Here is a 56,189-nt window from a genome sequence, read left to right on the forward strand (position 1 = left end):
TGGGCTCTCAAGCGTGAGGTAAGGGCAATTCGTGGATGCCTTGGCATGTACAGGCGATGAAGGACGTGGCACGCTGCGATAAGCGTCGGTGAGGTGTGAGCAACCTTTGACCCGACGATTTCCGAATGGGGAAACCCACCTATCCGTTTAATCCAAGAAGAGCGGTACGCGACGATGCGCAAGCATGGTGGCGGACGGCTCGGCTCGGGTTAGGCGGTTCAGGTATCTTGAGACTGAATACATAGGTTTCGAGAAGCGAACCCGGTGAACTGAAACATCTCAGTAGCCGGAGGAAAAGACATCAACCGAGATTCCGTTAGTAGTGGCGAGCGAACGCGGACCAGGCCAGTGCTTCATTTTCAACTAGCAGAACGAACTGGAAAGTTCGGCCATAGCGGGTGACAGCCCCGTATGCGAAAGTGATGAATGAAGACTCGAGTAGGGCGGGACACGTGTAATCCTGTCTGAACATGGGGGGACCACCCTCCAAGCCTAAATACTCGTACATGACCGATAGCGAACTAGTACCGTGAGGGAAAGGTGAAAAGCACCCCGATGAGGGGAGTGAAACAGTACCTGAAACGGATTGCCTACAAGCAGTGGGAGCCTCTTTATGGGGTGACCGCGTACCTCTTGCATAATGGGTCTGTGACTTAATGTACCAAGCAAGCTTAAGCCGATAGGTGTAGGCGCAGCGAAAGCGAGTCTGAATAGGGCGACCATAGTTTGGTGTATTAGACCCGAAACCCGGCGATCTAGGCATGACCAGGATGAAGGTGCGGTAACACGCACTGGAGGTCCGAACCGATTAACGTTGAAAAGTTACCGGATGAGTTGTGTTTAGGGGTGAAAGGCCAATCAAGCCGGGAAATAGCTGGTTCTCCGCGAAAACTATTGAGGTAGTGCCTCGAGCGAATACCATGGGGGGTAGAGCACTGGATGGATGCGGGGGTCGCGAGATCTACCAACTCTAACCAAACTCCGAATACCCATGAGTACTACTCGGGAGACAGACGGCGGGTGCTAAGGTCCGTCGTCAAAAGGGAAACAGCCCTGACCTACAGCTAAGGTCCCCAAGTCACGTCTAAGTGGGAAAGCATGTGGAAATCCCAAAACAACCAGGAGGTTGGCTTAGAAGCAGCCATCCTTTAAAGAAAGCGTAACAGCTCACTGGTCTAAACAAGGGTTTCTGCGGCGAAGATGTAACGGGGCTCAAGACGTGCACCGAAGCTTAGGGTGTGGATTTATCCACGCGGTAGCGGAGCGTTCCGTAGGCCTGTGAAGCGATCTGGTAATGGGTCGTGGAGGTATCGGAAGTGCGAATGCAGACATGAGTAGCGATAAAGAGGGTGAGATGCCCTCTCGCCGAAAGACCAAGGGTTCCTGCGCAAGGCTAATCCGCGCAGGGTGAGCCGGCCCCTAAGACGAGCCCGAAGGGGGTAGTCGATGGGAATGCGGTTAATATTCCGCAGCCTGGTGGTGTGTGACGGATGGTGTGTGTTGTTCAGCCTTAACGGATTGGCTGGGCTTCGAAACTGTCCCGGGAAATAGCCCCACCGTATAGACCGTACCCGAAACCGACACAGGTGGTCAGGTAGAGTATACCAAGGCGCTTGAGAGAAGTGTCCTGAAGGAACTCGGCAAATTGCCTCCGTACCTTCGGAAGAAGGAGGCCCCATGTAAGCGCAAGCTCTCATGGGGGGCACAGGCCAGGGGGTAGCGACTGTTTAGCAAAAACACAGGGCTCTGCTAAGTCGGCTTCAAGACGACGTATAGGGCCTGACGCCTGCCCGGTGCCTGAAGGTTAAGTGGAGGAGTGCAAGCTCTGAAATGAAGCCCAGGTAAACGGCGGCCGTAACTATAACGGTCCTAAGGTAGCGAAATTCCTTGTCGGGTAAGTTCCGACCTGCACGAATGGCGTAACGACTTCCCCACTGTCTCCAGGACATGCTCAGCGAAATTGAATTCTCCGTGAAGATGCGGAGTACCCGCGGTTAGACGGAAAGACCCCGTGCACCTTTACTGCAGCTTCAGAGTGGCATTAGGAAGGAACTGTGTAGCATAGGTGGGAGGCTTTGAAGCATTGGCGCCAGCCGGTGTGGAGCCATAGGTGAAATACCACCCTGTTGTTTTCTGATGTCTAACCTCGATCCCTGAAGCGGGATCAGGGACCCTCTGTGGCGGGTAGTTTGACTGGGGCGGTCGCCTCCTAAAGAGTAACGGAGGCGCGCAATGGTGGGCTCAGGCCGGTTGGAAACCGGCTGTTAGAGTGCAATGGCATAAGCCCGCCTGACTGCGAGACTGACAAGTCGAGCAGAGACGAAAGTCGGTCATAGTGATCCGGTGGTCCCTCGTGGAAGGGCCATCGCTCAACGGATAAAAGGTACGCCGGGGATAACAGGCTGATAACCCCCAAGAGCTCATATCGACGGGGTTGTTTGGCACCTCGATGTCGGCTCATCACATCCTGGGGCTGGAGCAGGTCCCAAGGGTTTGGCTGTTCGCCAATTAAAGTGGTACGTGAGCTGGGTTCAGAACGTCGCGAGACAGTTTGGTCCCTATCTGCCGTGGGCGTCGAAATTTGAGAGGAGTTGACCCTAGTACGAGAGGACCGGGTTGAACGTACCTCTGGTGTACCTGTCGTCGTGCCAACGGCGCAGCAGGGTAGCTATGTACGGACGGGATAACCGCTGAAAGCATCTAAGCGGGAAGCCTCCCTCGAGATAAGATTTCTCAGAGCGGTCGAAGACCACGACCTTGATAGATCGGATGTGGAAGCGCGGTAACGCGTGAAGCTAACCGATACTAATCGCTCTATTCGCGCTTGATGAGCTCACACCCCCAATATCAGCGCTGCTGATACGGGCGTGGGATTGCATCACAGCCAGAAACACCAAAGTGCACGCATCGATTTTAACCCCCAAGCACCCCTCCCGCGCCACAGGCTTCATTGCCTGGTGACCATAGCGTTTGTGTCCCACCCGATCCCATCCCGAACTCGGCCGTGAAACCATTCTGCGCCAATGGTACTACTGCCTAAGCAGTGGAAGAGTAGGTCGTCGCCAGGCATTGTAGCCCGTGGCGCGAGAGATACCGTGCACATCAAGAACCCATTCACAAAACACCTCTCCCAAAAGAGAGGCACGCTGGTCCACACGCCAGCCACCGCGGGGTGGAGCAGCCCGGTAGCTCGTCAGGCTCATAACCTGAAGGTCACAGGTTCAAATCCTGTCCCCGCAACCATATCACTCGCCACAACATGCCGCCCCTCGGGGCGGCCTTGTCGTTTATGGCTGACCCCAGCTGTAGCCGGCCCCTTCCCATCACCTCCGCCTCAAAGCCAACCACCTCGACATTGCATGGTGTCGGCAAGCCGCTTGTCGTTGCGACCGGTCGTGGGCGGAAGATGACGTGATAGCGGGATGCGATGCCCACCTCCGGGGCATCGCATCCAGTAGAGATGGCTACCGAACCGCCGCTCGACCATTACGATCACCGGTTTGTCGGAGGTTCCTCGGGACGGATCGTCGCCTACCTTTATCGCGGTCGTGAGGACCGCGATCGAAGTCGCACGCCCATCAGGAAATGGGAACGCCGCCCGTCACCGCGACGACGTTGCCGGACATGTAGCTGCCCTCCGACGATGCGAGCAGCACATAGGTCGGTGCCAGCTCGCCCGGCTGACCGGCCCGCCCGATCGGCGTGTCCTGGCCGAGCGTCTCCAGTTCCTGCGGCGATTTGGCGATCGGCTGGATGGGCGTCCAGATCGGGCCCGGCGCCACCGCGTTCACGCGAATGCCGTCGCCCGCCAGGAGGTTGGACAGGCCCACCGTCAGGCTCGATATCGCGCCCTTGGTCGCCGCATAGACGATCATCGACTTGGCGGCGACCTTGGCCTGCTCGCTGGTCGTGTTGATGATCGCCGAGCCGGGCTTCATATGCGGCGCGGCCGCCTTGGCGAGGCGGATCATGGCGAAGACATTGGCGGCGAAGGCGCCCTGCATCTCGTCGTCGTCGATGCTCTCCAGCCCCTGGTTCATGGTCTGGGCGGCGGCATTGTTGACCAGGATATCCAGGCCGCCCAGTTCGGCCACAGTGCGTTCGACCAGATGCGCGCAGTGATCCCGGTCCCGAATGTCCCCCGGCAACAACAGGCAGCGTCGGCCTGCCTTCTCGACCCAAGCGCGGGTCTCCTCGGCATCGTCCTGTTCGTCGGCGAGGTAGGATATCGCGACGTCCGCGCCCTCACGGGCATAGGCGATCGCCACCGCCCGCCCGATGCCGGAATCCCCGCCGGTGATCAGCGCGACCCTGTGGTCGAGCAGCCCCTTGCCGACATAGCTGTCTTCGCCATGATCGGGCTTGGTCCGCATCGCGGTCGTCAGGCCGGGGCGTGGCTGTTGCGGCTCGTCGGGGAAACGGGTCGGGTGGCTTGTGCGGGGATCATCGGTCATGGCAATTCCTGCTGGTGGCGTGTCCGGGGAAACGACCCACACGGGCGAACGTGCCGGCGCAGGCGGAGCCGATGCGCGCTATTGACCGGCACGGCGTCTGACCGCACCGCAATGTCCTGCCGCTAGGGAGACGGACGGTGACGGCGCATATCTTGGTGATCGATCAGGGCACCACGTCGACGCGGAGCATCCTGTTCGACGACCAGGCCCGGCGCGTCGCCATGGCTCAGGTCGAACTGCCGCAACGCTATCCCGCCCCCGGCTGGGTCGAACATGATCCCGAGACGATCTGGCGCGACGTCCTGGCGACGGCGCGCCGGACCATGGACGAGAGCGGGATCCTGCCCGATGCGATCGGCATCACCAACCAGCGCGAGACGGTGTTGGTCTGGGACCGCGCGACCGGCATCCCCCTGTATCCGGCGATCGTCTGGCAGGATCGGCGCGGAGCCGATCGCTGCCGCGCGCTGACGGCGGAGGGGGCGGGTGATCTCGTCGGTGCGCGCACTGGCCTGCTGATCGATCCCTATTTCTCCGCGACCAAGATCGCCTGGCTGCTGGATCATGTCGCGGGCGCGCGGGCGCGGGCCGAGCGGGGGGAGCTGGCGTTCGGGACGATCGACAGCTTCCTGCTGTGGCGGCTGACCGGCGGGCGGGTCCATGCGACCGACGTCACCAATGCCAGCCGGACGATGCTGTTCGACATCCATCGCCAGTGCTGGGATGCGGACCTGTGCCGGCTGCTCCAGATTCCCATGGCGATGCTGCCGAGCGTCGAGGACAATGCACATGTCTTCGGCCATACGACCGCCGACCTGTTCGGCGCGGCGATCCCGATCGCGGGGATCGCCGGCGACCAGCAGGCGGCGCTGTTCGGCCAGGCCTGCTTCGCCGCCGGCATGGCCAAGTCGACCTATGGCACCGGCTGTTTCCTGCTGCTCCATACCGGCGACCGCGCGGTGCCGTCGCGGCACCGGCTGCTGACCACCCCGGCCTATCGGCTGGACGGCAAGATCGCCTATGCGCTGGAGGGATCGATCTTCGCGGCCGGGGCGGCGGTGAAGTGGCTGCGCGATGGCCTGGGCGTCATTACCCATGCCAGCCAGACCGATGATCTGGCGACGCGCGTCCCCGACAATCACGGCGTCTATATGGTGCCGGCGTTCGTCGGCCTCGGCGCGCCCTATTGGCAGCCCGAGGCGCGCGCCGCGATCCATGGCCTGACCTTCGACGCCCAGGCGGCGCATCTGGCCCGCGCGGCGCTGGAGTCGGTGGCCTATCAGACGATGGACCTGGTCGAGGCGATGGCGGCCGATGTCGGCGCGCCGCCGGCCGCCTTGCGGATTGATGGGGGGATGGCGGCGAACGACTGGCTGTGCCGCTTCCTGACCAACATGACCGGGCTGCCGGTGGAGCGGCCCGCCGATCTGGAAACCACCGCGCGGGGCGCGGCCTTCCATGCGGGGCTGGCGACCGGCATCTGGTCCGGCCTGGACGCGCTGCAACGGCTCTGGTCTTGCGACGCAGCCTTCGCGCCGACGATGACGCCGGCCGAACGGGCGCCGCTGGTGGCCGGGTGGCGCGACGCGGTGGCGCGGACATTGATGCCCGGGCCGGTGTCGGAGTCAGCGTGACGCGTCGGCCGTCAGGGCCGCTTCGATGCCAGTCATGACAGCGGGCGGGCCGGCGAGGATCGGCTCGGCCGCGGGGGCGACCGCCCAGCCCAGCGTCCGCGTCAGGCCGAAGCCGGCGAGCGACGGCCGCACCACGCCGGCCTGGCGATGGCCGCGCGGCATGACGGTGATGCCCAGGCCCGCCGCGACCATCTGCAACACCCGTTCGTCATTGGTCGAGCGGAGCGCGAAGGGCGGCCGTATCCCGCGCTCGGTGAAGTGGCGGCTGGTATCGGCCAGCGCCTCGCAATGGCGGCGCACGATCATCGTCTCGCCGGCCAGCCGTTCGGCGGCGATCGTGGTTTCCCCCGCCAGCCGGTGATCGGCGGGCAGGGCGAGCGCATAATCCTCGGTCGCGATCGCGCGTTCGAGGAAGCGGTTGCTGCCCCGCTCCACCAGGGTCAGCGCCACGTCGATCCGCCCCTTCGCCAGATGGCCGGCGAGTTCGCGTTCGGTGCCGAACACCAGTTCGAAGCGATGCGTCTCGCCCGGCCGCGTGGCCGCGATGGCGGTGGCGATCCGGTCGCTGGCGATGCTGGCCAGCACGCCGAGGCGGAAGGACGGGCGCTCGCCGGGGGTGCCGACCGCCTGGATCGCGGCGTTGAACTCGCGCTCGATGCGCCGGGCATGGACCAGGAAGCGGGTGCCCGCCTCGGTCAGCTCGACCCGCTGGTTGGAACGGACGAACAGCGGCTGGCCCAGTTCGCGCTCCAGCTTGGCGATGCCGATCGACAGGGTCGGCTGCGACACGTTGCAGGCCGCCGCCGCGCGGGAGAAATTGCCCTGCTCGACCACGGCGATGACATAGCGGAGCAGATAGCGGTCGAGCATCGTGCATAGATAGGATCAATGCACTCCTGCCGCGACTTTCAATTTTCGCGGTCGCACCCGGCGGGGTACAAGCGGCGCAATAGGAGAGACCCATGACCCAGTTCGATTTCGCGCTCGGCGAGACCGCCGACATGATCCGCGACAGCACCGTGCGGTTCGCCGCCGAGCGGATCGCGCCGCTCGCCGCCGAGATCGATGCCAAGGACTGGTTCCCGCGCGAGCTGTGGCCGGAGATGGGCGCGCTGGGCCTGCACGGCATCACCGTGGGCGAGGAGGATGGCGGCCTGGGCCTGGGTTATCTGGAACATGTCATCGCGCAGGAGGAGGTGGCGCGCGCCTCCGCGTCGATCGGCCTCAGCTATGGCGCGCATTCCAATCTGTGCGTCAACCAGATCCGCCGCTGGGCCAGCCCCGAGCAGAAGGCGCGCTACCTGCCCAAGCTGATCTCCGGTGAGCATGTCGGCAGCCTGGCGATGTCGGAGGCGGGTGCGGGCTCCGACGTGGTGTCGATGAAGCTGCGCGCCGAGAAGAAGGGCGACCGCTACATCCTGAACGGCACCAAGTTCTGGATCACCAACGCGCCCTATGCCGACACGCTGGTCGTCTATGCGAAGACGGGCGAGGGGTCGAAGGGCATCACCACCTTCCTGATCGAGAAGGATTTCGCCGGCTTCTTGATCGGGCAGAAGATCGACAAGGTCGGGATGCGCGGCTCGCCGACCTCCGAGCTGGTGTTCCAGGACTGCCAAGTGCCGGAGGAGAATGTGATGGGGCCACTGAACGGCGGCGTCGGCGTGCTGATGTCGGGGCTCGATTATGAGCGCACCGTGCTGGCGGGCATCCAACTCGGCATCATGCAGGCGTGCCTCGACGTGGTGGTGCCCTATGTCCGTGAGCGGCAGCAGTTCGGCAAGCCGATCGGCGCGTTCCAGCTGATCCAGGCCAAGGTGGCGGACATGTATGTCGCGCTCAATTCGGCGCGCGCCTATGTCTATGCGGTGGCGAAGGCGTGCGATGCGGGGCGGACGACGCGGTTCGATGCGGCGGGCGGGATCCTGCTGGCGTCGGAGAATGCCGTGCGCGTGGCGCTGGAGGCGGTGCAGGCGCTGGGTGGCGCGGGCTATACGCGCGACTGGCCGGTCGAGCGGTTCATGCGGGACGCCAAGCTGCTCGACATCGGCGCGGGCACCAACGAGATCCGCCGGATGCTGATCGGCCGGGAGCTGATCGGCGCATGAGCGGGCCGGTGCTGGACAGCAAGCTGTCGCCGCAGGACGCCGGCTTCCGCGCCAATGCCGCGCACAACCGCGCGCTGGTCGAGGCGTTGCGCGCAAGGGTCGCGACCGCGGCGGCGGGCGGGCCGGAGGCGGCGCGCGCCAAGCATGTCGCCCGCGGCAAGCTGCTGCCCCGCGACCGGGTGGAGCGGCTGCTCGATCCGGGCAGTCCGTTCCTGGAGATCGGGCAGCTGGCGGCGAACGGCCTGTATGACGATGCGGTGCCGGGCGCGGGGATGATCGCGGGCGTCGGCCGCGTGTCGGGTAAGCAGGTGATGATCGCCTGCAACGACGCGACGGTGAAGGGCGGCACCTATTATCCGCTGACCGTCAAGAAGCATCTCCGTGCGCAGGAGATCGCGCAGGAGAACCGGCTGCCCTGCCTCTACTTGGTCGACAGCGGCGGTGCGAACCTGCCCAACCAGGCGGAGGTGTTCCCCGATCGCGAGCATTTCGGGCGCATCTTCTACAACCAGGCCAATATGAGCGCGCTCGGCATCCCACAGATCGCCTGCGTGATGGGAAGCTGCACGGCGGGCGGCGCCTATGTGCCCGCCATGTCCGACGAGACGGTGATCGTGCGCAACCAGGGCACGATCTTCCTGGCCGGCCCGCCGCTGGTGCAGGCGGCGACCGGCGAGGTGATCAGCGCCGAGGATCTGGGCGGCGGCGACCTGCACGGCCGGCGCTCGGGCGTGGTCGATCATGTCGCGGAGGATGACGATCACGCCCTGTCGATCGTGCGCGACATCGTCGCGACGCTGCCGCCGCAGACCGAGGCGTCGCTGAACCGGCAGGAGCCCGAACCGCCCCGATACGACCCGGCCGAGCTTTATGGCATCGTGCCACAGGACGTGCGCGCGCCCTATGACGTGCGCGAGGTGATCGCCCGGATCGTCGACGGATCGGCCTTTCACGAGTTCAAGGCGCTGTACGGCACCACCCTGGTCTGCGGCTTTGCCCATATCTGGGGAATGCCGGTCGCGATCCTGGCGAATAACGGCGTGCTGTTCAGCGAGAGCGCGCTGAAGGGGGCGCATTTCATCGAACTCGCCTGCCAGCGCCGGATTCCGCTGCTGTTCCTCCAGAACATCTCCGGCTTCATGGTCGGCGGCAAATATGAGGCGGAGGGGATCGCCAAGAACGGCGCGAAGCTGGTCACGGCGGTCGCCACCGCGCAGGTGCCCAAGGTCACGGTGCTGATCGGCGGCAGCTTCGGCGCCGGCAATTACGGCATGTGCGGGCGGGCCTATCAGCCGCGCTTCCTGTTCAGCTGGCCCAATGCGCGGATCAGCGTGATGGGCGGCGAACAGGCGGCCAGCGTGCTCGCCACCGTGCACCGCGACGCCGCCAGCTGGACGCCGGAGCAGGCCGAGGCGTTCAAGGCCCCGGTCCGCGCCAAATATGAGGAGGAGGGCAATCCCTATTACGCCACCGCCCGGTTGTGGGACGATGGCGTGATCGATCCGGCCCAGACCCGCGACGTGCTGGGCCTCGCCTTCGCCGCCGTGCTGAACGCGCCCGTGGCCGAGGCCGCGCGCTTCGGCCTGTTCCGGATGTGACGGCGATGGACCTGACCATCGACGGTGCGACCGTCATCGACGAGGCCGATTTTCACGCGCGCATCCGCGCCGCATCGGGCGTGGACTGGTATGGCGGCAGCCTGGACGCGCTGTTCGACCTGCTGGTGGCCGTCATCGAGCCGCCGATCGCCTTGCACTTGACCCATGCGGCCGCCGCGCGTCGCGCCGTGGGCGCACGGTTCGACCGCATCCTGACCGTGATCTTCGATGCCATCGCCGAGCGACCGGCCGGCGCGATCACGCTCATGCTGGAGTCCTGATCCGATGATGAAGAGTCTCCTGATCGCCAATCGCGGCGAGATCGCCTGCCGCATCATCCGTACCGCGCGGGCGATGGGCATCCGCACCGTCGCCGTCCATTCGGATGTCGATGCCGACGCGCTGCATGTCCGACTGGCCGATGCCGCCGTCGCGATCGGCGCGGCGCCGGTGCGCGAATCCTATCTGTGCGGCGACCGGATCATCGCCGCCGCGCTGGCGACCGGTGCGGAGGCGATCCATCCCGGCTACGGCTTCCTGTCCGAGAATGCCGCATTCGCGCAGGCCGTCATCGATGCCGGCCTGACCTGGGTCGGGCCCGATCCCCAGTCGATCACCGCCATGGGCCTGAAGGACGCGGCCAAGGCGCTGATGCAGGCGGCGGGCGTGCCGACCACACCCGGCTATCTCGGTGAGGACCAGTCGCCGGAGCGGCTGGCGGCGGAGGCCGAGGCGATCGGCTATCCCGTCCTGATCAAGGCGGTGGCCGGCGGCGGCGGCAAGGGGATGCGCAAGGTCGATGCGCCCGCCGACTTCACTGAGGCGCTAGCCTCGTGCCGGCGCGAGGCGGCGTCCAGCTTCGGCAACGACCAGGTGCTGCTGGAGAAATGGGTGACGAACCCGCGCCATATCGAGGTGCAGGTGTTCGGCGACCGGCACGGCCAGGTCGTCCATCTGTTCGAGCGCGACTGTTCGCTGCAACGCCGCCACCAGAAGGTGATCGAGGAAGCGCCAGCGCCCGGCATGGACGATGCGACCCGTGCCGCGATCTGCGACGCGGCGGTGCGCGCGGCCCGCGCGGTCGATTATGTCGGCGCGGGCACGATCGAGTTCATCGCCGATGCCTCCCAGGGCTTACGGGCCGATCGCATCTGGTTCATGGAGATGAACACGCGGCTTCAGGTCGAGCATCCGGTGACGGAGGCGATCACCGGGCAGGATCTGGTCGAATGGCAGTTGCGCGTCGCCTCGGGCGAACCGCTGCCCTGCACGCAGGACGCCTTGTCGATCACCGGCTGGGCGATGGAGGCGCGACTCTATGCCGAGGACCCGGCGCGCGGCTTCCTGCCGTCGATCGGGCGGCTCGACCGGTTCGACCTGGGCGATTCCTGGCGCACCGACACGGGCGTGGAGCGGGGCGCGACCATCTCGCCCTATTACGACCCGATGATCGCCAAGCTGATCGCCTGGGGCCCGGACCGCGATGCCGCGCGGCAGCGGCTGGCCGCGACGCTGGACGGCGCGGCGATCTGGCCGCTCAAGACCAATGCCGGCTTCCTGCTCAAGGCACTGAACCATTCCGCCTTCGTCGCGGCGGAGCTGGATACCGGGCTGATCGCGCGCGCGGGCGAGGCGCTGATCCCCGCCGCCGAACCCTCCGGGGCAACTCTGCGGACGGCGGCGACCGCGCTCGCCGCGCCGGGGCCGCTCGCCGGCTTCCGGCTCAACGCCACGCCCCGGCGCGAGGGGCGGTTCCTGCTCGACGGGGCGGCGGTGACGGTGCCGCTCGCCCCCACCCCGGATCATCGCCCGCACGGCGACGGGCTGATCGCCGAACAGGGCCAGGTCTGGCGGCTCCAGCCGTGGCGCGCGGTCGGTGGCGCTGGCGGCGAGGCGGCGGATGGTGCGATCCTGTCGCCGATGCCGGGCCGGATCATCGCGGTCGCGGTCGCGGCGGGTGACCGGGTGACCAAGGGCCAGAAGCTGCTGACCGTGGAGGCGATGAAGATGGAACATAGTCTGGTCGCGCCGTTCGACGGCGAGGTCGCGGAATTGCGGGCCGAGGAGGGCGGTCAGGTGACCGAGGGGCTGCTGCTCGCCCGCATCGCCCGCGCCGAGGAGGCGGCCTGATGGCGGGGCGGCCCTATGACGGCTGGACGGTCGGCGACCGGCTGGTCCACGACATCCGCCGCACCGTGACCGAGACGGACAATCTGCTCTTCTCGACCATGACGCACAATCCGCAGCCGCTGCACATCGATGCGGAGGCGGCGCGGGCCAGCGAGTTCGGGCAGATCCTGGTCAACGGCACCTTCACCTTTTCCCTGATGATCGGCCTGTCGGTCGGCGACACGACGCTGGGCACGCTGATCGCCAATCTGGGCTATGACAAGCTGGTCATGCCCAAGCCGGTGTTCCTGGGCGACACGCTGCGCGCCGAGACCGAGGTGGTCGCGCTCAAGCCCAGTCGCTCGCGACCGGGAGCGGGGATCGTGACCTTCGAGCATCGGATGCTGAACCAGCGCGACGAGATCGTCTGCCAATGTCTGCGCATGGCGTTGCTGAAGGGGAGCGGCGTGGCGCAAACGCTCGACCTCCCCATCGCTCGGCCATAGAAAGGTCAGACAAACAAACGGGTTGGCGCAGCTTGCCCCCGGAAAGGGAGAGCGATGCAACCGACCCGCCGCGAAACCATCGGTCTGGCCGCCGCGACCGGCCTCGCCGCCACGATCGGGAGCGAGGCGATGGCTGCCGCGCCGGCCCCCGATGCGCCGATGCTCTGGTATCGCCAGCCGGCCAAGGCCTGGACCGAGGCGCTGCCGGTCGGCAACGGCGTGCTGGGCGCGATGGTGTTCGGCGGCACGGCGCGGGAACGGCTGCAACTGAACGAGGGCACGCTCTGGGCCGGCGGCCCCTATGATCCGGTCAACCCGGCCGCGCTCGGGGCCTTGCCCCAGGTCCGCAAGCTGGTGTTCGCGGATCGGATCAAGGAGGCGCAGGCGCTGGTCGACCGGTCGCTGCTCGGCACGCCGCCCAAGCAGATGCCCTATCAGGCACTGGGCGACCTGACGCTCGACTTCCCCGATCTGGGCGCGGCGTCCGCCTATCGGCGCGACCTCGATCTCGATGCCGCGATGGCGACGACGCGCTTCCACGCCGGGGCGGGCGAGCATCTCCGCCAGGTGATCGCCGCGCCCGGTGACCGGGTGATCGCGGTGCGGCTGACCGCGCCACGCGGGACGCTGTCGGTCGATGTCGGGCTCACCTCGCCACAGGCGGGCGCGACGACCGGGGCGGATGGCGCGGCCGGGCTGCTGCTGACCGGCCGCAACGGTGCGTCGCAGGGCGTGGCCGGCGCGCTGACCTTCGCCGCGCGGCTGCTGGCGGTGAACGAGGGCGGCCAGGTCCGCGTCGCGCCTGATGGCCGCCTGTCGATCCGCGATGCCGATGCGGTGACGCTGCTGGTCGCGATGGGCACCAGCTTCCGCCGCTTCGACGATGTGTCGGGCGATCCGCTGGCCGCGACCGCCGCCGCGATCGCCGCTGCGCGCGGCCGCTCCTTCGCCCGGATCGCCGCGGATGCCAGTGCCGCGCATCGTCGCCTGTTCCGCCGCGTGTCGATCGATCTCGGCCGCTCCGCCGCCGCCTCGCTGCCCACCGACGAACGCATCCGGGCCTCGCAGACGGCGGACGATCCGGCGCTGGCCGCGCTCTATTTTAACTATGGCCGCTACCTGCTGATCGCCTGTTCGCAGCCCGGCGGGCAGGCGGCGACGCTGCAAGGCCTGTGGAACGACAGCCTGACCCCGCCCTGGGAGTCGAAATACACGATCAACATCAACACCGAGATGAACTATTGGCCCGCGCAGTCGACCAACCTGGCCGAATGCGTCGAGCCGCTGGTCCGCCTGGTCCGCGAACTGGCGATCACCGGCGAACGCACGGCGCGGACCATGTACGGCGCGCGCGGCTGGGTGGCGCATCACAATACCGACATCTGGCGCGCGACCGCGCCGATCGACGGCGCGCCCTGGGGCATGTGGCCGACCGGCGGCGCGTGGCTCTGCACCCATTTATGGGAGCATTACGACTATACCCGCGACCAGGCCTTCCTGGCATCGGTCTATCCGCTGATGGCGGGATCGGCGCGCTTCTTCCTCGACACGCTCCAGGCCGATCCGCGCACCGGCGCGCTGGTCACCAATCCCTCGCTCAGCCCGGAGAACGAGCATGGCCATGGCGGCGCGCTTTGCGCCGGGCCGACCATGGACATGGCGATCCTGCGCGACCTGTTCGACCAGACGGCGGCGGCGGCGACGCTGCTCAGCCGCGATGCCGGTCTGGTCGCGGAAATGCGCGCCGCCCGCGCGCGCCTCGCGCCGTACAAGGTCGGGCGGCAGGGGCAGTTGCAGGAATGGCAGGCCGACTGGGATGCTGATGCGCCGGAGCAGAACCACCGCCACGTCTCGCATCTCTACGGCCTGCACCCCTCGCACCAGATCACGCCCGCGACCACGCCCGAACTGGCGGCGGCGGCGCGGCGCAGCCTGGAGATTCGCGGCGACCGCGCCACCGGCTGGGCGACCGCGTGGCGGATCAACCTGTGGGCGCGGCTGCGCGAGGGGGATCATGCGCACGACATCCTGCGCTTCCTGCTGGGGGCGGAGCGGACCTATCCCAACATGTTCGACGCGCATCCGCCCTTCCAGATCGACGGCAATTTCGGCGGTACGGCGGCGATCGTGGAGATGCTGATGCAGAGCCGGGGCGACACGATCGACCTGCTCCCCGCGCTGCCGCGCGCCTGGCCCAGCGGCCATGTCACCGGCCTGCGGGCGCGGGGGGCGTGCGAGGTCGATCTCGCCTGGCGGGCTGGCCGGCTGGAGCAGGTGACATTGCGTCCGACAGTGGCGGGCCGGCGTGTGCTGACTGCTAACGGCCGACAAGTGATGATCGCGTTTCGGCCAGATGAGCAACGGACATTGACGAATAACGACTTTTTTAAGAAGTATTTACAAGATAATACATGAAGTATGAATGCTTTTCATGGTGTCGCATTTGCAATTTTGAGCTCGTATGTCGACGAGCAATAAAATACAATGACGTACGGCGGTACGTATTAATACTAACGCAAAATGACTCATTGAATTATTGGGTAAATATTTAGCCTAAGGGAAAATACTTAAAGACAATGGGGTTGATTAAAACATTGGTTAAGATTTAGTTAAATTTATGTCGGGTCGAGGGGTGGCCTGAATATTAAACGGGGGAAGTAAAGATGAGAAATATTGTGGCTGCTGTAGCGTATTCGCTATTAACAGTGGCGGCAGTTCCAGCTAGCGCATCAACAATCGTTTTTCAGAATGATTTTTCATCGGGATTGTCTGACCAAGAATCAGTAACAGGTCGATTTTTTGCCAGTGATGGGTATGTAGGTCACCATGGGGCATACTATACTAATTCTGAGATTAGTAGCTACAGTATCAATAGTATCAACGAACTACATGGGGCGGTGTTAAACTTTGATCTCGATTATCGTGGTGAGTCTGGTTATGATTTTCTTACCATATTGAAAGATGGTGTTCAGGTTTCGCGATGGAGTGGATTTATTGGACCGGTCACGATCAATCTCGGTGGCGTCGGTTCTGGGTCAAAAATCACGTTCCGATTTACCTCGGATGGATCGGTCGTGAATACCGGAGTAAAAATCGATAATGTCCGGATTGTCGCCGACAGTGTTTCGGCCGTTCCAGAACCCGCGACATGGATGCTGATGCTTGGTGGCTTCGGCATGGTTGGCGCGACGATGCGCTATCGGCGGCGTAGCATAGCGGTCGTGACCGCTTGAGTGCAGGGTGAATGGTGCCCCGCTGCCGTCCTCCATGGTGGGGACGGCGGGGCACCAACGCTTGTCGCTAGCCTGCTCTACTGTTTCCATTGCCCCCCGCGCGCTTTCGCGGCAACGAGCGGGCAAACACGAACGCGACAGGAGAGCGGCATGGAGACGGTCGGAGTCATCGGGGCGGGACAGATGGGCGCGGGCATCGCGCAGGTATCGGCGCAGGCCGGCTACCGCGTGCTGCTGTCCGACGTCTCGCGCGCGCAGGCGGAGAAGGGCAAGGCCGGCATCGCCAAGGCGCTCGACCGGCTGGTCGCCAAGGAGAAGATCGCCGCCGACGCCCGCGACGCCGCGCTGGCGCTGATCGAGCCGGTCGAGAGCACCGACGCGATGGGCGAGGCGGCGCTGGTGATTGAGGCGGCGACCGAGCGCGAGGCGATCAAGCGCGCCATCTTCGAATCCGTCGGCCGGGTGCTGGGGCCGGACGCGATCCTCGCCTCCAACACCTCCTCGATCCCGATCACCCGGCTGGCGCAGGCGACGCCCGATCCGGCGCGCTTCGTCGGCGTGCATTTCTTCAACCCCGTGCCGGTCATGGGGCTGATCGAGCTGATCCGCGGCCTCGCCACCGCCGACGCGACCGTCGCCCGGGTCGAGGCCTATGCCCAGGCGCTCGGCAAGCGGGTGGTGCGCGCCAATGACGCGCCCGGCTTCATCGTCAACCGCGTGCTGATGCCGATGCTCAACGAGGCGTGCTTCGCGCTCGGCGAGGGCGTGGCGACGATCCCGGACATTGATGCCGCCTGCCAACTCGGCCTCAACCATCCGATGGGGCCGCTGACGCTGGCGGACTTTATCGGCCTCGACACCTGTCTGGAGATCACCCGCGTGCTGTTCGAGGGGACCGGCGATCCCAAGTTCCGGCCCGCGCCGCTCTTGGCCAAATATGTCGAGGCGGGCTGGTACGGCCGCAAGACCAAGCGCGGCTTCTACGATTATTCGGGCGCGGAGCCGGTGCCGACGCGCTGATCCGCGCCCCTGTCTCGGATCGGTCGCCAAAGCGTCACGGCCGCGTCACGGCGCTCCTGTTTATCCGTATGGTTAACAGGGGGATAGACATTGCGCCGTCCTTCGCTCGCGCCCGCCGCGATCCTCGCCGTCCTGCTCGCCGCCGCCGCTCCGGCGGGCGCGGCGACGCTCGTGTCCCAATATGCCGTGTCGGGCAGCCGTGCCGACGCATCGGGCCTGTCCGGCGCGGGGCAGACCCGGCTGGGCGGCTTCGGCTCCGACCTCAGCTATGATGCCGCGACCGGCACCTTCTACGGCACGACCGATCGTGGACCGGGCGGCGGCGTGCTGCCCTATCAGCCGCGCCTCCAGGCCTTCACGCTCGATATCGACCGCGCGACGGGCGCGATCCGTGGCTTCGACCTGCAGGCGACGACCCTGTTCACCCAGGCGAACGGCGATGCCTATACCGGCCTGAACCCGACGCTGGCGAGCGGCAGCATGTCGACCCTGGGCGGCTCGCTCGATCCCGAGGGGCTGGCGCGCCTGCCCAACGGCCATTTCCTGGTGTCGGACGAATATGGCCCCTCGGTCATCGAATTCGACCAGAGCGGCCGGGCGGTACGGACCTTCGCCGTGCCCGCCAATCTGGTGCCCCGGCGGTCGAACGGCAGTGTCGACTATACGGGCGACCGCGACAAGGTGACGACCGGCCGCCAGGACAATCGCGGATTCGAGGGGCTGACGGTCAGCGCCGATGGCAAGACCGCCTATGCGATGCTGCAGGACCCGCTGTTCGAGGAGGGGGCGAACGGTGCCAAGGCCGATGGCCGCTACAGCCGCAACGTGCGCATCGTCCAATATGACGTCGCCACCGGCCAGCCGACCAAGCAATATATCTACCAGCTCGAAAGCCTGTCCGCCATCAATGGCCGGATCGACGGCACCGACCAGGATTTCGAGGCCAACAAGCAGGGCCGCTCGATCGGCATCTCGGCGATCCAGGCGCTGCCCAACGGCACGCTGCTGGTGCTGGAGCGCGACAATCGCGGGCTCGGCGTCGACGATCCCAATGCCGCGCTGACTGTGGGCTCTAAGCGGATCTGGCAAGTCGACCTGAGCAACGCGACCGATGTCAGCACGATCAGCCTGAAGGGCCGGAACGACCTGCCAGACGGCGTGACGCCGGTGGCCAAGAGCGCGACGCCGTTCATCGACCTCGCCGCCGCGCTGAAGGCGATGGGCCTGAGCGTGCCGGAGAAGATCGAGGGCTTCACCTTCGGTCCGCGTCTGGCGGATGGCAGCTACACGCTGATCGTCGCGACCGACAACGACTATTCGGTCACGCAGAATGGCGGCGGCACGCAGTTCGACGTCTGCACCAGCGGGCCGGGCGGCGTGAACAGCACGGTCGCGCTTGGCGCCGGCTGTCCGCAGGGGCAGCATCTGCTCGACAGCTATCTCTACAGCTTCCGCCTGAGCGCGGCGGAATATGCCAGCCTGGCCGGCGTGGTGCCGGAGCCGGCGACCTGGGCGACGATGACGCTGGGCTTCGGCCTGGTCGGCGCGGCGGCGCGGCGTCGGCGGCGGGGGGCGATGGCCGCCGCCTGATCGCCGGGACCGGGGGGCGGGTATACCGCCCCCCGGTCTTTCATCAGTCCGCGAACAGCAGGACCGGTGTTTCCAGCAGCTTCTTCAGCGCCTGCACATAGCTGGCGGCGTCCCAGCCATCGACGACGCGGTGGTCGCAGCTGATCGACAGGTTCATCAGCTTGGCGCGGACGATCGTGTCGCCCCCCATGCCATCCGGCCGGAACATCGGCCGCTCGACGATCTTGTTGGGGCCGATGATCGCGACTTCGGGCCGGTTGATGACCGGCGTGGTCGCGATGCCGCCCAGCGGGCCGAGCGAGGTGACGGTGATGGTGCCGCCGCCCAGTTCCTCCGGCTTCAGCTTGGACGCGCGCGCCGCCTCCGCCAGCCGGGTGATCTCGGTGGCGAGCTGCCAGACATTGCGGTCCTGCGCATCGCGGATCACGGGCACGGTCAGCCCGGCATCGGTCTGCGTCGCCATGCCCAGATGGACGCGGCCCGAGCGGGTGACCACGCCCGCCTCGTCGTCGTAACGGGCGTTCAGCATCGGGAAGTCGGGCAGGGTGCGGCAGATGGCGACGATCATCAGCGGCAGCATCGTCAGCTTGGGCCGGCCGCCACGGTTCGCGTTCAGCTCGGCGCGGACGCGCTCCAGCTCGGTCACGTCGATCTCGTCGACATAGGTGAAATGTGGGATGTGGCGCTTGGCGGCGGCCATGTTCTCGGCGATGCGGCGGCGCATCCCGATCACGCGCACCTGCTCGTCCGCGCGCGCACGGCTGGCGCCGGGGGCGCCATAGCCCTGGGCCGCATGGTAGCGGAGATAGGCGTCGAGATCGGCATGGCGGACGCGGTCGCCATCCGTCTTCACCTGCGCCAGGTCGATGCCCAGGTCGCGTGCCCGGGCGCGGACGGCCGGCGAGGCCAGCACGGGAGCGGCCGGGTCGGGTTGTGCTGGGGCCGGTTCGCGCTTCGCCTCGGCGGCTGGCGCGGGGGCCGGCACCGGTGCGTCCTGCGCGGGGGCAGGGGCAGGGGCAGGGGCAGGGGCGGGGACAGTCGCCTGCTCGACGCCGGGATTCTCCGCCTCCAGCACCGGTTCCTCGGTAGCGGGGGAGGCGGCGTCCGTCGCCGTGCCGCTATCCTCGGCCTCGGTCTCGATCACCACCAGCGCCGCGCCGATCGCGACCTGGTCGCCGACCGCGCCGGCCAGCGCGACCACGGTGCCGGACACGGGGGATTCCATTTCCACCGTCGCCTTGTCGGTCATCATGTCGGCGATATTCTGATCTTCCTCGACCCGGTCGCCGACCGCGACGTGCCAGGCGACGATCTCCGCCTCGGCGATGCCCTCGCCGATATCGGGCAGGCGGAAGGTGAAGCGAGCCATCAGAAACCTCCGTGGATGCCGGCCGGACGCGCGGCATCGGAATGGAATGAGAAGGGGGACAGGCGAAGCATCATGCGTTGCTCATGATCTTCTTGAGGGCCTGGCCGATCCGCACGGGGCCGGGGAAATAGGCCCATTCCAGGCTGTGCGGATAAGGCGTATCGAAGCCGGTGACCCGCTCGATCGGCGCTTCCAGATGATAGAAGCAGCGTTCCTGGACCAGCGCCGACAGCTCCGCACCGAAGCCGGAGGTGCGCGTCGCCTCATGCACGATCATGCAGCGGCCGGTCTTCCTGACCGATTCCTCGATCGTCTCGATGTCGAGCGGCACCAAGGTCCGCAGGTCGACGATCTCGGCATCGACCCCGGCCTCCTCCACCACCGCGCGGCAGACATGGACCATGGTGCCATAGGCCAGGATGGTCAGCGCCTCGCCCGGCCGGACGATCGCCGCCTTGCCCAGCGGCACGCGATAATAGCCCTCGGGCACCGCGCCGCCGGGATGCTTCGACCAGTTTTCCGCCGGCCGGTCCCAATAGCCGTTGAACGGGCCGTTATAGATACGCTTCGGTTCGAAGAAGATGACGGGGTCATTGTCCTCGATCGATGCGATCAGCAGCCCCTTGGCGTCATAGGGGGTGGACGGGATCACCGTCTTCACGCCCGAGACATGGGTGAAGATGCCCTCGGGCGATTGCGAATGGGTCTGCCCGCCGAAGATGCCGCCGCCAAAGGGGGAGCGCACCGTCATCGGCGCGATGAACTCGCCCGCCGAGCGATAGCGCAGCCGCGCCGCCTCCGACACGAGCTGGTCGAGCGCGGGATAGATATAGTCGGCGAACTGGATCTCCGGCACCGGGCGCAGGCCATAGGCGCCCATGCCCACCGCGACGCCGATGATGCCGCATTCGCTGATCGGCGTGTCGAACACGCGGGTCTTGCCATATTTGGCCTGGAGCCCGGCGGTGGCGCGGAACACGCCGCCGAAATAGCCGACATCCTCGCCCATCACGACCACATCGGGATCGCGCGCCATCACGATGTCGAGCGCGGAGTTGATCGCCTGGATCATGTTCATGCGGACGGTGTCGCCCGCGGCGGCGGGGGCGGAATCTTGCAGGGTGGTGACGTCAGTCATCGGAGGGTTCCCACGGCCATCCCGGCACGGGCCGGGGTCCAGATGCGAGACAAAGGGAGGTGCGCGAGGCCGCTCGATCGCATCGGCATCGCGCCCGGACCCCGGCCTTCGCCGGAGTGGCGCGGGGCCGGCGGCGCAACGGTCACTTGCGCGCCCATGGCCGGCCCGACGCCTCTTCCTCGGCCATCATCTGCGCCTGCTGTTCGCGCAGGTGCCAGGGCATCTCCTCGAACACGCCGTCGAACAGCGTGTCGAGCGGCTGGTGCAGGCCATGGCCGAGAATGCCGTTGGCCTCGGCCGCCTTTTGCGCGGCGCGGACCTCCTCGGCGCATTCCTTGTCCTGCGCGGCGTGGCGATCCTCGTCCCACTCGCCGATCGCGATCAGGTGATCCTTCAAGCGGCGGATCGGGTCGCCCAGCGGCCAGGCGGTAGGCTCGCCGGCCGAGCGATATTGCGAGGGATCGTCGGAGGTCGAATGCCCCTCGGTGCGATAGGTGAAATGCTCGATCAGGGTCGGCCCCTGGTTGGTCCGCGCCCGCTCCGCCGCCCATTGCGTCGCGGCATAGACGGCGAGCGCGTCATTGCCGTCGACGCGCAGGCCGGCGATGCCATAGCCGATCGCCCGCGCCGCGAAGGTCGTCGATTCCGCGCCGGCGAAGCCGGAGAAGCTGGAGATCGCCCATTGGTTGTTGACGACGTTCATCACCACCGGCGCGCGATAGACGGCGGCGAAGGTGCAGGCATTGTGGAAGTCGCCCTCGGCGGTCGATCCCTCGCCGCACCAGACGGCGGCGATGCGCGAATCGCCCTTGGCGGCCGATGCCATCGCCCAGCCCACCGCCTGCGGATATTGGGTGGTGAGGTTGCCGGAGATGGAGAAGAACCCGGCCTCGCGCGCCGAATACATGATCGGCAGCTGCTTGCCCTGCAACCGGTCGGCGGTGTTCGAATAGATCTGGTTCATCATGTCGACCAGCGGCCAGTCGCGCGCGATCAACAGTCCCTGCTGGCGATAGGAGGGAAAGCACATGTCCTCGTAATCGAGCGCATGGGCGGCGGCCACCGCCACCGCCTCCTCGCCCAGCGCCTTCATGTAGAAGCTGGTCTTGCCCTGGCGCTGCGCCCGGAACATGCGGTCGTCAAAGGCGCGCAGCCGCACCATGTTGCGCAGGATGCGGCGCAGCACGTCGGGCGACAGGCGCGGGTTCCAGGGCCCGACCGCCTGGTTGTCGTCGTCCAGCACCCGCACCAGCGTATAGGCCAGTTCCGGGAAGTCGGCGGCGGGGGCGGCGGTGTCGGGACGGCGCGCGGCGCCGGCAGGGGGGATGTCGACCGCGGTGAAATCGACCGCATCGCCGGGGCGGAACTTGGGTTCCGGCACGTGCAGCGACAGGCGCGGCAAATTGGTCGGCAGCTCGTCGCGAGGCTCTTCGGCCACGATCATCTCTCCGGTTCGGCCGCGGTCGAGTCCGCGTGTCACGTTGGAATTTGCTTTTGCGCGACGGTTATAAAATTTCAAGCGTCGATCGTCGCGTCCCGCCGTGACCGGGGCGAATGGATGGTCTCCCAGGGCGGTGTCTACCCTATGTTAGGAAGTCGTTCCTATATCCATTCCTAGAGGGAGTGTCGTCGATGTATATGGGGCCAATCACCGCCGCGCGGCCGCCCAGCGGGCGGACCATGCGCCGCATCGTGGGTGTGCCGGTGTTGCTGGTTGCCGGGATCGTGATGATCCCGTGGCTTGGCCGGCAATGGGCTGGTCGCCGCGTTCGCCATCGCCGGACGCGCCACCGTCAGGCTGCCGCTACTTCTCGTCAGCGCCGTGGATTATGCCGGCGAGGTCGCGATCGGCCGCTGAATAGCCGACATGGGGAGCGGCCGGATCGCGCCGGTCGCTCCCCATGTGGCTCAAGCGCCGACGGACTGTTCGATCACGCCGAAGATCGGATGGTGGCGATCATCCTCCATCCAGATTCGCACCGTGTCGCCCTGCTTCAGGAACGGCGTCTTCGCCGCGCCGTCCAGGATCGTCTCCACGGTCCGCTGCTCCGCCAGACAGGCATAGCCGACCCCGCCCGCCGCGATCGGCTTGCCCGGCCCGCCATCGGCGTCGCGGTTGGACACGGTGCCCGATCCGATGATCGTGCCCGCGCCCAGCGCCCGGGTCCTGGCGGCATGCGCGATCAGCGTGCCGAAGTCGAAGGTCATGTCCTCGCCCGCCGCGATCCGGCCGAAGGGCTGGCCCGTTCAGGTCGACCATCAGCGTGCGGTGCAGCTTGCCGTCCCGCCACCAGTCGCCCAGCGCCTCGGGCGTGACGAAGACGGGCGAGAAGGCGCTGGCCGGCTTGGACTGGAAGAAGCCGAAGCCCTTGGCCAGTTCGCCGGGGATCAGGCCGCGCAGCGACACGTCGTTGGTCAGGCCGACCAGCCGCACCGCCGCCAGGGCTTCCGCGCGGCTGGCGCCCTGGGGAACGTCGCCGGTGACGACGACCACCTCGCCCTCCAGGTCGCAGCCCCAGCTCTCGTCGGCGAGCGGGATCGGATCACGCGGCCCCAGAAAGCCGTCCGACCCGCCCTGGTACATCAGCGGATCATGCCAGAAACTGTCGGGCAGCTCCGCGCCGCGCGCCTGCCGCACCAGCGCGACATGGTTCACATAGGCCGATCCGTCCGCCCATTGATAGGCGCGGGGCAGGGGGCTGGCGGCGTCATGTTCGTGGAACCGGCCGCGCGGGATCGCCCCATGTTCCAGGTCGGTCGCGAGGTTCTCGAGCGCGGGCGCGAACTGGTCCCAATCGTCCAGCGCGGCCTGCAGGGTCGGCACGATATGCCCCGCATCGGCATACCAGGCGAGATCATTGGATACGACGACGAGCGTCCCGTCACGACGGCGTCCGCTGGCATCCTTCAGACTGGCAAGCTTCATGGCTTCTCCTCTTCCAAGGCGGCAGTCTAGGCCGGCCGTCGCGGTCGGGCAACGATCCTCGGCCCACGTCACCGAACCGTCATCCCCGGTGAACCCCCGGTTTACCGGTTGGCTCCTAGGGAAGGGGCAGGGGGTATACCATGTCGAGACACCATGCTGGGGAATGACGAACGCATCGGGCGGGCCGCCGACTGGATCGGCGAGCGCCACATGCTGCGCGTCGACCAGCCCTTGCCGGCGGCGGCGGAGATGTTCCGCAGCTGTCCCGCGCTCCGGATGCTGGTCGTCGTCGATGCGGACAACCGGCCGGTCGGCGCGATCTACGACAGCGACATGCGCGCCCTGCTCTACAGCCCCTATGGCTATTCCCTGCTCTGCAATCCCAGCTTCGGCGCCACACTCGAATCAATGATGCGACCGGTGGCGCTGGTCGAGGCGGACGCGACGCCATCGGCGGTCCTGGCCGCCTTCGCCGACGCGCCGCAGGGGTGCGAGGGGCTGGTGGTGGTGCGCGACGGTCGGGTCCTGGGAGCGATCGGCCAGCCGACCCTGCTCCGGCTGGTGGCGGAGAGCGACGCGGCCGAGGCGCGCCGCCGTGCCGCGCGCGCGGACCGGATCGATGCGGCCAGCCGGTGCTTCCAGGCCGATGCCCGCGATCTGGCACGACAGCTGACCGAGGCTTCGGATCAGGTGGCGACGGTGTCCGGCCGGATGGCGGTGCGCGCCGAGGATATCGGCCGGGGCATCGCCGAGGTGGCGAGCGCGTCCGACCAGGCGGCGCAGGCGATGCGGCTGGTCGCGGATCGCGGCGAACAGCTTGCCGGTGCGCTGGCGACCGTGGAGGCGCGGACCGGCGATACCCATGGGGCCACTTGCGCGGCGGTGCGACTGGCGGCGGATGGCGCGGAGGAGGTCGAGTCGCTGCGGCTGGCGGCCGGCGCGATCGAGGCGGCGGTCAACGAGATCGAGGAGATCGCCCGCCATACCGGGACGCTGTCGCTCAACGCCTCGATCGAGGCGGCGCGCGCGGGCGCGGCGGGGGTCGGCTTCGCGGTCGTGGCGGGGGAGGTGAAGGCGCTCGCCGCCAAGACGCGGGCGGCGGCGCGCACCATCCACGACCGGGTCGCGGAGATCGGCACGGCGGTCGGCGGCGTGTACGACGTCCAGTCCGGCCTGGGCGCGGCGGTCGGCACGGTCGAGACCCTGTCCGGCGCGGTCGAGGATGCGTTGCGCGCGCAGACCGTGGCCAGCCGCGATATCAGCGTCACCGTGCACGAGGTCGGCACCGCCACCCGCGCGATCGGCGACCATGCCATCCATATCCAGGGCGGCACGCGCGCGGCGCGCGACGATGCCGCGTTGATGCGCGATCTGGCCGATACGCTGGTCGTCCGTGCCCGGTCGCTGGAGGATCAGCTCGGCCAGTTGGTGGACGCGCTGCGAGCCGCATGACGCGGTGCAGCATTGACCTATGCGGTAACCTATGGCATAGGCCCCGGTATCGAGGCGTCATGCAGCGTGGACGAACCGCTTGGTTCGAGCTCCGCCTCGGTTGTTAAGCCAGGGCTTCCCTATTCACGCGGGGTGTCATTTCTCCCCCGCCACCCGTGCGCCCGTCGCGTGCGGTGCGTGGCCTGTTGCAAGGTACTCTTTCTATGTCGTTCCAGACACTCGGCCTGTCCGAGCCGCTCGTCCGCGCGCTCGAAGCCAAGGGCTATACCACCCCCACGCCGATCCAGGCGCAGTCCATTCCCATCCTGCTCGAAGGCGGCGACCTGCTCGGCATCGCGCAGACCGGCACCGGCAAGACCGCGGCCTTCGTGCTACCGTCGATCCAGCGGCTGGCGGAAAGCGCCAAGCGCGTGTTGCCGACCCATTGCCGGATGCTCGTGCTCGCGCCGACGCGCGAACTGGCCAGCCAGATCGCCGACAATGCGCGCGGCTATGCCAAATTCTCCAAGCTGTCGGTCGCGACCGTGTTCGGCGGCACCAGCCTGAACAAGAACCGCCAGGACCTGTCGCGCGGCGTCGACATCCTGGTCGCCACGCCGGGCCGGTTGATCGACCTGGTCGAGCAGGGCTTCCTGAACCTGTCGACGATCGAGATCCTGGTGCTGGACGAGGCCGACCAGATGCTCGACCTGGGCTTCATCCACGCGCTGCGCCGCATCGTGAAGATGCTGCCGCGCCGTCGCCAGACCCTGTTCTTCTCGGCGACCATGCCGCCGTCGATCCGCGAGCTGGCCGACCAGTTCCTGCACCAGCCCAAGACCGTGTCGGTCGTGCCGCAGTCGACCACCGCCGAGCGCGTCGACCAGAGCGTCACCTTCGTCAACCAGACCGAGAAGCAGGCGCTGCTGACGCTGGTGCTGCAGGACCCGGCGATCGATCGCGCGCTGGTCTTCACCCGCACCAAGCATGGCGCGGACCGCGTCGTGAAGCTGCTGGCGGGCAACGGCATCGCCGCCAACGCCATCCACGGCAACAAGAGCCAGGGCCAGCGCGAGCGGGCGCTGGGCCAGTTCAAGTCGGGCGAGGTCCGCATTCTGGTCGCGACTGACATCGCCGCGCGCGGCATCGACGTGTCGGGCGTCAGCCATGTCGTCAATTTCGAGCTGCCCAACGTGCCCGAGCAATATGTCCACCGCATCGGCCGCACCGCGCGCGCCGGCGCATCGGGCATGGCGATCGCCTTCTGCGCCGAGGATGAGCGTCCCTATCTGCGCGACATCGAGAAGCTGACGCGCCAGAAGGTGCCGGTCCAGCCGCTGCCCGACGACTTCACCAAGAAGGCGGCGGCGATCAAGAGCTCGCGGGTCGCGGCGGTCGGTGCCGATCCCGCCCCGCGCGAGGATCGCCCGCGCGGTCCGCGTCCGCTGCCCAAGCCGCGTGCGACCCATGCGCCGTCGCCGATGGGCCAGCAGGCCCGCCATCGCGGCCGGCCGAGCCAGCGTGGTCGCGGCGGCCGGCCCGGTGGTCGCCAGCAGGCGGGCGCCTGAGTCTCCAGGCCTAACGAAACCAGCGGCCTCCCTCACCCGTTGATCCGGGTGAAGGAGAGCCGCTGATGGACGTATCCACCACCCCGATCGCCGAACGCATCGCCCGTGTCCTCGCGGGTGAGCGTCTCAGCGCGAATGCGCAAGGTGAGGAGGAATCCGCCGGCGCGCATGTCGACGCGGTCTGGCGCGAGCATCTGCCCGAGGCCTTGGCCGTGCTGCGAACGCTGCGCGAGCCTGACCGGGCAATGGCCGATGCCGGCGACGTCGCCATCTGGGAAAAGATGGTCCGCGCCGCGATCGAAGGGTCGAAGCCGCAGACGGTGGTGTTGTAACCGCCGGATCATCGCCGCGCAGTGATCCACGACCCGGTGTGGCCGGGCGCGCCCGGCCCCTTGCCCCCGCCGGAATGGGAATGGCTTGAACCGGAGCGAGGTCGCGCCGCCACTGGCGGCCCGATCTCCCCTCAGGCCTTGTCTGGCGCCTTTTTCGGCTGTGCGGCCGCCTTCGCTTCGGCCGGCGGCGGCGTCGCGAGCGCCTGCATTGCCGCCTCGCCACGATCCATCAGGTCCCCGACATCCCCCGCCGGCGTGGCGGAGGGAAGGGCGGTCATTGCCTTGCCCAGCCGTGCCGGATCGACCGGCGTCCGCGTGTCGGTCAGCATCGCGAAGACCGGCGCGGTCGGCAGGCGGTTGAAGGCGGCGGCATAGCGACCGCGCAGCCGCTCCAGCGCGGCGTTGCGGCCCAGCATCGACAAGGCGATGGCATGGCGCAGCACGATCGCCTGCCCCACGTCCGACAGGTTGCGCGGCTCGGGCAGCAAGGGCTCGCCGGTCGCGATCAGATGCGTCCAGTCGCGCTCCCGCCAATAGATCTCGCTGGCGATGCCCCGAGAGTCGGGCACGTCCTGCAACGTCGCCATAGCATCCGCCGGCTTGCCGAGCAGCGTCAGCGCCGCGGCCTCGACCCGGTGCCGGTCGGCCGTCATGCCGGCCGGATAGGGGATGGGCGCGGTCCGGCGCAGCAGCCGCACCGCCTGGTCCGGCGTGCCCGCCAGCACCCGTAGCGTCGCCACCCGGATCGACAACGGGCCGGTCTCGATATCCTGCGCACGTTGCTGCAACTGATAGTCGAGCAGGTCGGCGGCGCGGCCGTACAGCCCCACATCCTGCAACCGGCCGGCCAGAACATAGGCGAGCTTGTCGCCGCTGTTGCCGGCGGGGGCCAGGTCGCGATAGTCCCAGAACAGCCCGGCCGCCTGGTCGAGCGGCAGCCCCGATCCCGGCGACAGCGCCGCCACCAGCATGGATTGCAGCGTCGCGAGCAGCGTGCCGGTGGTCGCGGTCGGCCCGCCATAGCGGAACAGCGCGGCCCCCGCCATGAGCGCCTGGCGCGTGTCGTTGCGCTGTTCGGCCAGATCCATCCACAGGCGCAGGGTCGCGCGTTCGGTATCGTCGCCGCGCCAGCGAAAGGCGAGCGCCTCCAGCCGCTTCATCGCGTCGCCCGATTTCAGCGTGCCGGCCTTCAATCCGGCCTGGACCAGCGCGAGTTCGGCTTGCGCGCGCTGTTCGGCATCGCCGCTGATTGCCACGCGTTCCAGCCGCAGCCGCGCCTCCTGCGGATCGCCGAGCGCCATATGGCTGCGGCCGCGCAGCAGGTTGGCGGCGGGATCGCCGTCCGGCGCGGCCTTCAACCAGGCGAGGGCGGCGCGATAACCGCCCAGCGCCACGGCCGCTTCGGCGGCGGCGTCGACGAAGGGCAGGCGCGCCAGGTCGCTGCGCGCCTGCAACGCCGGCATCGCGCAACGGAGCTGGCGCAGGGCGGGGCCGGGCTGGTCGTCCTTGGCGAGCATCCGCATCCGCCACAGACAGCTTTCCGGATCGTCGGCGAGCGAGTCGGTGGTCAGCATCTCCAGCGCGCCGTCCTGATCGCCGATCTGGGCCAGCGCGACGCCGCGCGCCCGGCGCCAGGCCGGGACCAGCGCCAAGTCGGGGTCGTCGGCGCCCATCACGTCGAGCACGCCCACCGCATCCGGTCCGCGCCCGATCGCCAGCAGGCCCGTCGCCAGGGTCCAGCGCGCCGCCTGCCGCGTCTCCGGCGTGGAGGTGGCGATGCTATGCCAGGCGGAGTCCGTGTCGATGCGCGTCCAGGCTTGCGTGCCGGGCAGCGGTTGTTCCGCCAGCGCGGGGGCGAAGCCCGGCAGCCGGGCCATGGGTACGGCGCGACCGGCACCGGCCTGCGGGGGCGGGGCCGCACCGATCACGAGCATCAGGGTCGCCGCGCCGGCCAGCCGACGGATCATGCGCCGATTCCCAGACGCGCGACGGCGGCGCCGGCGGCAACCGCGCCAATGGCGAACAGCAATATCGGCAGCAACCCCATGCCCTTGCCGGCGGCCGGAGCCTTGCCGACCTCCTCGACGATGACGTCGCCGGGTGCGCCGGCCTGGCCGTCAACCATCTTGATCTGGGCCGGTCCCTGATCCTGGCTCATCGTCTCATTTACCCTTTGCGTACACTTCATTATAGGATGGTGACGGGTAAGTTGCCTGTGGCGGTCGGGCTGGAGCGTCATTTTCTGGAAGCCATTGATGTCGCGCTTACTTATTATCCTATTAACGCTCATCCCGCTGACGATACCGCTCCCGGCGGCCGCTTCCGGCCATGGGGGCGGCGGTGAGGGCGGGCCACAATTCGTCACCTTGACCGAACTGCGCGTGCCGATCGTGCAGGGGGACCGGGCCGATGGCCGGTTGCTGGTCACGCTGGCGTTGAAGGTCGACGACTCGGCCGAGGCCGCGGCGATCAACAGCGTGATGCCCGCGGTGCGTGAGCGCGCGATGATGGCGACGAGCGAATTCGCCCGCCTCCACGCCTCGCCCTATCTCCCCGTCGATGCCGAGCGGCTGGCCAAGGCGATCGATGGCGCGCTGCACGACCAGGTTCCGGGTGCTTATATGCTGCTGGTGACCAAGGTGTCGGCGGTGACGGCGTGAGCGATGCGGCCGACATCGGAGCGATTCCGCCGTCGGCCCGCTGTCCGTTCGGCCGCTTCATCGACTGGTTGACGCTGCGGCATACCTCGCCCGAACTGGCGGCCGACCAGTTGCGCGACCTCTCGCAATATATCGCCCTCATCTACGGCATCGTGGCCGCGAACATGCTCTTCTGCTTCTGGGGGAGCTGGACCACTATTTCTCTCTGGGTGATCGGAGCGATCCTGTTGCCGATCGCGGCGATCGTCACGATGCGCATCCGCTGGTGGCGTGCCATACCCGATCGGGTGCCGCGAGGCAGGGGCTGTGACCTGCGATCGTTGCGTCTGATCATCCTCATCATGCCGATCGCCGGTCTGCTGTTCAGCACGCTGGCGATCCTGGCGTGCAGCGCCTGGCATTCGATGGCGCTGGGGTCGGTGGTCCTGTTCGTGGTGCTTTGCGTCATCGCCTGCATGTCCTGCCTGCGCGCCCTGCCACAAGCGGCCTTGCTGGCGGCGTGCGTCGTGCTGCTGCCGCACTTGTTCTTCGCGATCCGCACGGGGGCCCATGCCGAGCTGTTCACCATCGGTCAGCTGGCGATCCTGCTGGCGATCGTGCAGGTGATGCTGACGATCAGCTTTCGCCAGTTTTGCGCGCTGAGCGAATCCCGACGCGCGCTGATGGCGGAACGGTGCGCCGCCCTCCGACGCGCCGATGAGCAGCAGCGCCTGGCCCGGCGGGATTCGCTGACCAGTCTTTGCAACCGTTCCCATTTCTTCGACATCTTCGACCGGATGATGGCGGCGGACGACATGCCCTTCGCGGTGGCGGTGATCGACCTGGACCGGTTCAAGCAGGTCAACGACCTGCACGGCCATGCGGTGGGCGACCAGTTGCTGACGATGGTCGGTGAGCGGCTGCGCGCCGCCGGTAGTCGGAGCGATACGGATGGCAGCATCGTCGTCGGGCGGCTCGGCGGCGACGAGTTCGGCGCGCTGATCCCGGCCGGCATCGATCCGCTCGCCTGGGGAGAGGTGGTGTGCGAAAGCTTCGCCCGGCCCTTTTGCGTGCAGGAGCTGGAGATCGTCAGCCGCTGCACCATCGGGGTCGCCCAGTCGATCGAGGGGATGCGCTGCGCGCGCGAACTGTACGGCCGCGCCGATCATGCGCTCTATCGCGGCAAGGCGGAGGGGCGGGGGCGGTGCATCCTCTTCTCGCCCGAGGACGAGATGCGGCTCCGCTCGCACCAGACGCTGGAATCGGTGCTGCTGGCGGCCGATCTGGAGGCGGAGCTGGACCTGTGCTTCCATCCGGTGGTGAATACCGAGACGCTGGTGGTCGGCGGGGTCGAGGCGCTGGCGCGCTGGACCAGCCCGGTACTGGGTGTGGTGGGGCCGGACCGCTTCATCCCGATGGCCGAGGACCTGGGCATTATCGGCCAGATGACGCTGGTGCTGCTTCGCAAGGTGCTGGTGCAGAGCCGCCGCCTGCCGACCGAGCTGTGCGTCTCGATCAACCTGTCCGCCAAGGACATCGTCGCCGACCGGATCATCGACGCGGTGATCGCCGAGATCGAGGCCAGCGGCTTCGATCCGCGCCGCCTGATTATGGAGATTACCGAGACGGCGGTGATCCGCAACCATGAGATCGCCATCCCCAACATCGCCCGGCTGCGCGCGCTGGGGATGCGTGTCGCGCTGGACGATTTCGGCACCGGTTTCTCCAGCCTTACCCATTTGCAGCGCCTGCCGATCGACAGCGTCAAGCTCGACCGCAGCTTCGCCGCCAATATGGAGAACGAGGTCGGCGGCAAGGTGGTGGCGGCGGTCGCCGGCCTGTGCCGGACGCTGGACCTGACCAGCCTGATCGAGGGGATCGAGACGCCCACCCAGCTGCGGCGCGCGCGCCAATATGGTTATCGCTATGTTCAGGGCTATCTGTTCGCGCAGCCGATGACGATCGAGGCGCTGTTGCGCTGGCTGGACGAAGACCGTCGGCCGCCGCTGCACGGCCGCTCCGTGGCGGGCGGCCGCGCCGCCAGCGTCCGTTAAGAGGCGGGGGGCGGCCTGCGGTAAGATGGTGCGCCCGCCACAGGGCGGCGGCGCGAACCGGCGTGGCGGCGTGGCTTGGCAAAGGCCGCCGGAATATGGACTGCGCTTCGACCAGGGGATGTGTTGAGTGGCGCATCCGGCTGACGCATCCGGCTGACCACGCATGGCGCCGCACTGCCCTGCTGCGCGGCCACAAGACAGGTGGCCCGGGCGAGGATCAGGGGGCGGGGCGCACAGGGAAGGATCAGAATGTGCGGATCAGCATGGGTCGCTGATCGAAGGCGCGCGGCGGCGCGAAGGGCACTTCTCGCGGAGCGGTGCCGAATCCAGGCGGTGTGATGGCAAGCGGTCGGCGACCCAATGGCCTCAGGTCGCCGGGGCTATGGGATCGATGCGGGGTGCGGCGATGGACGGTGCCATCGCCATGCGGCCGGGATGGCCGATGCGCCGGGGTTGCTGCGGCAACCGGCTTACGGAGTCAGAGCGGGGCGATGCAGGCGACGCGCGCGGTCGCTTCGGCGGCGCGGATCGCGCGGCGGCGGACCGGTCCGGTACCACGCGGGCGAAGCGGCGGCGTCACCATCGCCGGCACGGCGGCGATGTCGGAATCGACGGTGAAGGTGGTGGGGGTGCAGCCGGCAAAGCGCATCGGGTCCGCCAGGAAGGTCAGGCAATCCTCGATCTGGGGAGCGGCGCGATCACCGATCGTCTCGGCGACATCGTCCAGCGTCATGCCCATGATCGACATGGCCTGCGCCGCGGCGGCATCCCACAAGGCACCGGCATCCTCCACCCCGGAGAGCGATCGTGACGCGAAATTCCCGCGAAGTCCCCATAGTAGTTACCCAGTGCCCCCAACTGACCGATGGTCGTCCCACGATCGATTTTGCGTATACCGTATCGAAACGGATGAACGCCGCTTAACGGATCATTCATCCAGTGTTAACTAAGGATAAACACCTAATATGGCTATGGCGGGGTGGCCGAGCCACCCCGCCTATGGCGCTTTCGACGAATGATCGAGGGGGCGATCGCCGGATCGCGGATCAGCCCTTGAACAGCTGGCCGATCATCTGCGGCGCCTGGTTGGCGATCGACAGCGCCTGCACGCCGAGCTGCTGCTTGGTCTGCAGCGCGGTGAGCTTCGCCGACTCCTTGGCCAGATCGGCGTCGACTAGGTTGCCGACGCCCGATTCGAACGTGTCGGACAATTTGCTGGCGAAGGTAAGCTGTGCGTTGATCGCACGGGATGCCGAACCCAGCGTTGCCACCTTGGACGACAAATTCTTGGTAAGAAAGTCGAGCGTATCGACCATCTTCATGGCTTTAGCCGGCGTATTAATCTGCGAGTCGATGCCGAGCTGGCCTGTATCCGCCCCGGTGGATGGAACCTCGGGATTAGCCAGGGTCAATTCCTGGTTGGCGACGTTCAGCGTATCAGGAATATAGGCATCAGTGGCCAGAGTTTTCATGTTGGTCAACGATTGCAAAGCGCTCACGCTGCCGGCGCCCGTCTTCAGCAGGTTCGTGCCGTTGAACTCGGACGAATTGATCACGGTGACGATCTGGTCCCGCAAAGCTATGAAGTCGTTGTTATAGGCGGCGAGGCTCGATGCCCCCACGCCGCTGTCGGACGCCTGTTTGGCGAGCGTACGCATCTGGTTGACGTAGTCGGTGATCTGCTCGGCACCATTCACTGCGACGTCGATGACGCTCTTAGCGCGTTGCAGCGACTGGCTGACCGCCTTCATGTCGCTGAGATTGCCGCGCAGCTTCTGCGCAATCGAGTACGTCGCCGAGTCATCCTTGGTGGAGGCGACGTTCAGGCCGGTGTTGATGCGGCTTTGCGTCGTGCTGAGGCTCTTCGAGGTCGCGTTCAGCGACTGGAGAGCGGTCATCGCGCCAACGTTGGTGTTAACTGAGAACGCCATGTCTTTCTTACCCTTTCGAACTGGAAGGTCGCAGCGGAGTCCCCGCCAGCGGCCCGCTGCGATGCGGTTCGCCCTTCCATTATGGGAAGAAGCTGCCGGGGGCGGACGCGACAGGCGGAAAAATCGTCCGGGTGGCGGAAATTTCGTCCGCCGGGACAACAGGCGCTGCCGTCCGAAGGGATTTGGGCGCGCCTTACCCATGCGGATGATCCAACCGAAACACTGGGGGGAGCCTGCTCCCATAATGTCGAATGTGAGGATGCCTTATCCGTAGGGGTGTCGCGCGATGCTTGCGCGAAAACAGGCGTCATTCATTGGATGTTTGCTGTTAATAAAAGCACTTATCAGTGCATGCTTTAATAACAGAAACTTTGATTCGGGTATTACGTATTAGTATTAATGCGAATGCCATTGGTTTTTTGTCAATGATATTTGCTGTTATGAAATACCCGATGAGGAAGACGTGGCATGCGAAACTTTTTGGAAGCCGCTGTAATTGCTTGCAGCACTTTGCTTATGTCATCAGCGTCCCATGCTGCAATATTTAATCTAACTCGCGTGGTAGGCATCAGTGAATCAACATTTATCAACGGTGATTCTAGGACTAACCTTAAAGCCGGTGAGGTGGTAAAAATCAAACCCGGGGATACGATTGTGGAGACCATCTATTTTCGCGGCGGTCATATTAAAGGTGTGAATTCACAAGATTTTCTGGTATTTGGTTCGATTAGCGATTCAGAAAACTTGATTAAATCAGATTTCAAGGATCTTAAATTTTTAGATGTGAATGGAAAGTTGTTTGGCGAGAAAAGGCATATGTCTTATCTCGACTCGGTTATGATTGCGGCCAAAGGCCTAGATGGGTCGGGCGCGCCCGAGGTATATGGACTCCGCTATCAAATCAGGTTTGATTCGGATGCTTCACGGGCCAGAGCCAGTATCGTTGATTTTTCTTTCAGGCCGCGCGCAGTCAACGCACAATATGTTCCCGGCGATCTGTTCGCCTCGGCGGTGCCGGAGCCATCGAGCTGGGCGATGATGGGGCTGGGCTTTGCCGGGCTGGGCGTGGCGCTGCGGGACCGGCGGCGGCGCGCGGTCGAGGCGGCGGCGGCCTGATCGGGCTGCGGTCGACAGAGGGGGCTTGGCCAGACGCCGGACGCAAAAAATGGCCGGAACGGGTTCTCCGTTCCGGCCATAGGAGCCACCGGGGTTTGGGACGTACCGGTGGCCCGGATCGTCAGCCTCGGAAGAGCTGGCCGATCGACTGCGGACCCTGGTTGGCGATCGACAGCGCCTGCATGCCAAGCTGCTGCTTGGTCTGCAGGGCGGTCAGCTTCGCCGCTTCCTTGGCCATGTCGGCATCGACGAGATTGCCGATGCCGGCTTCCATCGCGTCCGACAGCTTGCTGGTGAACGACAGCTGCCCGTCGATCTTGCGCGATGCCGCGCCCAGGACGCCCAGATTTTCCTTGGCGGTCTTCGCCACTTCGTCGAGGGTCTTCACCATCGCCGTTGCAGCGACATTATCCGACGTCCCGAGCGTGGAGTCGTTGCCCAGCGTGGTGGACGTGCCCGCAATGGACAAGTCGTAGTTCCGGTTTGTTACCGACAGGGCATCAGGCACATAAGCTGAGGTATCGATGCTGTTCACTGACTGCAGAGCCGATACGTTGCCCCCAAGCTTCTTGAGCAGATTGGTGCCATCGAACGACGAGGAGTCGATGATGGTGCTCATCTGGCTCTTAAGCGCCTGGAACTCGTCATTGTAGGACGAGCGGGTCGCCGTAGAGATGCCGGCATCGGACGCCTGCTTTGCCAGCGTCCGCATTGAATTGATGGTGTCGGCAATCTGTTCCATGCCGCTCACCGCCACGTCGGTCACGCTCTTCGCGCGCGACAGCGAACCGGTGACGGCCTGCAAGTCCGACTTGTTGCCTTTCAGGCCCAGCGCAATGTTATACGCTGCCGAGTCATCCTTGGTCGACGCGACCTTCAAGCCGGTCGAAACGCGATTCGAAACCTGGTCCAGACCCTTGTTGGTCTTGTTCAGGCTCTGGAGAGCCGCCATCGCATTGTTGTTGGTGTTGACCGAAAAAGCCATGATGATTTCCTTCTGGAAATAACGATCCATTCGGGATCGTGGGGCGAAATCGGCGCCCCGCCGACTGGATGCTTCAAGCGTCCTGCCCTTCCATTTTGGGATGGATCACGCCTCGGCGGTCGCGCGGTGCGAAAAAATCATCGTTAAAATTCAATGAATAAGCGTAAATTTTTTCTTGCGGTTCCGGAACGGCGCACGCCGTCGTTGCGAGCGCAGCGAAGCCATATGGCGCGTCATGCGCGCGGCCCCTGGATGGTTTCGCTGCGCTCGCCATGACGGTCTTCAAGGTCACGCCATCGGACTCTGCCGCGGGCCGAATGCGACGAAGCCACCCAAGGCCGATGGCCCTGGATGGCTTCGCTCACCATGACGGTGCCCGGCCGGTGCCGGGCGGGAACCTGTCAGAAGGGGAAGAGCGCGTCGTAGATCTGCTGGCCCCAGCGGGCCTGTTGCGCGCTGGTCAACTGGCCGCGTCCGCCATAGCTGATGCGCGCCTCGGCGATCTGGCTGTGGCGGATGCTGTTGTCGCGGGCGATGTCCTGCGGCCGCACGATGCCGCTGACGATCAGCTCGCGCAGCTCGTAATTGACCCGGATCTCCTGTCGGCCCCGGATCGCGAGATTGCCATTGGGCAGCACGCCGGTGACGATCGCCGACATGGTCATGTTGATCGTCTCGGACCGGCTGATCGTGCCGGTGCCGTTGAACTTGGAGGTGGAGTTGCTCGCCACCGCCTTGGACGCGTCGCCGGGCAACAGCTTCTCCAGGCCGAGCAGCGCCGACAGGCCGGCATTCTCCGACCCGCCCTGGCTGCGTGCGGTGGTGTTGCCGACCTCCGCCTTGTCGGCGACGTTGATCCGCACGGTCAGGATGTCGCCGACGCGCGCGGCGCGCTGGTCGCCCAGGAACGCGCCCGCGCCGGTGCGGAACAGCGAGGCGGTGGCGGCGGGGCCGACGGTCGGCTGCGACGGGGTGCGGCGGCCGAGCGATTCCTCGACGCTCGGCATGTCGAGCGGGTCGGCCTGGCTGAGCGGCGGGGCCTTGCCGACCTGTTTCAGCCGGCCGACCGCGCCGCAGCCCGACAGGCCGAGCGCGAGCGTGCAGAGGAGGAGCGTGTGGGTGGGGCGCATGACGCGGCCTTTCGCGATGGAGGTCAGGGAGCGGCGACGCGGACGGCGCCGCTGCCTTCGACGATGGTGTCGAGCGTGCGGCCGGTGGCGGGGGCGACGACGCGGACCAGGTCACCCATGCCGCCCGAGCCGAGCGCCCGGCCGGTGGTGCCGATCACCAGGCCCGCGCCGCGCAGGCTGATCGTCACCGGCTCGCCGCGCCGGACCAGCCGGGGCGTGACGACATCGCCCGAGCGCACGACCGCGCCCGCCGACAGGTCGCGCACCGCCTCGCGTCCTGCCGCCGATGCGACGGGCAGCGCGCCGATCGCAAAGCCGCGCGCACGGGGCTGCGGCTCGAAATCGGCGGCGGACAGGATCTCGCCGCGCGCGACCGGATGCGACAGCACCGGCGTGTCGACCATGTTGGGATTGGCCGCCGGGGCGGGCGCGGTTGCGGCGAGCGCCGCGGCGAGCAGGGGGAACAGGGCCATGATCAGCGCAACTGGCTGGAGGTGGCCAGCATCTCGTCGGCGGTCTTCACGACGCGGCTGTTCATCTCATAGGCGCGCTGGGCGGTGATCAGCGCGGTGATCTCCGACACCGGATTGACGTTCGATGCCTCGATCGATCCCTGCTGCACCGTGCCGAATCGCCGGGATCGCCCGGCGTGCCGACCGTCGCCGCGCCGGAGGCGGAGGTCTCCTTAAACAGGTTGCTGCCCTGCGCCTCCAGCCCGGCCTCGTTCATGAAGGTGGCGAGCTGGATCTGCCCGACGGTCTGCATGTCGGTGGCGCCGGCCACCTTCACCTGCACCAGGCCGGTCTTGGAGATGGCGACGTCGAGCGCGCCGGCCGGGATCGCGATGGCGGGGCTGAGCTGATAGCCGTCCGCCGTCACCAGCTCGCCCTGGTCGGAGAGCTGGAGCGAGCCGTCGCGGGTATAGCTTTGCGTGCCGTCGGGCATGGTCACGGCGAAATAGCCGCGCCCCTCGATCGCCATGTCGTAGCGATTGCCGGTCTGGCTCGGCGCGCCCTGTTCGGTGATGCGATAGATGCCGCCGGTCTTCACGCCCGATCCGATCTGGATGCCGGTCGGCACCTTGGCCTGGTCGCCGCCGCCGCCGGCCGTGCCGGGGCGCGTCTCTTGCTGGTAGAGCAGGTCCTGGAAGGCGGCGCGCTGGCGCTTGAACCCGGTGGTGTTCATGTTGGCCAGGTTGTTCGAGATGACGTCGACATTGGTCTGCTGGGCCAACATGCCGGTGCTGGCGATCGAGAGAGTCCGCATGATGCGTGGTCCTTTCGCGGGAAGGAGAAATCAGGAGGGGGAAGGGGGCGGATCAGCCGAACTTGCCGAGCCGGTCGATCGCGCGCTTGCGCATGTCGTCCATGTCCTGGGCGATCCTGGCGCTCGCCTGATAGGCGCGCAGGATGTCGACCATCTGCGTGGTCTCGACGATCGGCTCGACGTTCGAGGACTCGACGCCGCCGGCGGTGAGCTTGGTATCGGCGGCGGACAGTTCGCGGCCGTTGCTGGCGGTCATCAACCCGTCGCCGCGCGGGGTCACGCCGCGTTCGTCGTCGAACACGGTGACAGCCAGGCGGCCGAGCGGCCCGTCCTTGCCCTTTACCGTGCCGTCGGTGGAGATGGACAGGTTCGCCTGCTGGTCGACGGGCACGGTGATCGGCTTGCCGCCCTCGCCGAGCAGGCGCTGGCCGCCGGCGGTGGTCAGCTGGCCCGTCTCGTTGATCTTGACGAAGCCGGCGCGGGTATAGGCGGTGCCGCCGTCCGGCGCCTCGACCGCCAGATAGCCGGGACCGTCGATCATCACGTCCATCGGGTTGCCCGTGCTCTTGAACGCGCCGGCCGAGGCATCGTGCATCGCGCCGAAATCGAGCACGAACGACATCTTGCGCGCGTCGGGCACCGCGTCCTCGGGACTGGTCTCGACATATTCGCGGAACACGGGGCGTTCGCGCTTGAAGCCCGCCGTGTCCATGTTCGCCATGTTGTTCGCCGCCACGTCCAACCGGCGCTTGAGCGCCTGTTCCCGGCTGAGCAGCACAAAGGAAGAGATATCCATCCCGCTGGTCCGTTTTTTCCGCTTTTCCGTTCGCCGCTCGGCAATTTCTGCCTGGCGACCATCCTATAATAGGGCGGGTAGGGCGCGGGCCGGTCTGGTCCCGCCGGTTAATCGATCGGGGATGATCATGAGCGCGACCGAGGAGCCGAAGGACGGCGAGGGCGATGCCAACGCCGCCAAGACGGCCGCCGCCAAGAAGAAAAAGAAGCTGATGATGATCGGCGGCGGCGCGGCGGCGGTGCTGCTGCTCGGCGGCGGCGGCGGCGCCTATATGATGATGGGCCATGCCGCGCCGCCCACCGCCAAGGAGAAGAAGGCGGCCGAGGAAAAGGCGAAGGACGAGGAGGTCGCCGCCGAGGAGGAGGAAGCCGGCGGCGAGGGCGAAGGCGAGGGCGGCGAGGGCGGCCACGGCGCGAAGAAGAACGAGCCGCTCGACGTGCCGCCCCTGCTGGTCAACCTGCACACCGCCGACGGCACGCCGCACTTCCTGAAGCTGCACATCATGCTGGTGCCCGGTCCCAAGGGCAACAGCGAGGGGCTGAAGGGCGAACTGCCCAAGCTGCTCGACGCCTATCAGCCGTTCCTGCGCGAATTGCGGCCCGAGGATCTGTCGGGATCAGCCGCCGTGTACCGCATCAAGGAGGAACTGCTGCTGCGCGCCGGCGCGACGCTGGGCCATGACAAGGTGAAGGACGTCCTCGTGCAGGACCTGATCCAGCAATGAGCGACATGGACGATTTCGACGATCTGGAGCTGCCGGAGCCGCCCTCGCTCGATGCGATGGGCAGCGGTGCGCTGGATCAGGCGGGGATCGACGCGCTGTTCGGCGATGTCGGCGGCCCGATGCGCGCGCGCAGCGGCCTGAAGGCGGTCATCGAATCCGACGTCATCAGCTATGAACGCCTGCCGATGCTGGAGGTGGTGTACGACCGCATGTTGCGCAGCTTCGCCACGTCGATGCGCAACCTGACGTCGGACGCGATCGACATCAGCCTGGTCGACATGACCTCGGTCCGGTTCGGCGACTTCATCAACCGGGTCGCGCTGCCGACGATGATCGGCGTGTTCCGGGTCGAGGAATGGCGCAACTACGGCCTGATCACGGTCGAGCCGAGCCTGATCTATGCGGTGGTCGACGCCCTGCTCGGCGGGCGGCACGGCAACAACCGGCAGATGATCGACGGCCGCGCCTTCACCGGCATCGAGGTCGGGCTGGTGTCGCGGATGCTGAAGATGGCGATCGCCGACTTCGCCGCCGGCTTCGCGCCGATCACGCCGATCACGCTGGACCTGGAGCGGGTGGAAACCGCCACGCGCTTCGTCTCGATCGCCGGGCCGACCAATTTGTGCGCGGTGGCGACGTTGCGCGTCGACATGGACGGGCGCGGCGGCTGTTTCAGCATGTTGCTGCCCTATGCGACGCTGGAGCCGGTGCGGAAGGTGCTGGGCCAGCGCTTCATGGGCGACAAGGCGGGGCCGGAGAATATCTGGGGCGCGCACATGGCGCGCGAGATCCGCCGGACCGAGGTGGAGGTGGACGTGGTGCTGGGCCGCACCATGATGCCGCTGGGCGAGGTCCGCGCGCTGGAGGTGGGCAACACCATCCGCTTCAACCGGCGGCCGGACGAGGCGCTGGAGCTCCAGATCGGCGACGTGGTGCTGGGCCACGGCCAGATCGGCCAGCGATGCAACAATGTGGCGGTCCGTCTGACGACCGATATCAAGAGGATAGTGCGATGATGAGTTTCGCGACGATGGCGGACATCGCCACCATGATCCTGTGCGCGGCGGTGATGGTGCAGAGCGTGCGGATGATGCGCGCGCTGCACCGGGTGCGGGGCGACGCGGTGGCCGAGGTGGTCAAGGCGCTGGACCAGTCGACCGGCCATGCCCGCGCCGTGCTGGCCGAGCTGAAGACGGTGCTGGTCGATTGCGCCTCGCATGGCCAGGTGCTGACCCAGGCGCGGGCGATGGCCGACGAGCTGACCGTGATGATCGGCATCGCCGACGCCTCCGCCGACCGGATGACCGAGGCGGCCAATGCCGCGCGCAACCAGCCGGCGGCCGAGGAACCGGCCGCTGTCCGTGACGGGGTGCGCGCCGCGCCGCGCGTGGAGGAAAAGCTGTGGGCGTGAGGCGCGGATCACGCTGGCGGCCGTCGCTGCTGCTGATGACGGCGGGTTCCGCTTTGGCGGCGGTGGTCGGCAATGCCGTCGGCCTGTCGGCCCAGCCGCTGGAGCCGTTGCCGATCCAGTCGCGACTGGGGGCGGCGATCGCCGACGACGCCAATATCCGCGACCGGGCGGCGGCGCGGCGCGGCCGCACGCTCGACCTGCGCGAGCAGGCGGTGCGCGCGGCCGAGGCACGGCTGAAGAGCGACACGGCCGCAAAGCCGGACGAGGCGGCGCAGGCGGCGGCGGCCGGCGGACCGCCGCCGCCCAGCCAATATGACGATCTCGCCAAGATCTATGCGGCGATGAAGCCGGCGGCGGCGGCGGCGGTGATGGAGCAGCTCGACCTGGAAGTGCAAATGCGCGTCGCGCAGAAGATGCGCGAACGCTCCATCGCCTCCGTCATGGCGGCGATGTCGCCCCGCGGTGCGGCGGCGCTGACCATGGCGCTGGCCCGCAAGCAGGCGGGTGGCGGCGCGGCGGCGGCCGGCGTGCGGCCGCGACCCGGCGCGCCGGCACCGGCGCCGGGGGCTGCCGCAACGCCCCGCGATCGGCGGCCATCCTGATCGGACGTTGAACCGGAGCGACGCGGATGGCGTCGCTCCGGTCTTCCTGTTCGGGGGACGCTGCATCCGGTCACCATCAGGTGCGCCGCTGACCGGACCATCGCCACGAATGCGCCTCCGTTCACGCTTGCGTACCGTTCCGGTGCAGGGATCGCGGGCGGCATCCAACCGCGTCGCGGCCTCGGCTACCCCTCCGCGAAAGTCGCCCCCGTGCTCCTGCGGACGCAGGAGCCCAGGGTTGCGGATGACTATAAGGCGTTGCTTCGCCTTGCCCTAGGCTCCTGCCTTCGCAGGAGCACAAGCCTGCCTGGCCTATGTACCGACGTTTCGCCGCCGCCGGAATGAAGGATAATGGCCGTGCAACATCGACATTTGCAACACTCCCAGCGCCTGCCGGAACGGCGGTCGGGCATTGAACGGGCCATCGCATTCACCGATGACCGGTTCTTTAGATAAATCGCTAATGGTGAGGGCGAAAGGCCCGGCCCTTTGCGCAACGGCTCCGCATTGCCCCGCCTTCGCGTCGGAAACGATCCCCGCCGCCATCCGCGCCGAAGGCCCGGCGCAGGTAGCGGCGCCGCTCAGCGCGAGAAGCGCGCGGCGTGATTGCGTTCCCAGCCCGACAGCTCGTTGAACGACAACAGCATATGGAAGGCGAAGCCCGCCTCGCCATCGCCCGTCCAGCGCTGCGAGGCGTGGCGGGGCGGCAGGCCGGGAATGGTGATGCGCACCTCGGCGCCGTCGGGCAACGGATGCGCCATGCCCAGCCGGCACCCGCTCTGCGACAGGTCGCGCAATTCCGGCGCGGTGGTGTGGCCCAGATGCCAGAGCAGCACGCTACACGACGCGGTCAGGCGCGGCGATCGCGGCCGCTGGTCGATGTCCTCGGGCGGATGGAGCAGCGTCGCCACCTCCTGCAAGGCGTCGAACTGGATGCCGGCGCGCTGGTCGCGCGTCCACACCACCTTGCCTTCGACCTGGTTGAGGTTGCGCAGCTCCACCCGCACCGGCACCCCGATCGCCAGCGGCGCGCTGGTCTCGACCATCATGCCGCCGGTCGACAGGTTGCGGACGCGGCACAGATGATCGCCCGACGGGTCGATCAGCCGGCCGACCATCAGCAAGGTCGTCAGCCGTTGCGAGCGCGCCACCGTTTGCGCCGGCCGCTCGGCGGCCGACGGGTCGATCGGGATTTCGGGCGGATGACAGGGTTCGCTGGCCATGATGATGCTCCTCAGGCAGGCTCGGCGCGCGTGATGGCGACACGCTGGACGACACCCTTGCCAAAGGCTTCGGGCGCGGCCTCGCGCACCACGTCGCGCAAGCGGCGCAGATCGGGGAGCATCCCGTCCGCTCCCGCCGCCAGGGGCGTGCGATAGGTGCGCATGTTGATCGCATGGAGCAGCAGCGGCAGCTTGGCCGTGATCGCCGCTTCGTCCTTGGCGGGTACTTCCAGCCCGATATCGAACTTGAAATAGCCAGCCAGCCGGCCGTCGCTCAGCACCAAGGGCGCCAGCACCTCTTTGGCGGCGACGAAGCTGGTCGGCTCGGGTTCGGGCTTGGTCTCGGCCGCCTTGGCCTGGGGCGGGCCGAGGAAATGGTTGGTCGCGACCGCCGTGCCGCCGCCCAGCGCGGCGCCCAGGATCGGCATCAGGACGATGCCCAGGATCTTCTTCACGGCCTATCCTCTCCCCTAGAAGCGGAAGCTGGCGTCGGACGGCAGCGACGGCGCCGCGCCCAGCGCGACGATGGTGATGCGGCGATTTTCCGGCCGGTCGGGCTGGTCGGGATAGACCGGCCGCGTATCGGCCATCGCCACCATCTCCGCAAAGCGCGAGGCGGGCAGCCCGGCCTGGATCATCGCGCGGCGCGCGGCGATGGCGCGCGCGCCCGACAGCGTCCAGGCCGCATCCGATGCGCCGATGCCGGAGCCGTCGGTATGCCCCTCGATCGCGATCTGCGCGCCGGATGTCGCCAGCTTCGCGGCGACGCGGCCGAGCAGTTCCAGCCCGAACGGGTTGAGCGTCGCGGTGCCGAAGCGGAACATGGAATGCGCATCGGTGTCGGTCAGGCTGATGCGCAGGCCGTCGCGGCCATCCTCGATCCGCATCGCCTTGCGCTGGTCGGAATCGGGCGGCAGGCTGTCGATCGCGATCTTCATCTCCTGCGCCAGCACGCGCTGCGCCGCATCGGGAATCTCGGCCGTGCCGCCGCGCGCCACGCCCCGGGACGCCGCGACGGTCGAGGGCTGGCCCCTGGGATCGGCGCGGCTGTCGGCCTGGGCGTTGCGGCCATGGCCGCCGGCGCCCGGCATGTTGCCGACGCCGCTGCTCGACGAGGTGGTGTCCGACGACTGCGCCATCGCCGAGGCGGAGGGCGGCGAGAAATATTCCGCCAGGCCCTTCAACCGCTTCTTGTCGGGATTGCTGATCAGCCACAACAGCATGAAGAACGCCATCATCGCCGTCACGAAATCGGCATAGGCGACCTTCCACGCGCCGCCATGATGACCCGCCGCATATTTCTTGACGCGGCGGATGACGATGGGGCGTTCGTTATTCCCGCCAGGCGCGTTGGAGGCCATGGCCTAGCCCGCCTGCGCCAAGGCGCGCCGCAACCCGTCCTGCACCGCGCCGAGCCGCACCGGCTCGATCGCGGCATGGGCGGTCATCCGCGACGACAGCCGGTCGAGCACGCGGGCGATCTCGTCGACATGCTGCGCCACCAGGTCGAAGGCCTGGAGTTCGTGCAGGTAGTTGGCCGCGAAATGCGCGTCGCCGACCAGCACCAGCTCCAGCCGTTCGAGCAGGCCGCGAATGTCGCGCAGTTCGGCCGCCAGCGCCGCCTGCAGCGGTGCGGCCAGGGGATCAAGCTCGCTCATCACATCACCGTCCCGTTACCGCCCCTGGGGGGAAAAAAGTTCAAGGTCGCCGGCCGGCCTCGGCGTCGGCAACGGCGCCATGGTGCGCTGGCGCGAGATCGGGTCCGCCTCGACCGCGGTCATCGCCCGCGCCCGGCCCTCATAGGGCATGAACTCGACCCGCCGCGCACTGGTGCCGCCGACATCAATCCGGCCGATCGCGATCTGCTCCATCTCGACGAAGCTGCGCGCGAATTCGGCATTGCGGCGGCCGATCGCGGACATGCCCGCGATCATGTTGGCGCCGCCATAGATATGCGCGCGCAACCGGTCGCGCTTCGCCCCCACCGCCATCATGGCGTTGATCAGCAACTCCATGGCGTGGATGCCGTAGCATTGCAGGTCCGCGGGGCTCAGCGGCTTCGTGTTTTCCGGCTCGCCGAGCAGGAAATGGTTCATGCCGCCGACATGCGCCTGCGCATCGTGCAGGCATACCGCGATGCACGAACCGAGCAGCGTCGCGATCACCGTGTTCGGCTGATTACCGACGGCATGGCCGCCCTGCACGATCTGGATGCGCGCGCCCATCAGGACAGGGCCCCGAACACGCGTTCGATCTTCTCCTTCAGCACGGCCGGCGCGAAGGGCTTGACCAGATAGTTGTTGACCCCGAGCGCCGCCGCCTTGCTCACGATCTCGCGATCGGAGGAGCCGGTCAGCATGATGAACACGGTCTTGCCGATCACCGGGTCCTGGCGGACGGCTTCCAGCAGCTGCAGGCCGTCCATGTCGGGCATGTTATAGTCGGAGACGATCAGGTGGACGCGATCGCTGCGCACGGCGTCGAGCGCTTCGGCGGCGGACCCCTTGTCGCGGATATCGCGAAATCCAAGGTCCTGGAGCGAGCGGCGGATCATCGCACGCATACTCGCCTGATCGTCGACGACCATCACCTTGATCTGGGCTGCGGCAGGCATTGACTGGGTTCCTCGATTAATTCTGGCAGGCGGCGAGGATCGCTTCGGGCAGCGCGCCCAAAGTCCGCTCGCGATGGACGGCGCCGATCTCCTGGGCGGAGCGCGGCATGCCGTAGACGACGCAGCTTTCCCGCGCCTGGCCCAGGGTCATCGCCCCGGCCTGGCGCATCGCCAGCAGGCCTTGCGCGCCGTCGCTGCCCATGCCGGTCAGGATGATGCCGACCGCGCCGCGGCCGCGCATCGCGACCGAGCGGAACAGTGTGTCGACCGATGGGCGGTGGCCCGACACCAGGTCGCCGGTCCGCAGCCGGATCGTCCCCGGATCGCGGCCGACCAGCTCCATGTGCCGGCCGCCGCCGGGCGCGATATAGGCGGTGCCCCAGGCGAGCGGCATCGCGTCCAGGGCTTCGCGCACCCGGATCTTGCATTCCCGGTCCAGCCGCTCGGCGAAGCTGGTGGTGAAGGCGGCGGGCATATGCTGGACGATCAGGATCGGCGGACAATCCGCCGGCATCGCGCCGAGCAGCGAGAACAGCGCCTCCACGCCGCCGGTCGATGCGCCGATCGCGATCACCGCATCGGGGCGCAGCGGCCCGGTCGTGGTCGCCGGTGCGCGGACGCCGACGGTGGGGCGCACCGACGATCGCGCCGCCGCCTTCACCGTCTCGCGCAGCCGGACGGACTCGCGCAACAGGTCCTCGGCATTGCCGGACGGCTTGCCGATACAGTCGACCGCCCCCAGCCGCAGCGCCTCGATCGTGGTGGCCGCGCCGCGCGCGGTCAGCGTCGAGCACATCACCACCGGCATCGGCCGCAGCCGCATGATCTTCTCCAGGAAGGACAGGCCGTCCATCCCCGGCATCTCGACGTCGAGCGTGATGACGTCGGGTTCCAGCTGCTTGATCATCGCCCGCGCCGTGTTCGGCTCGGGCGCCTGTCCGACGACCTCGATCTCGGGATCGGCGGACAGGATTCGGGTCAGCATCGCGCGGATCGACGGACTGTCGTCGACCACAAGTGTTCGCACGGGCATTAGAATCCCCCGTTCTTCGAATAGATGGTATGCCCGCAACTCTTCATCGCGACGGCGGCGGCGCCGATCAGGCGTTCGGAATGGCCGATATAGAGGAAGCCACCGGGACGGAGCATGTCCGCCAGCCGCGCCTCCAGCTCCGCCTTCGCCTTGTCGTCGAAATAGATCATGACGTTGCGGCAGAAGATGACGTCGTAGCTCTGCCGCATCGGCCAGCGTTCGAACAGGTTGAGCGTCCGCGCCGTCACCAGCGCGCGCAGCTCCGGCGCGATCCGCAGCTCGCCATCCTCCACCTTCGTCCAGGCGCTGCGCCACGGCTCGGGGATCGAGTTCGCGGCATTGGCCGGGTAGACGCCCTTCTGCACGGTCGCGACCATCGGCGGCGACAGGTCGGTGGCGAGCAATCGCACATCGCCCTTGGTGAGCCAGGCGGCGTCGTGCCGATTGGCACCCGACAGGCACATGGCGATCGAATAGACCTCCTCGCCGCTCGACGAGCCGGCCGACCAGAGCCGCACCGGGCGCGACCGCGCCGCCTCCTTCAACCGGGGGATCACCTCGCCGCGCAGATGCTCGAAATGATGATTCTCGCGGAAGAAGAAGGTGTGGTTGGTGGTCAGCGCCACGACCATCGCCGCGCGCTCCTCCGGATCATGCTCGATCCGCTGGAGATAGTCGGCGAAGCTGGCGATCCGATGCATCCGCAGCCGGCGCGACAGGCGCGAATGGACCAGCGTCCGCTTGACGTCGGACAGATGGATCCGCGCCTCGGACTGCATGATCCGGACGATCGCGGCGAATTCCTTCTGGCCGAGCGACGGGGAGTCGAGCCCCGGCGCATCGTCCAGCCCGTCGGCCACGGCGTCACATCGGATCGCCGCGTAGGTCATGCGGCGAGGTCGAACTGGCGGGTCAGCGCCAGCGCGTTCAGGTCGAGCAGCAGGACCATGGTGCCATTGTCCCCGGCGTCCCCCGCATCGCGCGCGGTGATCTTTACCAGCCCGGCGATGACATTGGGTTCGTTGACGTCGACATCGGGGGCGGGGCGCACCTCGCTCTCCTTGATCGACACGATGTCGGCGACCTCGTCGACCAGGAAGCCGGCCTGCTTGCCGGAGATGCTGACGACCAGGATGCATGACCGCGAATGGATGCGGCTCGCCGGCCAGCCCAGCCGCTCGGCCAGACCCACCACGGGCACCACGGTGCCGCGCAGGTTGGTGACGCCCTTGATGTAATGGGCGACGCCGGGCAGCGGGGTCGGCTCCTCCCATTCGCGGATTTCGATCAGGGCGGACATGGCGATCCCGAACACCTGCTCGCCCAGCGAGAAGGTGACGATCTTGCGTTCGTCGGCCGTTTCCATCGTGCTCATGCGGCTAGTCCCTTCGGAATGAAGCGGGGATTGGACGAGGCGACCATCGCCTCGATATCGAGGATCAGCGCGATCGAGCCGTCACCCAGGATGGTGGCGCCGCCCAGACCGCGGATCGGGTGGAGATTCTGGTCGAGGCTCTTGATGACCACCTCGCGGCGGTCGTCGATCGTGTCGACCATCAGGCCGACATGACCGGCGCTTTCGCTTTCGACGACGATGACCAGCGATTCCTCGGGCGGCAGCGCGTCGTTGCTGGCGAAACCGAAGATGTTGCCGAGCCGGCGCACGGGCAGGAAGTTGCCGCGCAGCTCCAGCACCTCGCCCGACGTGCTGATCGGCTTCACCTGGCCCGGTTCGGGCTGCACCGTCTCGACCACATTGGCGAGCGGCAGCACGAAGCGCTGGCCGGCGAGGCGGACGATCATCCCCTCCAGGATCGCCAGGGTCAGCGGCAGGATCATGGTGAAGACCGTGCCCTTGCCCGGCATCGAGGTGATCTCGACCCGGCCGCCCAGCGCCTCGACGTTGGAACGGACCACGTCCATGCCGACGCCGCGTCCCGAGATGTTCGAGATGGTCTCGGCGGTCGAGAAGCCCGGCGCGCAGATCAGCTGGTCGATCTCCTCGTCGGTCAGCACCGCATCGGCGGCGATGATGCCCTTTTCCACCGCCTTGGCGCGGACGCGGGCCCGGTCGATGCCGCGCCCGTCATCGGCGACGCGCACGAAGATGCGCGCGCCGCGCTGCTCGGCGGACAGGCGGATCGTGCCATGCGCCGGCTTGCCGGCGGCGATCCGGTCGGCGGGCAATTCGACGCCGTGATCGACCGCGTTGCGGATCATATGGGTCAGCGGGTCGCCGATCTTCTCGATCACGCCCTTGTCGACTTCCGTCGTCTCGCCGAACGTCTCCAGCTCGACCTGCTTGCCGGTCGCGGACGACAGGTCGCGCAGCATCCGGGGCACGCGGCTGAACGCCTGCTTGATCGGCTGGGCGCGCAGCGACATCACCGTGTCCTGGATCTCGCGCGTCAGGCGCGAGAGCTGCGGCAGTTCGACGCGCTCCTGATCCTTGGGGCTGAGCCGGTCGGACAGGATCGAGCTGCGGATCACCAGTTCGCCGACCAAGTTGAGCAGCATGTCGAGCTTGGTCAGCTCGACGCGGATCGACTGGGCGACCGGATCGGCCTGGCGGGGTGGCGGCGCGTCGTCGGTGGCGGGCTTAGCAGCCGGCGCGGGGACGGACGGCACCGCCGCCACGACCGGGGCGGGCGCCGCGCTCGGAGCCGGAGCGGCCGGGGCGGTCGCCTCGACCGGCTCGGCCGCAGGGGCGGGCGTGCTCGCTTCCGGAGCGGGGGCCGGATCACCGCCGCACCGCACGATCTCGATCACCGAGTCCGGTGCGACGAAGTCGAAACATTCGGTGATCGCGTCCTCGGCCACCTCGGCCGGCAGCGTGATCGTCCAGCCGATATAGGCCATTTCCGGGTCGAGCTCGGCAAGCGGCGGCAGCGCGGACAGGTCCGCCGCCGTCACCTGACCGCCGAGCAGTTCCAGCTCGCGCAGCACCAGCAGCGGCTCGCCGCCATGCGCCATGGCCGCGTTGGACGGCGTGAAGCGTACGGTCCAGCCGGCCGGCTCGGACGGCGCCAGGTCGAAATCTTCCAGGCCGCCGATGGCGACCGGCTGGAAGCCGAACGGATCCTCGTCCACGGGCGCAGCGGGGACGGGTTCGGGCGCCGGGGCGGGGGTCGCCGCGGTCTGGTCGGGCGCACCGCCGGTCGCCAGCACCTCCTCCAGCACCGCCAGCATCGCGGCGTCGGCCGGCACCGCCGCCGTCCCCTGCGCCGCGGCGCAGTGATCCGACAGGATGTCGAAGGCGGACAGCATGACGCGGGTGACGCCCGGCGTCGGCGCGATGCGGTTGGCGCGCACCTCGTCCAGCACATTCTCGAACCGGTGGGCGAAGGCGGTCAGCGCGGTGTGGCCGAACGCACCCGCGCCCCCCTTGATCGAATGCACCGCGCGGAACACGCCGGCGATGACGCCGGCCGACACGTCGCCGGCGGCCATGGCCGACAGGCCCGCCTCGGCGGTGGCCAGTCCCTCGGCGCATTCCTCGAAGAAGATGGCCTGGATATCGTCGAGATCGTCGCTCATGGGCACACCCGGCGGATCGCGACTTCCAGCTTCTGCGCGTCGAACGGCTTGGTGATCCAGCCGGTCGCGCCGGCCGTACGCGCGCGCGCCTTCTTCTCGTCGGAGAATTCGGTCGACAGCACCAGGATCGGCACCGACTTGAATTCGGGGCGACCGCGTACCGCCTCGATCAGCTCGAACCCGTCCATCTCCGGCATGTTGATGTCGGTGATGAGCAGGTCGGGCTTGACCTCGATCATCCGCTCCAGCCCGTGGCGGCCGTCATTGGCGGCCTCGACATGATAGCCGCTACCGGTAAGCGACGCCTTCAGCAGCATTCGCATGCTGGCGGAATCGTCGACGGTCAGAATGGTCTTGGTCATGGGCGATTCTCTTCCTCGGTGATGAGCCCCAGCGACTGGGCCAGGGCGCAGCCGGTCACCCGATCGGGAGAAGGCGCGGCTGGGGTTGGTGATGGTGAAGGCGCGGTCATGGCCGAGCGCATCGGCGCGCGCGGCGACGAGGAGCTGGAGCATGGCCTGGCCGATCGTCTCGGCCTCCGACGCGTCGATGTCGATCGCGTCGCCGGCATCGGCGGCGGCGACGAGCCGGGGGTGCCATTCCTCCGCGATCGCGGTGGTGCCATGCGCCGGCAGGCAGAAAGCGGAGGGTTCGACCATAGCGACCGGGACCTCGTCTTGGGGGGGCAGATCGGCTTCCAGGTCGAAGGTGATCGGTTCGAAGGGGATGGGTTCGAATGCCAGGTCGGCCACGGTCGGCGCCGGGGCCGGCTCAGGCGGGGAGAGCGTTGAAGTCATTTTTCGCCTCGTCGAGCGCAGCCTCGAGCTGCTGGAAGGAGGGAGCCTTGGCGGACGGCGTCATGCGCCGGGCGATCTCGACCGCGACCTGGGTCGGCAGTCCCTGGGCATGGGCGACGATCGCGGCCTTGACGATGTTGAACGGCTTGCTGTCCATCTCGATCGTCTCGTTCAGCTTGGCGGCGAGCGGACCGATCAGGCAGTAGGCGAGCAGCACGCCCATGAAGGTGCCGACCAGCGCGCCGCCGATCATCGCACCCAGGATCTCGGTCGGCTGGTCGATCGAGCCCATGGTCTTGATGACGCCCAGCACCGCGGCGACGATGCCGATCGCGGGCAGGCCGTCGGCCATCTGCTGCAGCGCGTGCTGCGGCGCGGCCTCTTCGTGGTGGTGCTTCTCGATGTCGTTGTCCATCGCCTCGGACAACTGGTTCGGGTCCTCGAAGCTGACCGTCATCATGCGCAGATAGTCGCAGATGAAGTCGCTCAGGTGATGGTCGGCGATCAGGCGCGGGAACTTGGAGAAGATCGCGCTCTCCTTGGGATTGTCGAGATGCGGCTCGATCGCGGTCGGGCCGCCCTTCTTGAAGGTCGACAATAGGCCGAACATCAGGGTCAGCAGGTCCTTATAGTCGCTGTCCTTCCAGCGCGGGGCCTTGAAGGACCGCATCAGGCCTTTGCCGGCCAGCTTCACGGTGGCCATCGAATTTGACACGATGAATGCTCCGATCGCGGCGCCGCCGATCGCCATCATCTCGTGCGGCAGCGCCTCCATAATGATGTCCATCTTGCCGCCGGACATCATGAAGCTGCCGAACACGCAGCCGAGGATAATAAGCAGGCCGACAATGTTCAGCATGGCAGGGAACCCGACCTCCGGCGGACAAATGGATGTCTCCATTGTAGATTGCCGGTCGGCCCGCTGGTCGGGCGAGCATCCACCTTTTGCGTCGAGGCCCGAGAAAATGCCGATGTCGTCGGCAGAACGCACCGTCGCGGTCGCGGCGGTCCTATAGAGAGGGGGTATCAGTTGTTGGAGAGGCCATGTCCCTCAATGCTTACCAGCGCGCGCGTACCATCGCCGAGACGCCGCGCCACGCCGAATGCCGCCTGATCCGTGAAATCACCGGCGAGATGATCGCCGCGCGCGATGCGGGGGTGGCGGGCGTCGCGCTGATGCCGGTGCTGGCCCGCAATCGCGAGATGTGGAACGTGTTCCAGACGGACTGCTCGTCGCCGGGCAACGGCCTGCCGGCGCCGGTGCGTGCCGGGATCATCTCGCTGGCCCTGTGGGTCAGCCGCTACACCAGCGAGGTGGTGACGGGGAAGGACGATATCGGCGCGCTGATCGACGTCAATCGCATGATGATCGAGGGATTGGAGGGGACGGTCCACTGACCGACCGCCGGTCGAGGTGGCCGGCCCGCCCCGCCGGGTTCAGCGACTGGCGGACTGGAAGGCCAGGAACTGGTCCTGCACATCCTGGGTCATCAGATGCTGCATGACGATCCAATAGCCGGCCACCGCCTCCTCGCCCGCGCTGGTATAGGCGCGGGCCATGTTCGCGCGCAGGTCGGCGAACAGGCTGTGTTCCAGCGCTTCGCCATTGGTGGTCAGGAACAGATGGCGCTGCCGGCGGTCCTGCACGCCGGGTCGGCGCTCGACCAGATTCTGCGCCAGCAGCTGCTTCAGCACGCGTCCGATCGACTGTTTGGTGATCGCCAGGACCGCCAGCAGCTCGCCCACCGTCATGCCGGGCCGTCGCGACAGGCAATATAGGACGCGGTGATGCGCCCGGCCCAGGCCGAGCCGCTCCAACTCCTCGTCCGCCCGTTGCAGGTGCGACCGGTGCGCGAAGAACAACAGGTCCATGCCGCCGCGAACCGCATGGTCGCGCAAAAATTGCTTGGCCGGCGGGAGTATAACATCGGTCATGATCGCTGCATGGACAGGAATCGCATCGTCTGCAACGGTTTGCTTATCGTCGTCAGCATATTGTCGCACCGATGCACCCGGGCGGGAGCGGAGCGACCTATAGTCCCTCCGCCAGGAATGTGTCGGCGACCTTGGCCGCGAAGGCCACGCGCAGCGCGTCGGACAGGCTGCGCACCTCCAGCTTGTTCATCATATTGGCGCGATGCACCTCGATGGTGCGCGGGCTGACCCCCAGGCGGTGTGCGATCGCCTTGTTCGACCAGCCACAGACCAGGCCGCGGAACACATCCATCTCGCGCGACGATAGGCGGGTGACCAGTGCCTGGGCGGCATTCTGGTCGGCCGACTGGTCGCGCCGCTGCGCCAGCGTGGTGATCGCCAGATCGATCGCGCGCATCAGGTTGGCGCGATCGGTCGGCTTCTCCAGGAAATCGACCGCGCCCAGTTTCATCGCCTGCACCGCCAGCGCCACATCGCCCTGGCCGGTCAGCATCACCGTCGCGAAGCGGACGTCCCCGGCAATCTCGGACAGCACGTCGGTGCCGCTCTTGCCCGGCATCCGATAGTCGAGCAGCACGACGCCCGCCTCGACGCTGTCCAGCGCCGCCAGGAACGCGTCGCCGCTAACATGGCTGTGCACGTCGAGTTCCTCGCTGAGCGACAGCAGCAGCTCCAGCGACACGCGCAATGCTTCATCGTCTTCAACGACATGGATGATATGTCGCGTCATGCCGCCCCATTCTCCGTTCTGATATTCATTTCGCCATGACCATCGGCCGTCACCGGCGTCGGCAGGGTCAGGCGGATGCAGGCGCCGCCGCCCGCCTGGTTGAAGGCATCGATCTGACCGCCATGTGCCGCGATCATCCAGCGACAGATCGACAGCCCCAGGCCCATGCCGACGGCCTCTCCGCCCCGATCGTCATTGCACCGGTCGTGCAAGGGTTCGAACAGATGGGGCAGCAGCGCCGGGGTGAAGCCGGGTCCGTTGTCGGCGATCAGCAATTCGATCATGTCGCCCGCCGCGCGACGGCGCGCACTGATCAGGATCGCGCGATGGCTCTGGTCCACGCGGCGCAGCGCCTGGGCGGCATTGCGCAGGACATTGGTCAGCACCTGCAGGATCTGCACCCGGTCCCCCCAGATGGTCCGCGCGTCGTCGTCCAGGTCATAGGTCAGCGCGATGTCCAGCCCGGCATTGCCCGGCAGTGCGAGCAGCACGGCTTCCTCGACCAATGCGGCGATGTCGATCGGCTGCATGTCCGGCTCGGCCCCGACGGTGCGTTGGAAATGGCGCTGGACGATGCTGCCGGCACGCAGCGCCTGACCCGTCGCCATCGCCAGCACATCGGCGATGCGGTCGACCGGCCCGCCCTTGCGCAGCATCACTTCGGCCGATCCCAGGAAATTGGCCAGGGCGGTCAACGGCTGGTTGATCTCATGCGTCAGTTGCGCGGCGAAGGCGCCGAGCGCGCTCGCCTGCGAGGTGCGGACGAATTCCATCCGCAGCAGGTCCATCCGCTCGGCATCCGCCACCTGGTCCGAGATGTCGCGGATGAACAGCGCGTAGCTCGGCTCGCCGGAGCGATCGGGTAGCACCACGCGCAGCTCGATGTTGATCACCTGCCCGTCGGCGCGGGCCACGGCGAGCGGGCGGGGGCTTTCCGCGCTGGCGAGCCGGGGCAGCTCGGCCGGCTGGACCCCGATGACGGCGGCGACGTCGCACCCCGCGAGGGCGTCAGGCTCCTGTTCGAGCAACTGCCCGGCGGCGGCATTGGCGGACAGGATGACGCCTGCCGCATCGGTCACCAGGAACGCGTCCGGCACCGAATTGAGGATGTGATGCAGATCGTCGCGCTGGCGGCGGCGGCGATTGTCGCGGACATGCTGTTCGCTGATGTCGCGGTAGCGCCCGACCATGCGCGCCAGCGTGCCGTCTTGGGCATAGATCATATGCGCCGCCGCTTCGACACGCCGCCGACGCATCTGGTGCAGGCGCAGGTCGCACTCGAAGGTGAGGAGCGGGCGACGGTCCGCCGCCGCGTCGGCCACCGCCCGGCGGAGCGCGGCAGGATCGTCCATCACGCCGCAAAGCCGGTCCAGGGGGACGCGGCCGACCGGGACCGGTAGCGCTTGCCACTGATGATCGATCCAGCCGATCGTGCCGCTCCACCGGTCATAGTCGAACAGACCGGTCTGGCTGCGGATCACCGCGCGCTGGTGCGGATCGGTCAGGATCGGCGACGATGCGCCCCAGGGCGCGGTTCCGGACACGCATTCGTCGGTCCCAATCCAGATCGCCCGGACGCGGCCGCCCGCCCGCTCGCCGACCGGCTGCACGGTTTCGGTCGTCGCCAGCACATGGCCGTCGCGACACCGCTCGTTCAGCCGTCGCATCGCCCTGGCGGAGGGCCAGGGCGGCACGACGCCGTTTTCGCGACTGTGCAGCAGGGTGCGCTTATGCCGGCCGACCGCCGCATCGGCGGGCCAGCCGAAAAGACGCTCGCATCCCGTCGACCAATGGAGGATGCGGCCGTCCGCATCGACGATCGCGATGGCCTCGTCCCCAACCACTTCGGGCAGCATGGCTCGTTGAACGGCCGCCGGGCGATGTTCGCTGCGGATGCGAAGCGGCATGGAGAACCCGTTGTGTCAGGGGAGCCTATGGGCACGGAGCGTGACCGTCCGCGACCATAGCAGTGAGCGCGCCCGCCTGTCCACTCGAAGCAACCATATTTACTGATCTGTATTATGCAAACAATTGCAATCATTTTGAGGGTTTCCGGGCGTCACCGCTCCATTCTACCCGAAGCTGCGCACCAGCGACCCGCACACCATCGCCCATCCATCGACCAGCACAAAGAAGATAATCTTGCAGGGCAAGGAGATACTTGGTGGCGGCAGCATCATCATGCCCATCGCCATCAGGATCGCGGCGACCGCCAGATCGATGATGAGGAACGGCAGCAGCAGCATGAAGCCGATCTCGAAGGCGCGGCGCAACTCTGAGATCATGAAGGCCGGCATCAATGTCGTCAGGCCGGTCTGCTCACGTGGCACCGCCTGTGTCTTGCCCAATTCGCGGAACAGTTTGAGGTCGTCGTCGCGGACCTGGCGCAGCATGAAGACGCGAAACGGCTCGGCGGTGTGCTCGAACGCCTGCGCCTCGGTCATCTTGCCGGCCGTATAGGGCTGGATGCCGGTCTTCCACGCGGTCTCGAAGGTCGGTGCCATCACGAAGAAGGACAGGAACAGTGCCAGGCTGATCATGACCGGATTGGGGGGCACGCCCTGCGCGCCGAGGCCGGTGCGCAGCATCGACAGCGCCACCACGATGCGGGTGAAGGACGTCACCGTCATCAGGATGCCCGGCGCCAGGC

Annotated in this window: 50 protein-coding genes, 1 tRNA gene, 2 rRNA genes and 5 pseudogenes (1 of these 58 cut by a window edge); 25 read left to right on the forward strand and 33 right to left on the reverse strand. The window is 67.1% G+C overall.

Annotated elements, in window-relative coordinates:
• Positions 1-8 precede the first annotated feature (8 nt).
• The 3 genes from QE452_RS00020 (at position 9) to QE452_RS00030 (ending at position 3,243) form a co-directional block, all read left to right on the forward strand.
• Positions 9-2,829: ribosomal RNA gene (locus QE452_RS00020) — 23S ribosomal RNA — on the forward strand.
• 124 nt (positions 2,830-2,953) lie between these two features.
• Positions 2,954-3,068: ribosomal RNA gene (gene rrf / locus QE452_RS00025) — 5S ribosomal RNA — on the forward strand.
• Positions 3,069-3,166: 98 nt separating this feature from the next.
• A tRNA-Met gene (locus QE452_RS00030) sits at positions 3,167-3,243 on the forward strand.
• A 335-nt stretch (positions 3,244-3,578) separates the two neighbouring features.
• On the opposite strand, the gene QE452_RS00035 is transcribed toward QE452_RS00030, so the two are convergent.
• The gene (locus QE452_RS00035; RefSeq protein ID WP_309658145.1) at positions 3,579-4,454 is read right to left on the reverse strand and encodes an SDR family oxidoreductase; all 876 of its coding nucleotides are present in this window, start codon (positions 4,452-4,454) and stop codon (positions 3,579-3,581) included.
• Positions 4,455-4,591: 137 nt separating this feature from the next.
• On the opposite strand from QE452_RS00035, the gene glpK reads away from it, so the two are divergent.
• A complete protein-coding gene (gene glpK / locus QE452_RS00040) occupies positions 4,592-6,088 on the forward strand; it encodes a glycerol kinase GlpK (RefSeq protein WP_309658146.1) in 1,497 nt (498 codons plus the stop codon).
• On the opposite strand, the gene QE452_RS00045 is transcribed toward glpK, so the two are convergent.
• Positions 6,080-6,958: a LysR family transcriptional regulator gene (locus tag QE452_RS00045; RefSeq protein WP_309658147.1), complete on the reverse strand. Its 879-nt coding sequence runs from the start codon at positions 6,956-6,958 to the stop codon at positions 6,080-6,082. The genes glpK and QE452_RS00045 overlap by 9 nt on opposite strands.
• 92 nt (positions 6,959-7,050) lie before the next feature.
• Between QE452_RS00045 and QE452_RS00050 the strand changes: the two genes are divergently transcribed.
• The 10 genes and pseudogenes from QE452_RS00050 to QE452_RS18990 form a co-directional block, all read left to right on the forward strand.
• Entirely contained in the window at positions 7,051-8,196 is a 1,146-nt protein-coding gene (locus QE452_RS00050) for an acyl-CoA dehydrogenase family protein (protein WP_309658148.1), read from the forward strand.
• Positions 8,193-9,794 (forward strand): carboxyl transferase domain-containing protein, encoded by a 1,602-nt coding sequence (locus QE452_RS00055; RefSeq protein WP_309658149.1) that lies wholly within the window; start codon positions 8,193-8,195, stop codon positions 9,792-9,794. Before QE452_RS00050 ends, QE452_RS00055 begins: the two co-directional genes overlap by 4 nt.
• A gap of 5 nt (positions 9,795-9,799) precedes the next feature.
• Entirely contained in the window at positions 9,800-10,075 is a 276-nt protein-coding gene (locus QE452_RS00060) for a barstar family protein (RefSeq protein WP_309658150.1), read from the forward strand.
• Positions 10,076-10,079: 4 nt separating this feature from the next.
• Positions 10,080-11,924, forward strand: coding sequence for a biotin carboxylase N-terminal domain-containing protein (locus QE452_RS00065; RefSeq protein WP_309658151.1), 1,845 nt, complete (start codon positions 10,080-10,082; stop codon positions 11,922-11,924).
• Complete coding sequence (locus QE452_RS00070; RefSeq protein ID WP_309658152.1) at positions 11,924-12,409, forward strand: MaoC family dehydratase; 486 nt, start codon at positions 11,924-11,926, stop codon at positions 12,407-12,409. The genes QE452_RS00065 and QE452_RS00070 overlap by 1 nt, the downstream gene beginning before the upstream one ends.
• Before the next feature lie 54 nt (positions 12,410-12,463).
• Positions 12,464-14,824, forward strand: a complete 2,361-nt coding sequence (locus QE452_RS00075; RefSeq protein WP_309658153.1) for a glycoside hydrolase family 95 protein — start codon at positions 12,464-12,466, stop codon at positions 14,822-14,824.
• Between the two features lie 248 nt (positions 14,825-15,072).
• On the forward strand, positions 15,073-15,642 hold the full coding sequence (locus QE452_RS00080; RefSeq protein ID WP_309729433.1) for a PEPxxWA-CTERM sorting domain-containing protein: 570 nt from the start codon (positions 15,073-15,075) through the stop codon (positions 15,640-15,642).
• 150 nt (positions 15,643-15,792) lie between these two features.
• Entirely contained in the window at positions 15,793-16,662 is an 870-nt protein-coding gene (locus QE452_RS00085; RefSeq protein WP_309658155.1) for a 3-hydroxybutyryl-CoA dehydrogenase, read from the forward strand.
• A 186-nt stretch (positions 16,663-16,848) separates the two neighbouring features.
• Positions 16,849-17,967, forward strand: a pseudogene (locus tag QE452_RS00090) (esterase-like activity of phytase family protein); the annotation flags it as partial.
• 180 nt (positions 17,968-18,147) lie between these two features.
• Positions 18,148-18,252: pseudogene (locus QE452_RS18990) on the forward strand (PEPxxWA-CTERM sorting domain-containing protein); the annotation flags it as partial.
• 43 nt (positions 18,253-18,295) lie between these two features.
• Here the strand turns inward: QE452_RS18990 and QE452_RS00095 are convergent.
• The 4 genes and pseudogenes from QE452_RS00095 to QE452_RS00110 form a co-directional block, all read right to left on the reverse strand.
• The gene (locus QE452_RS00095; protein WP_309658157.1) at positions 18,296-19,621 is read right to left on the reverse strand and encodes a dihydrolipoamide acetyltransferase family protein; all 1,326 of its coding nucleotides are present in this window, start codon (positions 19,619-19,621) and stop codon (positions 18,296-18,298) included.
• Between the two features lie 70 nt (positions 19,622-19,691).
• Positions 19,692-20,699, reverse strand: coding sequence for an alpha-ketoacid dehydrogenase subunit beta (locus tag QE452_RS00100; protein ID WP_125995907.1), 1,008 nt, complete (start codon positions 20,697-20,699; stop codon positions 19,692-19,694).
• Between the two features lie 202 nt (positions 20,700-20,901).
• Positions 20,902-22,203, reverse strand: a complete 1,302-nt coding sequence (locus tag QE452_RS00105; protein WP_309658158.1) for a 3-methyl-2-oxobutanoate dehydrogenase (2-methylpropanoyl-transferring) subunit alpha — start codon at positions 22,201-22,203, stop codon at positions 20,902-20,904.
• Between the two features lie 464 nt (positions 22,204-22,667).
• Positions 22,668-23,685, reverse strand: a pseudogene (locus tag QE452_RS00110) (fumarylacetoacetate hydrolase family protein).
• A 153-nt stretch (positions 23,686-23,838) separates the two neighbouring features.
• Between QE452_RS00110 and QE452_RS00115 the strand changes: the two are divergent.
• The 3 genes from QE452_RS00115 (at position 23,839) to QE452_RS00125 (ending at position 27,016) form a co-directional block, all read left to right on the forward strand.
• Positions 23,839-25,137 carry a methyl-accepting chemotaxis protein gene (locus QE452_RS00115; protein ID WP_309658161.1) on the forward strand — a complete coding sequence of 433 codons (1,299 nt, stop codon included), beginning with the start codon at positions 23,839-23,841 and terminating at the stop codon, positions 25,135-25,137.
• A 203-nt stretch (positions 25,138-25,340) separates the two neighbouring features.
• Positions 25,341-26,684, forward strand: coding sequence for a DEAD/DEAH box helicase (locus QE452_RS00120; protein WP_125995887.1), 1,344 nt, complete (start codon positions 25,341-25,343; stop codon positions 26,682-26,684).
• Positions 26,685-26,749: 65 nt separating this feature from the next.
• Positions 26,750-27,016: a hypothetical protein gene (locus QE452_RS00125; protein WP_125995886.1), complete on the forward strand. Its 267-nt coding sequence runs from the start codon at positions 26,750-26,752 to the stop codon at positions 27,014-27,016.
• 131 nt (positions 27,017-27,147) lie between these two features.
• Here the strand turns inward: QE452_RS00125 and QE452_RS00130 are convergent, their stop codons facing one another.
• Both QE452_RS00130 and QE452_RS00135 read right to left on the reverse strand, forming a co-directional pair.
• Positions 27,148-28,983, reverse strand: a complete 1,836-nt coding sequence (locus QE452_RS00130) for a hypothetical protein (RefSeq protein ID WP_309658162.1) — start codon at positions 28,981-28,983, stop codon at positions 27,148-27,150.
• Complete coding sequence (locus QE452_RS00135) at positions 28,980-29,174, reverse strand: hypothetical protein (protein ID WP_309658163.1); 195 nt, start codon at positions 29,172-29,174, stop codon at positions 28,980-28,982. The genes QE452_RS00130 and QE452_RS00135 overlap by 4 nt, the downstream gene beginning before the upstream one ends.
• A 208-nt stretch (positions 29,175-29,382) precedes the next feature.
• Here QE452_RS00135 and QE452_RS00140 point away from each other — a divergent pair, with 208 nt between their 5' ends.
• Together QE452_RS00140 and QE452_RS00145 are read left to right on the forward strand one after the other, a co-directional pair.
• Positions 29,383-29,676, forward strand: a complete 294-nt coding sequence (locus tag QE452_RS00140) for a hypothetical protein (protein WP_309658164.1) — start codon at positions 29,383-29,385, stop codon at positions 29,674-29,676.
• Complete coding sequence (locus QE452_RS00145) at positions 29,673-31,709, forward strand: EAL domain-containing protein (protein ID WP_309658165.1); 2,037 nt, start codon at positions 29,673-29,675, stop codon at positions 31,707-31,709. The genes QE452_RS00140 and QE452_RS00145 overlap by 4 nt, the downstream gene beginning before the upstream one ends.
• Positions 31,710-32,187: 478 nt before the next feature.
• On the opposite strand, the gene QE452_RS00150 is transcribed toward QE452_RS00145, so the two are convergent.
• Both QE452_RS00150 and QE452_RS00155 read right to left on the reverse strand, forming a co-directional pair.
• Positions 32,188-32,484 carry a hypothetical protein gene (locus QE452_RS00150; RefSeq protein ID WP_309729436.1) on the reverse strand — a complete coding sequence of 99 codons (297 nt, stop codon included), beginning with the start codon at positions 32,482-32,484 and terminating at the stop codon, positions 32,188-32,190.
• Between the two features lie 271 nt (positions 32,485-32,755).
• Positions 32,756-33,640 (reverse strand): flagellin, encoded by an 885-nt coding sequence (locus tag QE452_RS00155; protein WP_309658167.1) that lies wholly within the window; start codon positions 33,638-33,640, stop codon positions 32,756-32,758.
• 468 nt (positions 33,641-34,108) lie between these two features.
• On the opposite strand from QE452_RS00155, the gene QE452_RS00160 reads away from it, so the two are divergent.
• Positions 34,109-34,756 carry a PEP-CTERM sorting domain-containing protein gene (locus QE452_RS00160; RefSeq protein WP_309658168.1) on the forward strand — a complete coding sequence of 216 codons (648 nt, stop codon included), beginning with the start codon at positions 34,109-34,111 and terminating at the stop codon, positions 34,754-34,756.
• 121 nt (positions 34,757-34,877) lie between these two features.
• Here QE452_RS00160 and QE452_RS00165 read toward each other — a convergent pair whose 3' ends face one another.
• The 6 genes and pseudogenes from QE452_RS00165 to QE452_RS00190 form a co-directional block, all read right to left on the reverse strand.
• The gene (locus QE452_RS00165) at positions 34,878-35,771 is read right to left on the reverse strand and encodes a flagellin (RefSeq protein ID WP_309658169.1); all 894 of its coding nucleotides are present in this window, start codon (positions 35,769-35,771) and stop codon (positions 34,878-34,880) included.
• 43 nt (positions 35,772-35,814) lie between these two features.
• Complete coding sequence (locus tag QE452_RS00170) at positions 35,815-36,033, reverse strand: hypothetical protein (RefSeq protein WP_309658170.1); 219 nt, start codon at positions 36,031-36,033, stop codon at positions 35,815-35,817.
• A 109-nt stretch (positions 36,034-36,142) separates the two neighbouring features.
• A complete protein-coding gene (gene flgH, locus QE452_RS00175; RefSeq protein ID WP_309658171.1) occupies positions 36,143-36,871 on the reverse strand; it encodes a flagellar basal body L-ring protein FlgH in 729 nt (242 codons plus the stop codon).
• 23 nt (positions 36,872-36,894) lie between these two features.
• Positions 36,895-37,344, reverse strand: coding sequence for a flagellar basal body P-ring formation chaperone FlgA (gene flgA / locus QE452_RS00180; RefSeq protein ID WP_309658172.1), 450 nt, complete (start codon positions 37,342-37,344; stop codon positions 36,895-36,897).
• A 2-nt stretch (positions 37,345-37,346) separates the two neighbouring features.
• Positions 37,347-38,137: pseudogene (flgG, locus tag QE452_RS00185) on the reverse strand (flagellar basal-body rod protein FlgG).
• A 52-nt stretch (positions 38,138-38,189) separates the two neighbouring features.
• The gene (locus QE452_RS00190) at positions 38,190-38,933 is read right to left on the reverse strand and encodes a flagellar hook-basal body complex protein (RefSeq protein ID WP_309658173.1); all 744 of its coding nucleotides are present in this window, start codon (positions 38,931-38,933) and stop codon (positions 38,190-38,192) included.
• Positions 38,934-39,060: 127 nt separating this feature from the next.
• On the opposite strand from QE452_RS00190, the gene QE452_RS00195 reads away from it, so the two are divergent.
• Genes QE452_RS00195 through QE452_RS00210 form a run of 4 tightly spaced genes read left to right on the forward strand, consistent with a single transcriptional unit; the run spans position 39,061 to position 41,670 of the window.
• Positions 39,061-39,657: a flagellar basal body-associated FliL family protein gene (locus tag QE452_RS00195; protein WP_309658174.1), complete on the forward strand. Its 597-nt coding sequence runs from the start codon at positions 39,061-39,063 to the stop codon at positions 39,655-39,657.
• Positions 39,654-40,673 (forward strand): flagellar motor switch protein FliM, encoded by a 1,020-nt coding sequence (fliM, locus tag QE452_RS00200; RefSeq protein WP_309658175.1) that lies wholly within the window; start codon positions 39,654-39,656, stop codon positions 40,671-40,673. Before QE452_RS00195 ends, fliM begins: the two co-directional genes overlap by 4 nt.
• Positions 40,670-41,068 carry a DUF6468 domain-containing protein gene (locus QE452_RS00205; protein WP_309658176.1) on the forward strand — a complete coding sequence of 133 codons (399 nt, stop codon included), beginning with the start codon at positions 40,670-40,672 and terminating at the stop codon, positions 41,066-41,068. Before fliM ends, QE452_RS00205 begins: the two co-directional genes overlap by 4 nt.
• Positions 41,065-41,670: a hypothetical protein gene (locus QE452_RS00210; RefSeq protein WP_309658177.1), complete on the forward strand. Its 606-nt coding sequence runs from the start codon at positions 41,065-41,067 to the stop codon at positions 41,668-41,670. Before QE452_RS00205 ends, QE452_RS00210 begins: the two co-directional genes overlap by 4 nt.
• A gap of 581 nt (positions 41,671-42,251) precedes the next feature.
• Here the strand turns inward: QE452_RS00210 and QE452_RS00215 are convergent.
• From QE452_RS00215 to motA, 13 genes and pseudogenes are all read right to left on the reverse strand, one after another.
• Positions 42,252-42,893 (reverse strand): PilZ domain-containing protein, encoded by a 642-nt coding sequence (locus QE452_RS00215; RefSeq protein WP_309658178.1) that lies wholly within the window; start codon positions 42,891-42,893, stop codon positions 42,252-42,254.
• Positions 42,894-42,904: 11 nt separating this feature from the next.
• Positions 42,905-43,348, reverse strand: a complete 444-nt coding sequence (locus QE452_RS00220; RefSeq protein WP_309658179.1) for a flagellar basal body-associated FliL family protein — start codon at positions 43,346-43,348, stop codon at positions 42,905-42,907.
• A 15-nt stretch (positions 43,349-43,363) separates the two neighbouring features.
• Positions 43,364-44,254 (reverse strand): flagellar motor protein MotB, encoded by an 891-nt coding sequence (locus QE452_RS00225; protein ID WP_309658180.1) that lies wholly within the window; start codon positions 44,252-44,254, stop codon positions 43,364-43,366.
• A 3-nt stretch (positions 44,255-44,257) separates the two neighbouring features.
• A complete protein-coding gene (locus tag QE452_RS00230; RefSeq protein WP_125995867.1) occupies positions 44,258-44,551 on the reverse strand; it encodes a hypothetical protein in 294 nt (97 codons plus the stop codon).
• A 15-nt stretch (positions 44,552-44,566) separates the two neighbouring features.
• Positions 44,567-45,118, reverse strand: coding sequence for a chemotaxis protein CheD (locus QE452_RS00235; RefSeq protein ID WP_309658181.1), 552 nt, complete (start codon positions 45,116-45,118; stop codon positions 44,567-44,569).
• Positions 45,118-45,507 carry a response regulator gene (locus QE452_RS00240; protein WP_206433233.1) on the reverse strand — a complete coding sequence of 130 codons (390 nt, stop codon included), beginning with the start codon at positions 45,505-45,507 and terminating at the stop codon, positions 45,118-45,120. Before QE452_RS00240 ends, QE452_RS00235 begins: the two co-directional genes overlap by 1 nt.
• Before the next feature lie 16 nt (positions 45,508-45,523).
• Complete coding sequence (locus QE452_RS00245; RefSeq protein WP_309658182.1) at positions 45,524-46,540, reverse strand: chemotaxis response regulator protein-glutamate methylesterase; 1,017 nt, start codon at positions 46,538-46,540, stop codon at positions 45,524-45,526.
• Entirely contained in the window at positions 46,540-47,430 is an 891-nt protein-coding gene (locus tag QE452_RS00250; protein ID WP_309729439.1) for a protein-glutamate O-methyltransferase CheR, read from the reverse strand. The genes QE452_RS00245 and QE452_RS00250 overlap by 1 nt, the downstream gene beginning before the upstream one ends.
• The gene (locus QE452_RS00255; RefSeq protein WP_309658184.1) at positions 47,427-47,915 is read right to left on the reverse strand and encodes a chemotaxis protein CheW; all 489 of its coding nucleotides are present in this window, start codon (positions 47,913-47,915) and stop codon (positions 47,427-47,429) included. Before QE452_RS00255 ends, QE452_RS00250 begins: the two co-directional genes overlap by 4 nt.
• On the reverse strand, positions 47,912-50,077 hold the full coding sequence (locus QE452_RS00260; protein ID WP_309658185.1) for a chemotaxis protein CheA: 2,166 nt from the start codon (positions 50,075-50,077) through the stop codon (positions 47,912-47,914). The genes QE452_RS00255 and QE452_RS00260 overlap by 4 nt, the downstream gene beginning before the upstream one ends.
• Positions 50,074-50,439, reverse strand: a complete 366-nt coding sequence (locus tag QE452_RS00265; protein ID WP_125995861.1) for a response regulator — start codon at positions 50,437-50,439, stop codon at positions 50,074-50,076. The genes QE452_RS00260 and QE452_RS00265 overlap by 4 nt, the downstream gene beginning before the upstream one ends.
• A gap of 123 nt (positions 50,440-50,562) precedes the next feature.
• Positions 50,563-50,874, reverse strand: a pseudogene (locus tag QE452_RS00270) (hypothetical protein); the annotation flags it as partial.
• Complete coding sequence (gene motA / locus QE452_RS00275; RefSeq protein ID WP_125995859.1) at positions 50,849-51,733, reverse strand: flagellar motor stator protein MotA; 885 nt, start codon at positions 51,731-51,733, stop codon at positions 50,849-50,851. The gene motA and the pseudogene QE452_RS00270, both read right to left, overlap by 26 nt.
• 185 nt (positions 51,734-51,918) lie before the next feature.
• Here motA and QE452_RS00280 point away from each other — a divergent pair, with 185 nt between their 5' ends.
• Positions 51,919-52,272, forward strand: coding sequence for a flagellar biosynthesis regulator FlaF (locus QE452_RS00280; RefSeq protein ID WP_125995858.1), 354 nt, complete (start codon positions 51,919-51,921; stop codon positions 52,270-52,272).
• 39 nt (positions 52,273-52,311) lie between these two features.
• Here the strand turns inward: QE452_RS00280 and QE452_RS00285 are convergent, their stop codons facing one another.
• The 4 genes from QE452_RS00285 to fliP all read right to left on the reverse strand — a co-directional run.
• Complete coding sequence (locus QE452_RS00285; protein WP_309658187.1) at positions 52,312-52,809, reverse strand: MarR family transcriptional regulator; 498 nt, start codon at positions 52,807-52,809, stop codon at positions 52,312-52,314.
• Positions 52,810-52,906: 97 nt separating this feature from the next.
• Positions 52,907-53,539 (reverse strand): response regulator, encoded by a 633-nt coding sequence (locus tag QE452_RS00290; protein ID WP_309658188.1) that lies wholly within the window; start codon positions 53,537-53,539, stop codon positions 52,907-52,909.
• The gene (locus QE452_RS00295; protein ID WP_309658189.1) at positions 53,536-55,446 is read right to left on the reverse strand and encodes an ATP-binding protein; all 1,911 of its coding nucleotides are present in this window, start codon (positions 55,444-55,446) and stop codon (positions 53,536-53,538) included. The genes QE452_RS00290 and QE452_RS00295 overlap by 4 nt, the downstream gene beginning before the upstream one ends.
• A 165-nt stretch (positions 55,447-55,611) precedes the next feature.
• A protein-coding gene (gene fliP / locus QE452_RS00300) for a flagellar type III secretion system pore protein FliP (protein ID WP_405052783.1) crosses the window boundary here: on the reverse strand, positions 55,612-56,189 show its 3' portion. The gene runs 145 nt beyond the window's last position; 578 of the gene's 723 nt are visible here — the last part of the coding sequence; the start codon falls outside the window, past its right edge; it ends in the stop codon at positions 55,612-55,614.

The organism is Sphingomonas sp. SORGH_AS_0438, from assembly GCF_031453475.1.
Classification (GTDB): Bacteria; Pseudomonadota; Alphaproteobacteria; order Sphingomonadales; family Sphingomonadaceae; genus Sphingomonas.

Coding starts and splice junctions, on each gene's coding strand:
- QE452_RS00035 (WP_309658145.1), bottom strand. CDS start 4,454: ATGACCGATGATCCCCGCACAAGCCACCCGACCCGTTTCCCCGACGAG.
- QE452_RS00045 (WP_309658147.1), bottom strand. CDS start 6,958: ATGCTCGACCGCTATCTGCTCCGCTATGTCATCGCCGTGGTCGAGCAG.
- QE452_RS00050 (WP_309658148.1), top strand. CDS start 7,051: ATGACCCAGTTCGATTTCGCGCTCGGCGAGACCGCCGACATGATCCGC.
- QE452_RS00055 (WP_309658149.1), top strand. CDS start 8,193: ATGAGCGGGCCGGTGCTGGACAGCAAGCTGTCGCCGCAGGACGCCGGC.
- QE452_RS00060 (WP_309658150.1), top strand. CDS start 9,800: ATGGACCTGACCATCGACGGTGCGACCGTCATCGACGAGGCCGATTTT.
- QE452_RS00065 (WP_309658151.1), top strand. CDS start 10,080: ATGATGAAGAGTCTCCTGATCGCCAATCGCGGCGAGATCGCCTGCCGC.
- QE452_RS00070 (WP_309658152.1), top strand. CDS start 11,924: ATGGCGGGGCGGCCCTATGACGGCTGGACGGTCGGCGACCGGCTGGTC.
- QE452_RS00075 (WP_309658153.1), top strand. CDS start 12,464: ATGCAACCGACCCGCCGCGAAACCATCGGTCTGGCCGCCGCGACCGGC.
- QE452_RS00080 (WP_309729433.1), top strand. CDS start 15,073: ATGAGAAATATTGTGGCTGCTGTAGCGTATTCGCTATTAACAGTGGCG.
- QE452_RS00085 (WP_309658155.1), top strand. CDS start 15,793: ATGGAGACGGTCGGAGTCATCGGGGCGGGACAGATGGGCGCGGGCATC.
- QE452_RS00095 (WP_309658157.1), bottom strand. CDS start 19,621: ATGGCTCGCTTCACCTTCCGCCTGCCCGATATCGGCGAGGGCATCGCC.
- QE452_RS00100 (WP_125995907.1), bottom strand. CDS start 20,699: ATGAACATGATCCAGGCGATCAACTCCGCGCTCGACATCGTGATGGCG.
- QE452_RS00105 (WP_309658158.1), bottom strand. CDS start 22,203: ATGATCGTGGCCGAAGAGCCTCGCGACGAGCTGCCGACCAATTTGCCG.
- QE452_RS00115 (WP_309658161.1), top strand. CDS start 23,839: ATGCTGGGGAATGACGAACGCATCGGGCGGGCCGCCGACTGGATCGGC.
- QE452_RS00120 (WP_125995887.1), top strand. CDS start 25,341: ATGTCGTTCCAGACACTCGGCCTGTCCGAGCCGCTCGTCCGCGCGCTC.
- QE452_RS00125 (WP_125995886.1), top strand. CDS start 26,750: ATGGACGTATCCACCACCCCGATCGCCGAACGCATCGCCCGTGTCCTC.
- QE452_RS00130 (WP_309658162.1), bottom strand. CDS start 28,983: ATGATCCGTCGGCTGGCCGGCGCGGCGACCCTGATGCTCGTGATCGGT.
- QE452_RS00135 (WP_309658163.1), bottom strand. CDS start 29,174: ATGAGCCAGGATCAGGGACCGGCCCAGATCAAGATGGTTGACGGCCAG.
- QE452_RS00155 (WP_309658167.1), bottom strand. CDS start 33,640: ATGGCGTTCTCAGTTAACACCAACGTTGGCGCGATGACCGCTCTCCAG.
- QE452_RS00160 (WP_309658168.1), top strand. CDS start 34,109: ATGCGAAACTTTTTGGAAGCCGCTGTAATTGCTTGCAGCACTTTGCTT.
- QE452_RS00165 (WP_309658169.1), bottom strand. CDS start 35,771: ATGGATCGTTATTTCCAGAAGGAAATCATCATGGCTTTTTCGGTCAAC.
- flgH (WP_309658171.1), bottom strand. CDS start 36,871: ATGCGCCCCACCCACACGCTCCTCCTCTGCACGCTCGCGCTCGGCCTG.
- flgA (WP_309658172.1), bottom strand. CDS start 37,344: ATGGCCCTGTTCCCCCTGCTCGCCGCGGCGCTCGCCGCAACCGCGCCC.
- QE452_RS00190 (WP_309658173.1), bottom strand. CDS start 38,933: ATGGATATCTCTTCCTTTGTGCTGCTCAGCCGGGAACAGGCGCTCAAG.
- QE452_RS00195 (WP_309658174.1), top strand. CDS start 39,061: ATGAGCGCGACCGAGGAGCCGAAGGACGGCGAGGGCGATGCCAACGCC.
- fliM (WP_309658175.1), top strand. CDS start 39,654: ATGAGCGACATGGACGATTTCGACGATCTGGAGCTGCCGGAGCCGCCC.
- QE452_RS00205 (WP_309658176.1), top strand. CDS start 40,670: ATGATGAGTTTCGCGACGATGGCGGACATCGCCACCATGATCCTGTGC.
- QE452_RS00215 (WP_309658178.1), bottom strand. CDS start 42,893: ATGGCCAGCGAACCCTGTCATCCGCCCGAAATCCCGATCGACCCGTCG.
- QE452_RS00225 (WP_309658180.1), bottom strand. CDS start 44,254: ATGGCCTCCAACGCGCCTGGCGGGAATAACGAACGCCCCATCGTCATC.
- QE452_RS00230 (WP_125995867.1), bottom strand. CDS start 44,551: ATGAGCGAGCTTGATCCCCTGGCCGCACCGCTGCAGGCGGCGCTGGCG.
- QE452_RS00235 (WP_309658181.1), bottom strand. CDS start 45,118: ATGGGCGCGCGCATCCAGATCGTGCAGGGCGGCCATGCCGTCGGTAAT.
- QE452_RS00240 (WP_206433233.1), bottom strand. CDS start 45,507: ATGCCTGCCGCAGCCCAGATCAAGGTGATGGTCGTCGACGATCAGGCG.
- QE452_RS00245 (WP_309658182.1), bottom strand. CDS start 46,540: ATGCCCGTGCGAACACTTGTGGTCGACGACAGTCCGTCGATCCGCGCG.
- QE452_RS00250 (WP_309729439.1), bottom strand. CDS start 47,430: ATGACCTACGCGGCGATCCGATGTGACGCCGTGGCCGACGGGCTGGAC.
- QE452_RS00255 (WP_309658184.1), bottom strand. CDS start 47,915: ATGAGCACGATGGAAACGGCCGACGAACGCAAGATCGTCACCTTCTCG.
- QE452_RS00260 (WP_309658185.1), bottom strand. CDS start 50,077: ATGAGCGACGATCTCGACGATATCCAGGCCATCTTCTTCGAGGAATGC.
- QE452_RS00265 (WP_125995861.1), bottom strand. CDS start 50,439: ATGACCAAGACCATTCTGACCGTCGACGATTCCGCCAGCATGCGAATG.
- motA (WP_125995859.1), bottom strand. CDS start 51,733: ATGCTGAACATTGTCGGCCTGCTTATTATCCTCGGCTGCGTGTTCGGC.
- QE452_RS00280 (WP_125995858.1), top strand. CDS start 51,919: ATGTCCCTCAATGCTTACCAGCGCGCGCGTACCATCGCCGAGACGCCG.
- QE452_RS00285 (WP_309658187.1), bottom strand. CDS start 52,809: ATGACCGATGTTATACTCCCGCCGGCCAAGCAATTTTTGCGCGACCAT.
- QE452_RS00290 (WP_309658188.1), bottom strand. CDS start 53,539: ATGACGCGACATATCATCCATGTCGTTGAAGACGATGAAGCATTGCGC.
- QE452_RS00295 (WP_309658189.1), bottom strand. CDS start 55,446: ATGCCGCTTCGCATCCGCAGCGAACATCGCCCGGCGGCCGTTCAACGA.